The following is a 55,378-nucleotide window of genomic DNA, read 5'->3' on the forward strand; positions in this document are numbered from 1 at the left end:
TGCGGGAGGCGCGCAGGGTGCGGGTAGTGCGCTGGGTCTGGGTGCCACCGGGGCGGGAGGCGCGCAGGGTGCGGGTAGTGCGCTGGGTCTGGGTGCCACCGGGGCGGGAGGCGCGCAGGGTGCGGGTAGTGCGCTGGGTCTGGGTGCTACCGGGGCGGGAGGCGCGCAGGGTGCGGCTGGTGCGCTTCGTCTGGGTGCTCAGGGGGCGAGCGGTGGGCAGGGTGCCGGTCGTGCGCTTGATGCTCCGGGTGCCGGTAGTGCTGGAGGGGCGGCCGGGGCGCCGGGTGTGGAGAACGCTGGGGGTGCGGACGGTGTGGGTGTAGACGGTGGGTCTCGTGCGGGCGGGCAGGGTAGTAGTGGTGCGTTGAGTGTGGGGGATTCGGCGGGGGCTGCTGGTGGGGGTTGGGCTGGGGTTCTCAGAGGCGCGGTTGCGGTTGTTGTTGTGTTGGTTGTGTTTTCTGTTTTGTACTCCGTGGGGAGTGCGATAGGTAGCAAGACCAAGGAGCAGCGGCCGGCGGGGCCGCCTCCTGGGGCGTTGGTTTCGCCTGCGGCCTTGCCGTCGCCTGCGCTGAAGCCGGGCATCGTCAAGCCCAAGCCGGGTGCCTACATCCCGCCGGTGCCCGCTGTCAGTCTGATTGGCGCTACCTATGAGCGCGGCGCCGACGTACAGGAAGTGACCGGGATCGGGCTGCCGTTCGTGTTCGGCTGGCCGCGGCCCCCGAAGACCGCTGCCGTGGGCCTCTCTTCCACCACGGTCTATCGGCGAGTGGTGACGGAGCGGAACAACGGATCGGTGGTTCTCGGCGCGCAGATCGCCCTGCGGCCGTGTGCGACGCTCGCGGCCTGCCTGGCCGAGCGGGCTACCTTCGACCAGGAGTGGACCGCCACCTTCAAGGCGCCGGCACCCGCCACCGCCAAGGACGGTCGCACCTGGCTGACGGTTCAGCAGGGTACGCAGTACAGGCTGAGCATGACTCGTGCGTTCACCGCCGACGGGCAGTCCTGGCTGGTCGGGGTGGTCGTGGCCGCGGTCCGCGGCGAAGAGCTGGCGGCGCAACGCGTCCTCAACGACATCTGGCGTCAGACCCAGTAGCTGCCGAACAGATCTGCCACGGCAGACCAGCTGAAGCCGTAAACCGGCCGCGCGACTCCTCGCGCGGCCGGTCTTTTTGCTGGGAAAGCCCTTGTCGCCCGAATTCTGTGACGGTCCTCACGTCCCAGCGGTTCTCAACACGCGTCCGGGTCGCGTACCGTTAGTACCACTTGCACACTGGTATGCGTCCACTGGACCAACTGGTCTGCGAGGTCACCATACCGCCAGCCAGCTGAATCGAACCGCCGGAGACCCCGGCGGCCGACGTCGTACCCCCTCAGCGTCGAGGGACGGGACCGGCGCCGGGACGATCGCGAGAGGGAATGAGCCGCCGATGACGACAACCGCCAGCCCTGCCCATACCGAGGAAGCGCTCAGCGCCGAGGCCGCCGCCACCACCCCGACGAGCTACGACCTGAGTAACGCCCCGACTGAGCACGCAGGCCTGCTGGCTTGGGTTGCCGAGGTTGCCGAACTCACCCAGCCCGACCGGATCCACTGGGTCGACGGTTCGGACGCGGAGTACAAGACCCTCACCGACGAGCTGATCGCCGGCGGCACGCTGGTCCGGCTCAACGACGAGAAGAAGCCGAACTCGTTCTGGGCCCGCACCGACCCGTCCGACGTGGCGCGGGTCGAGCAGCGCACCTTCATCTGTTCGGTCGACGAGGCCGACGCCGGTCCGACCAACAACTGGATGGACCCGGCCCAGATGAAGGCCCTGATGACCGAGCTGTACCGCGGCTCGATGAAGGGCCGGACCCTGTACGTCGTGCCGTTCTGCATGGGCCCGTTGACCGCCGAGAAGCCGATGTTCGGCGTCGAGATCACCGACTCGGCGTACGTCGTGGCCTCGATGCGGATCATGGCCCGCACGGGTGCCGACGTCCTGGCGAAGATGGGTACCGACGCGAAGTACGTGCCCTGCCTGCACTCGGTCGGCGCGCCGCTCGAGCCGGGGCAGAAGGACGTGCCGTGGCCGTGCAACGACGAGAAGTACATCGTCCAGTTCCCCGAGGAGCGGATGATCTGGTCGTACGGCTCCGGGTACGGCGGCAACTCGCTGCTCGGCAAGAAGTGCTACTCGCTGCGGATCGCGTCGGCGATGGCCCGCGACGAGGGCTGGCTGGCCGAGCACATGCTGATCCTCAAGCTGATCTCGCCGGAGAAGCAGGTCCACTACATCGCGGCCGCGTTCCCGAGCGCCTGCGGCAAGACCAACCTGGCGATGCTCGATCCGACGCTGGAAGGCTGGGAGGTCGAGACGCTCGGCGATGACATCGCCTGGATGCGGTTCGGCGAGGACGGCCGCCTGTACGCCGTGAACCCGGAGTTCGGGCTGTTCGGCGTCGCCCCCGGTACCGGCTGGAAGACCAACCCGAACGCGATGCGCACGATCGAGAAGGGCAACTCGCTGTTCACCAACGTCGCCCTGACCGACGACGGTGACGTCTGGTGGGAGGGCTACTCGCAGACCCCGCCGAACCACCTGACCGACTGGAAGGGCCGCGACTGGACGCCGGAGTCCGGCGAACTCTCGTCCCACCCGAACAGCCGGTTCTGTACGCCGATCAAGCAGTGCCCGATCATCGCCGACGAGTACGAGGACCCCAACGGCGTACCGATCTCGGCGATCATCTTCGGCGGCCGGCGCGCCACCACCGTGCCGCTGGTGACCGAGTCCCGCGACTGGGACCACGGCGTCTTCATGGGCGCGACGCTGTCGTCGGAGACCACCGCCGCGGCGGTCGGCGAGGTCGGCGTCGTACGCCGCGACCCGATGGCGATGCTGCCGTTCCTCGGCTACAACGCCGGTGACTACCTGAACCACTGGCTCACCGTCGGCAAGGACCACGATGCTGCGAAGCTGCCGAAGATCTTCTACGTGAACTGGTTCCGCAAGGATGAGGCCGGCAAGTTCGTCTGGCCGGGCTTCAGCGAGAACGGCCGCGTGCTCAAGTGGGTGATCGAGCGCATCGAGGGTAAGGCGGACGCGGTCGAGACGCCGGTCGGCTACGTCCCGACGACCGACGCCCTCGACGTGACCGGGCTGGACCTCAGCACCGAGGCCCTGCAGGTCGCGCTGAACGTCGACGCCGACGAGTGGAAGGCGGAGCTGCCGCTGATCGAGGAGTGGTTCGCCAAGCTTGGCGACAAGGTCCCGGCCACGCTCAAGCTCGAGCTCGACCAGCTGAAGGCCCGCCTCGGCTGACCTTCCCCGTACTCCGGCTGCTGACCCGGAAGCCAGTCAGTCGGACTGCAAAACGAAGCGCCCCGGCCACAACCGGGGCGCTTCGCTTCGTCCTGCGGCGGGTTGCCGCGTCGGCACCGGCGCGGTCGGCCGACGCAGTACTAAATTGGCGGCATGGAGATTCCGGAGAGTGCGCGCGCAGTACTCGAGTCGGATGCGCTGGCGCATCTGGTCACGATCAATCCGGACGGGAGTCCGCAGGTCTCGATCGTCTGGGTCGGGCTGGACGGCGACGAGCTGGTGATGGGGCACGTGCCGAACCATCGCAAGCTGCACAACATCCGCCGGGACCCCCGCGTCGCGCTGTCGATCGAGACCGACCGGCAGAACGAGATGGGCCTGACGGAGTACCTGGTGATCAAGGGCACGGCGCGGATCACCGAGGGCGGCGCCGTCGAGCTGCTGCGGAAACTGGCGAAGACCTATCAGGGTCCGGACGCGGATTTCCTGCCCGGCGACGACCTGCCCGGCGGTTACATCACGCACATCACCGTCGACAAGATCTCAGGAGTTGGGCCTTGGGCCTAGCCGGTCGACAGGGATCCGGCAGCTGAGTTCGTGTCCGTCGGAGGCGGTGTACTGCACCAGCGCCGTCCAGCCGTCCGCATGATGCTGCCGGCCGATCAGCCACGCTGGTTGCCAGACGTCGTCCACCAGGGCGACGACATGTGCGGGGAGGGCGAGATCGAGAATCGCTCTGAGGTCGTACGCCGACGGCCGGACCGACAAGTCCGTCATCACCACCACATCCTTTCGTGAGGGGCGCGAAACCGCGTCCCGATGCCTCACGAAAACCGGACGGATCCGACAGTACCCATTAGATGCTTGAGGCAAGCGATTTGGGTCGATATTGATGGGATTCCGGTACGCCGGTTCGTAGTACCGGAGATTTGGCGCGGAGCTCTAGGTTGGTGGGATGAAAATCGGAGTGATGCTCCCGGTGGGTGGGAACGACGGTCCGGATGGCGGGAGCCCGGCCTGGACCGACGTACGGGCGATGGCGGTCGCGGCGGAGGAGTCCGGGCTGGACTCGGTGTGGCTCGCGGATCATTTCTTCTATCGCGCGCCGGACGACACGGTTTACGGGATGCATGAGGCTTGGACGCTGCTGAGCGCGGTCGCGGCGAGCACCTCGCGGGTCGAACTGGGCACGATGGTGCTTTGCGCATCGTTCCGCGACCCGGGGCTGACGGCGAAGATGGCGGCGACGCTCGACATGGTTTCCGACGGGCGCCTGATCCTTGGCGTCGGCGCGGGGTGGCACGACCCGGAGTACGAGGCCTTCGGCCTGCCGACCGACCACCGGGTCGGGCGGTTTGAGGAGTGGCTGGAGATCGTGGCTCGCTTGGTGCGCGGCGAGACGGTGTCGTTCGATGGGAAGTACCACCAGGTGAAGGACGCGATCCTCGTGCCGGCTCCCGAGCGGCGGATCCCGCTGCTGGTGGCGGCCTTCGGCCCGCGGATGCTGGATCTGACGGCGAAGTGGGCGGACCAGTGGAACACCGCGTGGTTCGGCTTACCGGACGAGAAGCTGACGGACCGCCTCACCGCCATCCGCACCGCCGCCGGCGGCAACACCCTCGACCTGACGGTAGGCATCACAGTCACCGACCCCACCCAACCCGCGGTCGCAGACCCAGAGTCCCCCACCATCTCCGGCTCGGTAGAAGACCTAGCCCAGGCCTTCAAGTCCTACGAGTCCCTAGGCGTCTCCCACCTGATCGTCGGCACCGAACCAATGACCGTCCGCTCAGTAGAACGCCTGGCCGAAGCCAAACACCTCGCCTACAGCTGACACAAAGAAAGAGCCACCAACGCGGGGCGTTGGTGGCTCTTTTGTTGCGGAGGCGGGGGGATTTGAACCCCCGAGAGGGGATTACCCTCAACCCGCTTAGCAGGCGGGCGCCATCGACCGGACTAGGCGACGCCTCCTCCGTTGCATCCGACTGCGATGCGACGACGGCCAAGACTATCCGGACAACCCGCCCGGCGGCAAAGTGGGGCTGCCGGGCCGCTCGGACAGTCGTCTTGGGGGTGGGTTTCGGGGACCTGTAACCTGGCCAATCGACGGAGTCGTAACGTCACGTCAACCAAGGAGGCCGTGTCGGCGTCTGATTATCGGGGACCCTCCTCTGAAGGTCCCGCACGCCGTCACGTCGTTGATCAGGGAACGGAGCCATGACGCGGAGTACTCGCGCAGCTGGACGCAGGTCCGCGCCTCGCGCCCACCGGTCCCGGCAGCGTGCTCAGCGCGTGTACCGCGCCCGGTCCGTGTCCAAGGCGATCGGCCTGACGCTGCTCAGCGCGCTGATCCCCGGCCTCGGTTTCGTGCTCGGCGGCCGCAAGAAGCTCGGCGCCTTCGTGATCACCCTGTACGTCGGTCTGCTGGTGCTCGCCGCGTTCATCGGCCTCACCCAGCGGGACTCGGTCCTCGCTCTCGCCGTCGACCCGAGCCAGTTGCTGCTGGCCACCGGCGCTGTCCTGCTCGTCGGCTTCCTGTGGATCTGCATCGTCGTCTCGTCGCACAAGCTGATCCGCCCGATCACGCTGACCTCGGTCGGCCGGTTCACCGGCTCGGCGTTCGTCGGGCTGCTCTGCTTCGGCATCGCGGTCCCGACCACGTTCGCCGCGCAGACCGTGATGGCCCAGCGCGACCTGGTCGGTGGCGTCTTCAAGTCCGAGAAGGACTCCAAGAGCGCCACCCGGCCCAATGTCGACAACAAGGACCCGTGGGCGAAGAAGCCCCGGCTTAACCTGCTGCTGCTCGGCGCCGACGACGGTGTCGGCCGTGAGGGCACCCGGACCGACACCGTGATCGTCGCGAGCATCGACACCAAGACCGGTGACACCGCGCTGATCTCGCTCAGCCGCAACTGGATGCGGATGCCGTTCCCCGAGGACTCTCCGCTCCACAAGATCTACCCCGACGGGTACTACGACCCGAACGGCCCGGCCGAGCAGGCGGAGTACTACCTGGACTCGATGTACGAGAACATCCCGAAGCAGCACCCGGGCATCCTCGGCGCCTCCGACAACGAGGGCGCCGATGCGCTCAAGGTGTCGGTGGGTGAGGCGATGGGCCTCGACATCGACTACTACATGCAGGTCAACCTCAAGGGTTTCGAGCAGATCATCGACGCCCTCGGCGGGATCACCGTCAACATCAACTACCGGGTGCCGATCGGTGGCGACTACGGTTCCGGCCCGGGGTCGAACGGGCACAAGAAGCCGTCCGGCTATCTGGAGCCCGGCCCGGACCAGAAGCTGAACGGCCGCGACGCGCTCTGGTTCGCCCGCGGCCGGTACGGCCTGAGCGACCCGTCGCGGCAGGAGCGGCAGCGCTGCACGATCCACGCGCTGGTGAACAGCGCGAATCCGCAGACCTTGGTGACGAAGTACAACCAGATCGCCGCCGCCGGCAAGCAACTGCTGCGCACCGACATCCCGGGCGAGATCCTGAAGGACTTCGTCACGCTGGGGCTCAAGGTGAAGAACGCCAACGTCACCAACGTCGACCTGGACAAGCGCAAGAACTTCCCGACCGGCCAGAACCCGGACTACGAGGCGATGCGGGAGCTGGTCCAGAAGGCGATCCAGCCGAAGACGAAGCCGATCGCGTCGACCCCGTCCAGCAAGCCGTCGACCACCCCGACGAAGAAGCCCACCAAGAAGCCGAGCTCGGCCACCACCAAGCCGCCGGCCGGCGAGCCGCAGAACCTGAACGACGCCTGCGCCTACGACCCGACCCAGACCGGCACCAACTAACCCGTACGCCGGTCCGCGGGTCCGCGGGTGCTCCGGCGCCGGTGATGATCCCGATGGTGGGCGGGCGGAGTACCGGTGAGATCCTGGGGCGATGCGTACGACGTACCGGATGCGGGCTGGGCGGTTTCTCGGGATCCCGGCCGCTGGGTTGATCCTGCTCGGGGTGGCGGCGGTGCTGTGGGGTGTCGGGTTGCCGACCGCCGTGGTCACGGTGTTCGCCGCGTTGGGCGGGCTGGTCGTGCTCGCCGGACTGTGGATCCTGCTTCGGCCGCCGGTACTGCTCAAGCTGGGGTCCGACGACGTTCAGGTGCGCGGGCTGCGGACCCCCTGGACCGACATCACCGAGGTCGGCCGAACCGGTACGACGCAGGGTGAAGCGATCGTGCTGCGGACCAAGCAGGAGGAGCACTCGGTGCTGATCCCGGTGCACTGGCTCGCGCCGGCGAAGGTGGACACGCTCGAGACGGACCTGCGCGAGCGACTCAACGCGGCAAACGGTTACACCATCTGGGACGGCACTGCCGCCGAGCCGGGCGACCCCGCAGAATGAGAGTCGTTCGTTTGAGCTGACAAAGGGAGCCCGCAGACCGTGTTGTCGTTCGAGATGTCCGCCGAGGAACTGCTCACCTACCAGGGGACCAATCCCCGGCCGGCCGATTTCGACCAGTTCTGGGAGAAGTCGCTGGCCGAGCTCGCCGCCACCGAACCGGAGACGGAGTTCGCCGAGGCGACCGACTTCCCGCTCCCGTTCGCGAAGACCGAGCACCTCTACTTCAACGGCACCGGCGGCTACCGCGTGCACGCGAAGGTGATCCGGCCGCACAACGCCGAAGGCCCGGCCGTGCTGATGTTCCACGGGTACGGCGGCGAGCAGCCCAAGTGGGTCGAGCTGCTCCCGTACGCCGCCCGCGGGTTCACTGTGGCCGCTCTGGACGTACGCGAGCAGGTGGCGTTCCGGAGCGAGTCGCAGCAGGCCAACAGCTTCTCGCTGCGCAACCACCTCGTGGAGGGCCTGGACGACGGCCCGGAGGGGCTGCTGTACCGGCACGTCTTCCTGGACACCCGCCGGCTTGCCGACATCATCGGCGCCCTGCCGGAGGTCGACGAAACCAGGATCGGCACCACTGGCTGGAGCCAGGGCGGTGGGCTCAGCCTGGTCTGTGCTGCCCTGACGCCGGGGATCAAGTCCACTGCGAGCGTGTTCCCGTTCCTGATCGACTACCAGCGCGCGTGGCAGCTCAACCTGGAGAAGGGCCCCTACGACGAGATCACCACCTGGTTCAAGAAGCGCGACCCCAGGCACCTGCGCGAGCAGGAGGTGTTCACGACACTCGGCTACATCGACCTGCAGCACCTGGCGCCCAAGGTCCAGTCCGACGTCACGCTCTACATCGGCCTGGAAGACCAGACCTGCCCGCCGTCGACGCAGTATGCCGCCTACAACAAGCTGGCCGGCCCCAAGCAACTCCGCGTCTACCCGGACTTCGGGCACGACGACCTGCCCGGAGCCCTGGACGAGATCTTCCAGTCCTTCAGTACGAACCTGTAGACCCCCTCGGTAGCCCCGCAGTACCCGCCTCCACCTTTTAGGTGAGTACTGCGCGGCCGCCTTGAGGTCAGTTCGCTTCTTTACCGACCCAGTAGTGCCAGGGTGGTGAAGCCACTGGAGACCGGGTCAAACCGTCCGGCCAGGTCGCCGGCAGGTCATGACTCCGAGCCGCGTACAAAATCACCTCCGATGCTGTCCGGTCGCCGCGTACGGCGACTCGTGCGGCCGTCTCGGCCCGCATGTCCGCCAGATAGTGAATGGCGGGCAGGAACTCGGCACTGAGGCGAGGACTCAACCGGCCGACGGGTTCGTCGTCCAGCCTGACCTCCACCACCATCTGGTGCCGCTCCTGGAACCCGTCCTCTTCCTCAACCGCGTGCATCGTCCCGTATGCCCAGCACTCGCCTTCCGGCCGGAAGAACGGCGCCAGAACATCCGGATGGACCTCACCTCCCGGTACGACGATCCCGCTGCCCGGCGGCAGCAGGTGGTAGCTCCCGGGCGGTGGCAGGTTCACCGGGACCAGCATGTGCGGCTGGCCCAGAGCGACGGCGACGCTGGCATGGAACTCGGTGCCGTGATCGCCTCTGCCCTCCCAATCGGCGGGTTCCCATTCACTGACCCACAAGTGACACGGCACCTGCGGTTGCAGGCCCTGTGCCACCAGTTGCGACAACACCGGGTGGTACCGGTGCGCATCGTCCCGCGGCAGGTAGCCGACCACCTTGCCCTGCACCCGAACTGCGATCGAGCGGGGGTCGAAGCGGTTTCGCGGTTCCGGGACAAGATCCGCGGTGGTGTCCAGGTCTGCGCCGCGAGCCGGGATCGGGTCAGGGAACAGACGACGGATCGCCTGCTCGTGCGGAGCCTCCCGCACGACTTCCTGCCCACACCACAACGCGTCGCCCCACAGACTGAACGGAATCGATTCCATCTGTGCCCTCCAGTCCCCGTTGACCGGTTTACTCGGCTCATCCCGTCCAGACCCCTGGCCGTTACACCGAGTGAGCGTATGAGAACTAGACTGCCCACGCCAGACCCTTTTCACTCCTGAAAAAACCACCTGTTGCGCAACGGTGTCCGGCGGTCCGAACTCTGGACGTAGCGTGTCTTGTGCAGCGAGCAATTCGTTGGAGATCGTGCAGATGCACGGGAAGGAACGTCATGCAGGGCAGGCATTCAGTTGTTTCAAACACGGTCGACGTCGGGCAAATCGAGGCTGCCGTCCGGCGCCTCGACGGGGTCGCCGTCCGGACTCCGTTGCAGCGCAACCTGCGACTCTCCGCACGCACCGGTGCCGACGTCTGGCTGAAACGCGAAGACCTGCAGATCGGCCGTTCCTACAAGCTGCGCGGCGCCTACAACCTGATCGCCCAGCTCGACGCCGCTTCCAAGAAGGCCGGCGTGGTCTGTGCGAGCGCGGGCAACCACGGGCAAGGTCTGGCGTACTCGTGCCACACCCTCGACGTGCATGGGCGGGTTTTCGTACCGCGGACCACGCCGCGGCAAAAGCGCGACCGGATCGCGGCTCTGGGCGGTGACCAGGTCGAGGTCATCGTGACCGGCGACACCTATGACGATGCCGCCGCTGCTGCTCTTGCCGAGGCGGAGGCGACCGGCGCGACGCTGGTGCCCGCTTTCGACGATCCGAGAACCGTTGCAGGACAGGGAACGGTCGCTGTCGAGCTCATTGAGCAGCTCGGCCATGCACCCGACGTACTGGTGGTGCCTGTTGGTGGAGGTGGGCTCATCGCCGGGGTGGCGACCTGGTTGGCGCAGCGGCATCCCGAAGTACGGATTGTCGGGGTTGAGCCTGCGGGGGCGGCGAGTATGGCTGCTGCGTTGGCTGCTGGTGAGCCTGTCACGCTGCCGCATCTCGACAGCTTCGTGGACGGCGCCGCCGTACGCCGGGTCGGTGACGTGACGCTCCCGCTTGTATCGGCTGCCGGTGTGGAGTTGATGTCTGTGCCCGAGGGGCTGGTGTGCTCCGAGATGCTCGAGCTCTACCAAACGGACGGGTTGATCGCTGAGCCGGCAGGAGCATTGTCGGCGGCCGCGCTCGGCAACGGGGTGGAGGTCAAGCCGGGACAGACGGTCGTCTGCCTGCTGTCGGGCGGGAACAACGACGTCAGCCGGTACGGCGAGATTTTGGAGCGGTCGCTTGTCCACAAGGGACTCAAGCATTACTTCCTGGTGACCTTCCCGCAGGAGCCGGGTGCGTTGCGGCAGTTTCTTGACGATGTGCTCGGGCCCGACGACGACATCACGCTCTTCGAGTACGTGAAGCGCAACAACCGCGAGACCGGCGTCGCCCTGGTCGGCATCGAAATCGGCCGCCCGACAGACCTCACCGGCCTGTTAGACCGAATGGAAGCAGCCCCCCTCGACATCGAACGCATCAAGCCAGACTCCGCCGAATTCCGCTACCTCATCTGATTTACCAACCTCGTCGGTTGGTGGGGTGGGGTAAGTCGCCCGCGCCGCCTGCCCTTGCCGGGTACTCCTCCGATGAGTCTGGCGCGGGCTCCTGCGTCGCCTGCTTGGTGAAAGCGGCAGGTCGCGGGGTACGCGTGTTGGCATCGGCTTGTGGATGGGTGGTGGTGGGTTCACCCCCGCGCGGCCTGCGCTGGACGCTCCTCCGTCGCGTCCTGCTTCGGCTGCTCCCACCCGCCCGTGCCGCGTACTCCTGCGATGAGTTCGGCGCGCAGGCTCCTTCGTCGCCTGCTTGGTGAAAGCAGGCAGGTCGCGGAGTGTGCGTGTTGGCATCGGCTTGTGGATGGGTGGTGGTTGAGTTCACCCCCGCGCGGCCTGCGCCGGACGCTCCTCCGTCGCGTCCTGCTTCGGCTGCTCCCACCCGCCCGTGCCGCGTACTCCTGCGATGAGTTCGGCGCGCAGGCTCCTTCGTCGCCTGCTTGATGAAAGCGGGCAGGTCGCGGGGTTCGCGTGTTGGCGGTGGCTGCTGGGTGGGCGGGTTGCCCGGTGGGTGAAGCCGGATCACTTGCGGGGCACCCGAGATCGCGGTGGGTGGTGGGTGGCTGGGTTCACCCCGCGCGGCCTCCGCTGGACGCTCCCTTCGTCGCGTCCTGCTCCGGCTGCTCCCACCCGCCCTTGCCGCGTACTCCTGCGATGAGTCCAGCGGGTTGACCTGCCACGCGCTGGGGAAGTTGTATAGACCAGAATCGCAGTATCGGGTCAGTTCGTGGACAGCCCACTGGGCGTGAAGGATGGACGACGTTGCGGAAGATCATCGTTTCGACTCTGGTGACGGCCGATGGTATCGCCGAGGATCCGGGCGGGATGGCCGGTTTCGAGCGCGGTGGTTGGGCGAATCGGTATTTCAACGAAGAGGCCGGAAAGCGATCACTTGAACGCCTGCGGTCTTGTGACTACTTCCTGTGTGGCCGGCGCACCTACGAAATGTTCTCCAAGGCGTGGCCGAACAACGCAGGACCGTACGCCGACCGGCTGAACGCGATTCCGAAACTGGTCGCCTCGACGACCCTGGCCGAGCCGCTCACGTGGAACGCGCGCCTGCTGAAAGGCGACGCGATCGGCGCGCTGAAGAAGATCAAGGAAGAGGACGGCCAGGACATCCTGATGTACGGCAGCGTCACGCTGATGCGCTCGCTGCTGCGCAATTGCTTGGTCGACCAACTGGATCTCATGGTCTGCCCGGTCGTCCTTGGCACCGGACAGCGACTGTTCGGCGAGGGTGGTCCGGTGGTGGAGCTGGAGCTCGCCGGGCAAACCCACCTCGACACCGGCATCGCCATCCTGAGCTACCACCCCCAGCTGCCCGCGACGAGCTGAGCGCCCCTCGGTCCCACCCGGACTGATGCCTCGGATCCCTGCGCCACAAGGGGTCCAAGCATCAGTCGGTTCTGGACACCACATACGCTGGAACGGCGACAACGGCACCGTTCTCCCCCGCCGCGAGCATTCACCAGAGGCTGCGACGGACTACAGGATGCTCGTGAGTTAGAGGACGAGGCGGCGCTGCAGAGGAGGCGACGCAGGGCGGGTTAGAGGAGGCCGCGGCGGGCGGCCCAGACTATGGCTTCTACGGCGGTGCCGAAGCCTAGGCGGTCGCAGGCGGCGCGGGTGCGGCGGCGTACGGTGCGTTCTGAGAGGTCGAGGCGGCGGGCGACTGAGTCCATTGGTAGACCGGTCGCGAGGAGGCGCAGGAGTTGGAGGTCGTCGTGGCTGATCTCGCGGTGCGCTCCCCGGCTGACTCGAGCCAGTGCGTCGCGCGCCCGGACGTCGCGGCCGAGCGTCTCGTGAGCTGACGCCTCGCGGGCTAGCAGCTCGCGGTCGAGCGGGTCGTGGGCGTGGAGGTCGCGCGCCTGTGCTTCCCGAGCGAACGCCTCCCGAGTCAAGGTGTCCTGCGGCTGCGGATCACGCCCCACCTGCTCGCCCGCCTGCAGCTCCCGCGCGCGATCAGCCCGTCTCAACTGCTCACGGGGACGCAGGTCCCGCGGCTCGCGCGCCACCTGCTCGCGCGCATGCAGGTCCCCCGGTTCCTCATCTCGCGCCACGTCGTGTGAGGGGTCGCGTGGAACGGGGCGGAGGTGGGGTTCTCGGGGGTGGGTGCGGTTTTCCGGGGCGAGGGGGTTGTTCTGGAGAATGGTCATCGGATCACCTTGTTCCGAACACCCGGGACTCGGCGGCGTCCCAGTCGGCCGGTTTGCCCTGCGGGTGGTAGTGCCGCAGCTTGTGGGTTGCGCGGACCAGTGCGCGCATAGCGGTCAGGTCGGGGAGTGGTTCGCCGAGCGCTCGCGCCTGGACCAGCACGTTGCCGAGCGCCGAGGCCTCCACGGGCCCGGCGAGGACTGGTAGTTCGCAAGCGTCGGCGGTCAGCTGGCAGAGCAACTCGTTCTGCGAACCGCCGCCGATCACGTGCACGACGTCGATCTCTCGGCCGGCGACGTCCTGCGCCAGCCGCAGCGTCCGGCGGTATGCCAGCGCAAGACTCTCCAGCACGCACCGCGCGACAGCCGCCCGCGATCGCGGAGCATCCTGCCCGGAGCGCGCACAGAACTCCTCGATCCTCCCCGGCATGTCGCCTGGGGCAAGGAAACTGGGGTCGTCGGGATCGACCAGTACTGCGAACGCCGGCGCCGCCGCAGCCTCGCGCAGCAGTTCCGGCAAATCGTCGTCACCCCACACCCGCAGACACTCCTGCAGGATCCACAGCCCCATCACGTTCTTCAGGAACCTGATCCGGCCGTCGACACCGCCTTCGTTGGTGAAGTTCGCTTCTTGTGCCTCGGCCGTGAGCACCGGCTCGTCGAGCTCCAGCCCGACGAGCGACCACGTCCCCGAAGAGATGTAGGCGAACCGCTCGCCCTCCGCGGCCGGTACGGCGACGACCGACGATGCGGTGTCGTGCGATCCGACCGCGATGACCGGGGTCGCCGGATCAAGCCCGGTCTCCTCGGCCACGGCAGGCAGCAAAGTCCCGATCACCTGCCCCGCTTCCCGAATCTCCGGCAACAACCCAGCCGGTACGCCGATCCGCTGGGCGAGGCTCTCGTTCCATCCGCGCGCCCGCACGTCGTACAGCTGGGTGGTGGAGGCGTTCGTTGCTTCGGCGCCCCGTTGACCGGTCAGCCAGTAACCGAGCAGATCCGGGATCATCAGCAACGTCGCGGCCCGGTCGAGACCTTGCTCAGCAGCCAACTGGTAGATCGTGTTGAACGGCAATTGCTGCAACCCAGTCACCGCATACAGCTCGTCCGCGGGGATCTTCGCGAGCACCCGCTCCATCACGCCATTCGTCCGGGCGTCACGGTAGTGCACGGGGTTGCCCAGCAACTTCCCGTCACTGTCGAGCAACCCGTAATCCACAGCCCAGGAGTCGATGCCTACTCCGGCGAGTGGCGGGCCGTCGGAGGTCGCGCGGGCGAGGCGGTCTGCCGCAGCCAGCCCCACGAGGGTTTCGCGGTACAGCGCGAGGATGTCCCAGTGCAGTGTCTCGCCGAGTCGCACTGCACCGTTCCAGAAGCGATGCACCTCGGTGAGGTCCAGCCGCCCGCCACCGGTGCCCGCGTCGACGCGGCCGAGCATGACACGGCCGCTCGATGCTCCTAGGTCCACTGCTGCGAGATTCAGGGCCATATCAGACCTTCACAACGCGGAGGTCGAGGTGGAGCAGGTCAGCTACCGCCTTCAGCTCTTCCACGCGGTGGCCGGTGCCGAGGGCCCAGTGGTGGGCTACGCCGGAGGCTGACCAGGCGTCGGTCCACTCGCCAGGGTCGCAGCCGAAGTCGACGCGGGAGGTGGTGTTGCCGATCTGCAGCAGCGGACCCGGCACGACTTCACCCTCCGAGGCGATCAACCGGAACGAGCCGTCGCGCAACTGCCCGAGCCCCAGTGCGGTGACCGGGCCGTGCTTCACGTCGAACTCGACCGAGACGCCCCAGCCACGCTTGCCGTGGTACACCCCGAGCCCACGGAGCAGCGGCTTCTTCGCGCTGATCGCGAGGTGGGCCGGGCCGTCGTGTCCCATCTCCACCACGTTGTCGTGGAAGTTCAGTGCTTGCAGCTCGGTGAACGAACCACCCGCGCCCAGCTTGTCCATCACCAGCATGGCCAGCGACGTCCGCAGCTCGTACTCCCCGGCTGCCGGCACACCCCTTGCCGTGAGCAACGATGCGCCGAGGATCAACCCGGCGGCGACCCGCTCGTGGGTTTCGCCGTCGAGCCCGCGGTGGTAGTAGGCCAGTGTGTCGAGCTGAAAGTCCTCGACGAGTCGGTCCAGCGCGACTGACACCGTCGCACCCCAGCGGAAGTCGTCCTCCACCACCGACTCGTCCAGGGCGAAGATCTCCCGGGCGACCTTCATGCGGTCGTTCGTCTCGGCCTCGGTGACCTTCTCGACCCGCACTCGCAAGTCGTCGATCTCGAGGATCTCGACGTGGCCGCCGAGTTGCGCGGAGACCAGCGTCGGGTCGGTGATCACGTCCATCATGCCCGGGTAGAGATGCCCGAGCAGACCGTGCCGCCCGTGCCGGAGCGCGGCCCGGACTCCCGCCGCCTTGAGCCACCGCTCGATCCGGGCCCACGCGCGTTCGTCTTCGACGTACCCGGAGACCGAGCGGAAGTCGATGCCGCAGCGTTCGAAGGCGTTCGCCATCTCCGGCAGCGGGCACGCGCCGCAGTACGCGAGCCAGGCGCCGGTGTCGAAGGACGCGTGATCCATCGACTCCGTCGGCTGCAGGTTGAGCAGCAGGACCGGGGCTCCGCTGCGCTGGGCGATCGGGACCAGCATCGACGCGGTCATGTAGGTGGTGAGGAAGCCGACGATCAGATCGCAGTCGGCCAGCCTGAGTTTCTCGGCTGCGGCCGCTCCCTCGGTGGCGTCGGAGATGAAGCCGACGTCGACCACCTCGCAGTCGAGTGCGGAGAACCGCTCGGACACCCGTCGCGCCGATGCCTGCAACTGCGGGAGCAAGTCGGGGAACTGCGGCCAGTACGCGCCGAGCCCACCCGCGACCAGCCCGATCCGAGTCTTCCGTGGCTCGACCCACGGCAGCACGCCATGCCCGTCCACGGAACGACTCGGATCGCTACTCCACATGACAAACTCCTCAGCGCAGGAAGGCGGCGGCGACGCCGGCATCGACGGGTACGTGCAGGCCTGTCGTCAGGGACAGATCCCCAGCAGCGAGAGAGAAGACAGCCGCGGCCACGTGCTCCGGCAGCACCTCGCGCTTGAGCAACGTGCGCTGCGCGTAGAACGCACCTAGCTCCGACTCCGGTACGCCGTATACCGCGGCGCGTTGCGCACCCCAGCCCTTGGCGAAGATCCCGGAACCGCGGACGACCCCGTCGGGGTTCACCCCGTTGACGCGGATGCCGTACTCACCCAACTCGGCCGCGAGCAGCCTGACCTGGTGAGCCTGGTCGGCCTTGGCAGCACCGTACGCGACGTTGTTGGGACCGGCGAAGACCGCGTTCTTGCTGGAGATGTAGACGATGTCCCCACCGATGCCCTGGTCGATCAGCACCTTCGCGGCAGCACGAGAGACCAGGAACGATCCCTTCGCCATCACGTCGTGCTGCAGGTCCCAGTCCTTCTCAGTGGTCTCCAGCAGCGGCTTCGAGATCGACAGGCCGGCGTTGTTGACGATCAGATCCACGCCACCGAACGCGAGCACAGCCTCCCGCATCGCCTGCTCGACGGCCGCGCCGTCCGACACGTCCGCGCCGACGGCCACCGCGCGATCCGCAGTACCGATCTCCTTGGCAACGGCTTCGGCGGCGGCCAGGTCGAGGTCGGCGACGACGACGCAGGCGCCCTCCGCGGCCAGCCGTTGGGCGATCGCCTTGCCGATGCCGGAACCACCACCGGTGACGAAGGCGACCCGGGTGGCGAGCGGCTTCGGCTTGGGCATCCGCTGCAGCTTCGCCTCCTCCAGCGCCCAGTACTCGATCCGGAACTTCTCGCTCTCGTCGATCGGCGCGTACGTCGAGACGGCCTCGGCACCGCGCATCACGTTGATCGCGTTCACGTAGAACTCACCGGCGACGCGAGCCGTCTGCTTGTCCTTGCCGAAGCTGAACATCCCGACGCCGGGCACCAGCACGATCGCCGGATCGGCCCCGCGCATCGGCGGGCTGTCGGGCGTCGCGTGCCGGTCGTAGTACGCCGCATAGTCCTCGCGGTACTGAAGGTGCAGCTCCCTGAGCCGGAGAGTGGCGTCCTCGATCGAAGCCGTCGGGGGCAGGTCGAGGACGAGCGGCCGGACCTTGGTCCGCAGGAAGTGGTCGGGGCACGAGGTGCCCAGAGCGGCCAGCTCGGCGAGCCGCTCGCGAGCGGTGAACTCGAGCACGACCTCCGAGTCGTTGTAGTGCCCCACCTGCGGGTTGTCCGTCGACGCGAGCCCACGGATCACCGGCGCCAACGCCGCGGCCCGCTCCCGCCGCTCCGCCTCGGGCAGCGCTTCGTACCCCGGTACGACGGCGCCGAACGGCTCAGGGCGGCCCTTCTCGGCGAGGAAGCGTTCCGCGGTACGGATGATGTCGAGTGAGTTCGCCTCGCACTCGGCGGACGTGTCGCCCCAGGCGGTGATGCCGTGGCCGCCGAGGATGACGCCGATCGCCTGCGGGTTGTCCTTCTTCACCTGCGCGATGTCCAGCCCAAGCTGGAACCCGGGCCGGCGCCAGGGAACCCAGACGACCCGGTCACCGAAGCATTGCTCGGTCAGCTTCTCGCCGTCGGCCGCGGTGGCCAGCGCGATCCCGGAGTCCGGGTGCAGGTGGTCCACGTGCGAAGCGTCGACGAGACCGTGCATCGCGGTGTCGATGGACGGCGCGGCACCGCCCTTACCGTGCAGGCAGTAGTCGAAGGCCGCGACCATCTCGTCCTCACGGTCCACGCCGGGGTAGACCTCGACCAGCGCGTTCAGCCGATCCTGCCGTAGTACCGCCAGCCCGGCGGCAGTGAGAGTGCCGAGGTCACCGCCGGAACCCTTCACCCACACAAGGTCGACGGGCTGCTGCGTCACCGGATCGGTGGCCGTGCCCTTCGCGGACGTGTTGCCGCCCGCGTAGTTCGTGTTGCGCGGGTCGGCACCCAATCTGTTGCTTCGCGCAACAAGCTCGGCTACAGGCCCCGACCGGGGCGGTGGGGTGGGGGAAGAATCAGAAACGGTCATCATGCTCCCCATCCGGCCTGCTGGCCGTCGGCTCGGTCTTTGCTGATCTGCTCGAAGTAGCCGCTGCGGTGATACGCCGCGATCGGGTCCGGGTCGAGACCCTGGGAGGTCCGAAGGTCGGCGAGCAGCGGGCGGACGTCGGTGTTGAAGGCATCCATCACCGCGGCGTTCGCGGCCAGCACGTCACCGTCCTGCTGGGCCTTGCGCAGCGCGTCACGGTCGACCAGCAGCGCCTTGGCCGTCGCCTCCTGGACGTTCATCACCGAGCGGATGATGGCCGGGATCTTGGCTTCGATGTTGTGGCACTGGTCGAGCATGAAGGCGATGCCACGATCCGGGTCGAGCGCGTCGCCGCGGACGATCTCGTTCATGATCCGGAACAGCTGGAACGGATCCGCGGACCCCACCATCAGGTCGTCGTCGGCGTAGAACCGGCTGTTGAAGTCGAACGCGCCGAGCTTGTTGGCCCGGAGCAGGAACGCCACGATGAACTCGATGTTGGTCCCGGGGGCGTGATGACCGGTGTCGATACACACCGTCGCCTTCGGTCCCAGCTCAAGGCAGTGCGCGTACGACGTACCCCAGTCCGGGACGTCGGTCGCGTAGAAGGCCGGCTCGAACAGCTTGTACTCCAGCAGCATGCGCTGGTCGTCACCAAGCCGGTCGTACACCTCCTTGAGCGCCTCGGCCAGCCGGTCCTGGCGATCCCACAGATCGTCCTGGCCCGGGTAGTTCGTGCCGTCGGAGAACCACAGCTTCAGGTCCCGCGAGCCGGTGGCGTCCATGATGTCGATGCACTCGAGCAGGTGGTCGGTCGCCTTCCGCCGGATCCGCGGGTCCGGGTTGGTGACGCTGCCCAGCTTGTAGTCGTCGTCCTGGAAGACGTTGCTGTTGATCGCCCCGAGCCGGACGCCCTGCTCCTTGGCGTACGCCGCCAGCGCCGCGTAGTCGTCGACCTTGTCCCAGGGGATGTGCAGCGCGACACTCGGCGCGACGCCGGTGTACTTGTGCACGACGGCCGCGTCGGCGATCTTCTCCTCCGGCGACCGCGGTACGCCGGGCTGGCTGAACACCTTGAACCTGGTGCCGGAGTTGCCGAACGCCCACGAGGGCAGTTCGATCTCCTGGCGGCTCAGTGCATCGGTCACGCTGGTCATATCAGTCCTCGGTACTCGGGGTCAGATGAAAGATCTCGGGAAGCAGGACAAATGACTCGTCCGGTGGCCGGCCGTCGATTCCAGTGAAGAATTCCGTCATCTCGGCCTGCCAGCGACTGTTCACCTCGGTCGCCGCCATCGCCTGCTGCGCCGCCTCCAGGTCCTCGGCCTCGACGTACCCGATCAGCAGGCCGTCGTCGCGGAGGAAGAGCGAGTAGTTGTGCCAGCCGGTGTCACGCAGAGCGGCTTGCATCTCCGGCCACACGGTGCGGTGGCGTTCGACGTACTCGTCCAGGCGGTCGGGTTTGACCTGGAGGCAGAAGCAGTAGCGATTCACGGGGTCCCCAGAAGTAAGAAGCTGGATCAGAAGTTGAACTGGTCGATGTTCGCGGCGGTGAACTCCGTCGGGGGGCCGAGCACGATCTCACCGTCCGCGCCGACCGTGTAGTCGCCGAGCTTGCCCGCCTTGAACTTCTCGCCCTCCGCACCGGTGATCTGGCCGGACTTGAGCGCGGCACCGGCGTACGCGGCGAGGTAGCCGATGTCCGCCGGGTTCCAGAGGGCGAACTTCTTCACCGTGCCGTCCTTCACGTACTGGCGCATCTGGTTCGGCAGCCCGAGCCCGGTGATGGCGACCTTGCCCTTGTACGACGAGGCACTCACGTACCGCGAGGCGGCGGCGATGCCGACCGTCGTCGGCGACACGATCACCTTGAGGTTCGGGTAGGACTGCAGCAGGCCCTGCGCCTCGGTGAACGACTTCTGGTCATCATCGTTGCCGTAGGCAATCTTGACGAGCTTGAGCTTGGCGTTCGCCGGCTTGGCCAGCTCGTCCTTCATCACCTTGATCCAGGAGTTCTGGTTGGTCGCGTTCGGCGTCGCGGACAGCACGGCGATCTCACCGGCCCCGCCGGCCAGTTCGCTGGCCATCTTCACCAGGCTCTCGCCGATGCCCTGAGTGGTGGCCTGGTTGATGAACGCGTCCCGGCAGCTCTTCGAGGCGTCGGAGTCGAACGAGACGACCTTGATCCCGGCCTTGCGGGCCTGGTTGAGGGACGGGCAGACCGCGTTCGGGTCGTTGGCCGCGACCACGATCACGTCCTGCTGCTGCTGGATCAGCGTGTTGATGTAGCTGACCTGCGACGATGCACTGGCGTCGTTCGGCCCGACCAGCTTGTACTCACCCTTGAGCTCGCCCACCGCGACCTTGCCGCCGCCCACCTCGACATCGGTGTAGGGGTTGTTCAGCTGCTTGGGCAGGTAGGCGATCTTGAGGCCTTCCTTGAGCGGCGCGTTCGGGTCGGCCGAGGCCGAGCCGGTGCTGCTCGGTGCGGCAGTGGCCTCGCCCGCAGTACTCGACTTGGTCGTGCCACCACCGCAGGCGGTAAGTGCGAGCGAGGCAACGGCCACTGTCGTCAGCGGCACCGCCAGACGGCGTGAGATGCGGAAAGACATGAGCTGTCCCTTCTGGACAAATGGCCTTACACAACAGGGGTGATCCGGTGCCGGCGGCGCTGGACCGAGCCGCGGACGGCATTGGCGAGGTTGGGAGCCAGGACGGAGACGATCAGCAGGACGCCGGTGACGACGTTGAGCGCCTCGTTCGACACGTCGGACAGCCGCAGAGCGTTCTGCAGCGAAGCGAGCAGCACCACACCGGCGATCACACCGGGCAGTGCGCCCTTACCCCCGAAGATGGAGACGCCGCCGAGCAGGACGGCGGCGACCACCGCCAGCTCGAGTCCGGCGCCGTTGTCGGCTCGGGCGCTGGAGTACCGAAGCGTCCAGAGCACTCCGGCCAGCCCCGCCACCAGACCGCTGACGACGTACAGCCAGAACTTGAGGCGGCCCGGGCGGACACCCGCGAACCGGGCTGCCTGCTCACTCGCGCCGACCGCGAAGACGGCCCGGCCGACCGGCGTCGCGTGCAGCACCACACCGAAGACGACGGCGAGCGCGACGATGACCAGCAGCACGTTCGGGATCGCGGTCCCGCCGAGATTGCCGGTCACCCAGTCGGTGTAGAGCGCCGGGAAGTCGGCGACCGCACCGTCCCCGAGTACGACGAACGCCAGGCCGCGGTACAGGGCGAGGGTGCCGATCGTGACCGCGAGCGAGGGCAGGCCGAGAACGGTGACGAAGAACCCGTTGACCGCACCCAGCAAGGCCCCGAGCAGCAGACAGAGCGGGATGATCGTCTCGATGGGCTGGTTCGAGTTCCACAGGGAGCCCATCACCGCGCTGGACAGACCGAGCGTGCTGGCGACCGACAGGTCGATCTCGCCGGTCACGATCACCAGCGTCATCGGCAGGGCGACGAGCGCGATCGGCAGCAGGTCGAGGATCAGGAAGCTGAAGTTCTGCGACGTACCGAAGTTGTTCACGGTCGCGGCCGCGACGATCAGGACGACGACGGTCACGGCGATGATCGCGACGTTCCAGTTGGCGAACCGGGCCGTCAGTCCGGCCGTGCCGGCTCCGGTCGTGGTGTCAGCCGACATGAGCGCGCCCTTCCTGAGAGTGACGCCGTTTCAGAGACGCGGCGACGCGAGCGGCGACCAGCCGGTCGGCGCCGATGGCGAGCAGGATCAGTCCGCCGACGATCGCCTGCTGCCAGAACTGGTTGATCTCCAGCACCGCCAGCGAACTGCTGATCGTGGTCAGCAGCAGCGCGCCGAGCGAGGCACCCCAGACCGAACCACTCCCGCCGAAGACGGCCACGCCGCCGACCACCACTGCGGCGACCACGTTCAGCTCGTACCCCGTGCCCGCTGCCGCGTCGATCGTGCCGAACCGGGCCGCGAACAACACCCCGGCCAGTCCGGCCAGTGCGCCGCTCACGGCGAAGGCGCCGATCGTGCGACGTCCAACCGAGATACCGGCCAGCCGCGCGGCCTGCGGGCTCGAACCCATCGCGTACAGCTCGCGGCCGACGCGGTAGTTCCGTAGTACAAGGCCGGTGATCACCAGGACCAGCACGGCGATCAGGACCAGGTACGGGACGCCGGCGAAGGTCGCGTTGCCGAAGTCGAGGAAGCCCGCGGGCAGTTCGTCGGCGTTGATCTGCTGGCCACCGGCCCAGAAGTAGGTGATGCCGCGGACCACGTACAGGGTGCCGAGAGTGACCACGAGCGCCGGGACGTTGCCGTACCGAACCAGTACTCCGTTCACCGCACCGCACGCTCCCCCGACGGCGGCACCGATCAGAAGAGCCAGCGGCACGGGCAGCCCCGGGTGATCCCGCAACAGCGTGCCGACGGTGAACGCGCTCAAGCCGAGCACGGACCCCACCGAGAGGTCGATGTTGCGGGTGATCACCACCACGGCCTGACCGACCGCCAGAACGGCCAGGATCGCGGTACCGAGCAGAATGTCGCGGACACTCTGGCCGGACAGGAAGCGTGGATTGGAGATCGCGGTGACCGCGACCAGCGCGGCGAGCGCGAGCACGATGCCCAGCTCCCGGGCTCGCAGGACGAGATCGAGCGTGGATCGCCCCGCAACCACTGCGGGCAGCTTGACCGGCGAGTCCGCGCGGGTAGGTGCGGCCGTCATACCGAGGCCTCCTGTCCCATCGCTGCGAACATCACCGACTCCTCGGTGGCCAGCTCGCGATCGAGTTCGGCCACCAGCCGGCCCTCGCGCATCACCAGCACCCGATCGGCCATCCCGAGCACCTCGGGCAGTTCGGACGAGACCATCAGGACGGCGACACCTTCCGCGGCGAGGCTGGACATCAGCCGGTGCACCTCGGCCTTGGTGCCGACGTCGATGCCGCGGGTCGGCTCGTCGACGATGAGGAGCTTCGGTGCCGTCGCCAGCCACTTGGCCAGCACGACCTTCTGCTGGTTGCCGCCCGACAAGGTGCCGACCTCGTCCTGGAGCCGCCCGTACTTCGTCTTCAGGCGTTTGGTCCATTCCTGCGCCGATCGTCGCTCACTGCTGCCGGTCAGGAAGCCGAGCTGGGACAGCGCGCGTGACCGGGGCAGCGTGACGTTGCGCTCGATCGACAGCTCCATCACCAGGCCCTGCTGCCGTCGATCCTCGGGGACCAGCGCGACCCCGGCGGCCATCGCGGCGCGGGGAGAGGCCGGTTTCAGGGTCTTGCCGGCCACCTTGACCGTGCCGGCGTCGCGCGGGTCGACACCGAAGATCGACTGCACCACCTCGGACCGGCCGGAGCCGACCAGCCCGGCCAGGGCGACGATCTCGCCGGCCCGGACCTCGAAGGAGACATCGGTGAAGGCCGGATCGCGGGTCAGCCCGGCCACGCTCAGCACGACGGCACCGGGAGTCACGTCCTGCTTGGGGAACAGCGCGCCCAGCTCACGGCCGACCATCCGGCGCACCATCTCGTCGACGGTCACCTCGCTGATCAGGTCGGTGGACACGTGCCTGCCGTCGCGCATGATCGTCACCCGCTCGCACAACGCGGTGATCTCCTCGAACCGGTGCGAGATGAACACCAGCGCGGCACCGTCGTCGCGCAGGGACCTGGCCACCGCGAACAGCCGCTCGACCTCCACCCCCGTGAGCGCGGCGGTCGGCTCGTCCATCACCACCACCCGGGCGTCCGCGGAGATCGCCTTCGCGATCTCGACCAGCTGCTGGTCGGCGATCGACAACCCGCGCGCCGGACGGCTCGGCTCGATCGAGACCCCGAGCCGGGTGAACAGCTGCTCGGCCTGCCTGATCATCGCCGCGCGGTCGATGGTTTTGAAACGACCCAGTGGCTGCCGGCCCATCGCGATGTTCTCCGCGACGGTCAGATCCGGGAACAGCGTCGGCTCCTGGTAGATGACCGCGATCCCGGCGGCCTTGGCGTCGGCCGGCGTGCTCAGCTCGACCGGCACGCCGTCGAGCTCGAGGGTGCCGGCGTCCGGACGGTGCACTCCCGCCAGCATCTTCACGATGGTGGACTTGCCAGCGCCGTTCTCACCGACCAGCGCGTGCGCCTCCCCGCCGTACAGGTCGAAGGAGACACCCTGGACGGCGGCGACGGCGCCGAACGACTTGGACACCTCGCGCACCCGCAGGACAGGGGCTTCGGTCGGCATGCTCACCTCCGGCGGGTACGGGTGGTCGGTGTCAGTGATTGCTGAAAGGTTTCAAGAAGATTGCACGAAGGTAATCGGGGCCGCTGCGGGCGTCAAGACCTGGTTGCGAAGTCTGTGGAGAACCGCAGGGGAACACTGAGGTTTTCCACAGGAAACCGGGTACGCTTCCTCCGCTATCACGTTTCAACACGGGGAGGCCGCGTGACACCGAGTGGCGCTGCGGACCGCGCCCGCCGTACGCCGGACCCCGCCCGTCCCCCGAAACCCCCGGCCGGCCGAGCGAGCCGGTCGGCGCGGACCGGACGCTCGGCCGACCCCGCGAGCGGGCGGGCCGGAGCAGCCGCCGGTCGTGCGATGGATCCCCAGGATCCGATCGGGGCCAAGGATGCTGCCCGGGCGGCCAAGGAGGTCGCGCGGGGACGAGAACCGGGACGCGCGAAGGATTCGGCGCGAGCGGCCAAGCCCGCAGTGCGGCGGCAGCCGCGCCGGTTGCGGTCGGGCGGTACGGCGCGATCGGCAGCCGGGGTCAAGGATGTCGCGGCGGCAGCCGGTGTCTCTCTCGGCACGGTGTCGAACGTCCTGAACCGGCCGGAGATGGTCAGTCCAACGACACGCGCGAAGGTCGAGGCCGCGATGGCCTCCCTCGGGTTCGTCCGGAACGAGTCCGCGCGTCAACTCCGGGCCGGTTCCAGCCGGATCATTGCCTACCTGATGCTCGACGCGGGCAACCCGTTCTTCACCGACGTCGCCCGCGGCGTCGAGGAGGCCGCGCAGAAGGCGGGCCTGTCGGTCTTCCTCTGCAACAGCAACGAGGACGCGGCGCGCGAGGCAGACTATCTCGATCTGCTCGAGCAGCAACGTGTTCAGGGTGTGCTGATCACGCCGATCAACCCCGACTCGTCCCGCCTCAGCAACCTACCCAACCGCGGTACGCCGGTGGTTGTGGTGGACCGTGCGATCGACGACGGCGAGCACTGCTCGGTGGCCGTCGACGACGTGCTGGGCGGCGAGGTCGCCCTGGCGCACCTGATCGAGCTCGGCCACGAGCGGATCGCCTTCGTCGGCGGACCGAACACGATCGGGCAGGTCACCGACCGGCGCGCGGGTGCCCACGAAGCACTGCGGAAGGCCGGCCTGCCGGCGTCAAACCTGGTCGATGTCCTGACTGGCGCGCTGACCGTTGCCGAAGGTAGGGGCGCTGGGCAACGACTTGCCGGGCTGCCCGCGGACCGGCGCCCGACGGCCGCGTTCTGCGCGAACGATCTGCTGGCCCTGGGCCTGCTTCAGCAATGCGTGAGCCTCGGGCTGCGGGTGCCGGAGGATCTCGCGATCGTCGGCTACGACGACATCGAGTTCGCCGCGGCGGCCGCAGTACCGCTGACGTCGGTTCGCCAGCCACGCCAACTGCTCGGCCGGACGGCGGCGGAGTTGCTGCTCGACGAGTCGTCGAACCCCGATCACGAGCACCAGCGCGTGACTTTCACCCCGGAGCTCATCGTGCGGACCTCGACGCGCGGCAACACGTAGTACCGGCTGGATGTTCGCCTCGGTCCCGAGCCGGTCGTCTGACCGCCGTACCCCTGCGGACGCCGGTAAGCGCGCCCGGCCCGAGGCCGAAGAGCACAAACCTTACCTTGGCGGGGTTGCCTTCCGGCAGGCGGAGTACGGGCTCGGCCTGCATCGCCGGTCCGCTATTTGATACTCGGCGTTTCGAATAGCGACACCGTGTCTTGACCTTGAGCGCACTCCAGCATCGAGGCTGAAGGACATGACTGAACTGAACATCACCCTCGGTGCCATGGAGTACGGCACCCGCATCGACGAGAAGACCTCCTTTGCACTGCTGGACGCGTACGTCGACGCCGGTGGCGTCTGGATCGACACCGCCAACTGCTACGCCTTCTGGCAGCACGAGAGCGGCCACGGCGGCCAGAGCGAGGAACTGCTCGGCCGCTGGTTCGCTGCCCGGCCGGGAGTCCGGGACCGGGTCAAGCTCGCCACCAAGGTCGGCTGCGAGCCCCTGTGGCCGGGAAGCTTCCCGGAGCGCACCGAAGGGCTGACCGCCCAGGCGATCGACTCCGCCCTGGAGACCTCGCTGCGCCGCCTCGGCATCGACCACATCGACCTGTACTTCGCGCACCGCGACGACCTGGAGACACCGCTGGAGGAGACCGTCGGCGCCTTCGGCAAGCACGTCGCGGCCGGCACGGTCGGCAGGATCGGCCTGTCGAACTACGCCCTGTGGCGGGTGGAGCGGATGCGCGGCCTGGCGGAGAAGCAAGGCGTGGAGGCCCCGACGGCCCTGCAACTGCGCTACTCGTACCTGCAGCCGAGGCCGCTCGTCCGCGACAACGCTCACGACCACCGCTTCGGCTGGATCACCGACGAGGTCCTGGACTACGCGGTACGCAACCCGGAGCAGCAACTGTTCGCCTACAGCCCGCTGATGTCCGGCGGCTACGAGCGCGAGGACCGCCCGATCCACGAGGCCTTCGACCACCCCGGCACCACCCGCCGCCTGGAAGCCCTCACCCAGGTCGCCACCGAACTAGGCGTCAGCCGCAACGAAGTAGTCATCGCCTGGCTCACCGGCGGCACCCCCGCCGTCACCCCAATCATCGGCATCAGCACCCCCAACTACCTCACCACCGCCCTAGCCGGCGCCCACCTAACCCTCTCCCCCGACCACAGAACCCTCCTCGACGCCGCCTGGTAGGCAAGGGCGGGACCTCACCGTCTGTTCGGATCACGCTCAGGCCTTCACGTTGTGTGACGGAAGGCGTAGCGTCCCGAACTGACGGGCGAAACATGTGGACCTGGTCCGGGCTCGCAGTAGCCAATGCCTGTGGGGGCAATGACATGGCAGAGGAAAGCTGGCACCAGGCGCGGTTGATCCCGACCTCGGGAATCAACGGAGCGGACGAGCAGGAACGACGGGCGACTTCGGCGCTCTTGGCGGTGATGACGTCGGTCCGCGAGTTCGGCCGGGTCCTGATCCAACCGCTGGGAGCGCCGTCCGGGGCGCTGGAGGCCTTCATCGAGGTCCCATTCCAGTTCGGGGAGCGGAGGCTCTATCCAGACGGCCTGCTGCGGGCCCGGCGAGGTCAGAAGCAATGGACTGCACTGGTCGAGGTGAAGACCGGTGTCAACCAACTGGAGACCGAACAGCTCGAGGCCTATCTGGACATCGCCCACGAGCAGGGGTTCGACGCGGTGATCACGATCTCCAACGAGATCCCGGCGATGGCCGGAATGCACCCGGCCAAGGTGGACAAGCGAAAGGTCAGGCGAGTCGCACTGCACCACTGGTCCTGGTCGATGGTGCTGGCCGAGGCTGTGCTGCAGAAAGAACACCGCGGCGTCGCCGATCCGGACCAGGCCTGGATCCTCGGTGAGCTGATCCGGTACCTCGAACATCCGCGCTCAGGCGCCTTGCAGTTCGAAGACATGAGCAGCTCGTGGGTGACCACCCGGGAGGCGGTTGCGGCCGGAACGCTTCGTCCTGGCGACAAGTGCGCGCCAGAGGTCGCTGCCCGGTTCGACGCGTTGCTTCGCTATGTCAGTCTTCAGCTGGGCCGACGCCTCGGGGACGACGTCACTCCGGCGCTCAGCAGGAAGGAGTTGGCCGAACCGGCGCTGCGCTCTCAGGCACTCGTCCAGTCGATGTGCACGACCGGGACCATGCAGGGCGCGATCAGCATCCCGAATGCCGTGGGTCCGCTGGTGGTGACGGCCGATCTCCGCGCCGGACAGGCAGTCTGCCATGTGGATGTGGCGGCGCCGAAGGACGGCAAGCCGACCACCAGGGTGAACTGGCTGGTGCGTCAGCTCCGTCACGCACCCGAGACGGTCAGGCTGGAAGCCTTCACCCTGCATTCCCGCGGGCCTGGTACGGCGGAGCTGCTGAAGAACGTCCGCGAGCAACCCACAGTGCTGATCGAGGATCCCCGCAAGGAACTCCGATCGTTCCAGGTGGCGCTCACCCTGCCACTCGGCACCAAGCGGGGCCGGGGGCGAGGTGCCTTCATCGACTCGGTCGAGAACGCGATCAACACCTTCTACGGCGAGGTCATGCAGGATCTGCGTGCCTGGACGGCGGCACCTCCGCGGTTGCGAGAGACTCCGGAGCAGCCCGAGGAACGCCCGTCCCTCACCTCGACCGCACTTTCCTCGCAGGACGGTCAGGAGCCAGAGCCAAGCCGCCCGGACGACGCCGAGCACGAACTGACGCCCGCCGCAGCCCCTGCTGAGCCATCTGCCGAGCCGGCCCGAACGGCTGAGCCAGATGAGCTTCAACCGGTCGTCGAGCGGCCCGATCACGAGCCACCTTCGCCGGCTCCCGCAACGGATTCCGGGCAGGGGATGCTTGTGGACCGGGTTTCGTGACACGATTTCGGGGTGGACAGGGATGGGTTTTGGGAGCTTGTCGAGGCGGCTCGGGTTGAGGTGGATGACACGGTGGCGGATCCCGATGGGGTCGCCGACTCGTTGACGAAGGCGTTGGGTGAGCTGACGCTGGAGGAGATCGCCGGCTTCGGCGTGGAGCTGGAGCGGTTGCAGGCGGAGTCGTACCGGTGGGATCTGTGGGGTGCGGCGTACCTGATCAACGGTGGCGCCTCCGACGACGGGTTCGACTACTTCCGCGGCTGGCTGGTCGCGCAGGGGCGGGAGGTCTGGGAGGCCGCACTGGCGGATCCGGACTCGCTGGCCGACGTGGTCGACGAGGATCTCGGCGAGGGCTTCGAGGGCTTCAACGGTGAGGGCATGCTGAGCGTCGCCCTGCACGCCTACCAGTCGGCCGGCGGCTCCGAGACGGACTACTGGGAGGCGGTCGAGGCGGGCGGCGTCGACATCCCGGACGTACCGGTCGGCGAGAACTTCGACTTCGACGACAGCGACGAGCTCGAAACCCGCTACCCCCTCCTGGCAGCCCTGCAGGACTAAGCCGCGCCTAGCCTGGTTCGCCGCTGAGGCGTTCTATGAAGGTGCGGAGGGAGCGGCGCCAACCGGCTGGTTGGGCGGCGTCTTCGTCGGCTACCGCGAGGCTCACCAGGTGCTGGGTCATTTCGAAGCCCGCCACGGCGTCACGCAGAGCAGTGAGAGTTTCCTCCGGTACTGCGTGCCGCCCGTGGTCTGGCTCGTCGTGGTCTTGGCCCACCGGGTGGCTGACCCAGCCGGCGCCGAAACTGTTCGGTACCAGGAGCTCGGGCACGAGCGACTCGTGCGAGAGGGACGCGAGGTCCTTGTTGCCGTTGTCGATGCTGAAGATCGTGGTGCCACGCCGGCGTACGTCGTCGATGCGTTCCAGCAGCGTGTCCGCGGGAGTCTGCTCGGTGACGACGAGCAGCGACTCGCCCCGACCCGCCTCGCGCAGGCGGTCAAGACCGATGGCCAGATGGGGTGGCGCGTCCGGCGGCGGCGCCCATCGGACGAGGGACGGGCGGATGTCCTCGATGCCGGCTCGGTGCAGCTCGTCGTCCAGGTGGGCGGTGAGGTGCCACGGCTCGTCGTCGGCCGGACCGAACAGCATCAGACCGCCCGTACGGGTGGTGAACCTGCGCAGCGAGTGGGCGAACTCGGTCGTACGGCTGCCGAGTTCCGTCCCGGTCAGCATCTCGCGCAGGAGCGACGCCTTGGTGAGATCCACCCTTCAAAACTGACACACCCGCGGCAGCCACGCGACTCGGGGTGAGGAGCCGTCCCAAGCTGTGACCGGATCAGCTCAAGCGGTCCGCTTTGGACTGGAGGTAGTTGCGTTCGGGAATCGACGTCGTCCGGCGAGCGGCCAGCAGGTAACTCGCGCGGGCACCGGCCAGGTCCCCCGACATCTCCAGCAGGTGCGCGCGCACCGCTTCGAGGCGGTGGTGCTCGGTGATCCGGTTGTCCGACTCGAGCGGTTCCAGCATCGCCAGCCCTTCCTTCGGGCCGGTCGCCATCGCCACCGCCACGGCATGGTTCAGCCGGACCATCGGGTTGTCGGAGATCTGCTCGAGCACCTGGTAGAGCGCGACGATCTGCGGCCAGTCGGTGTCCTCGGCCCGCTCCGCGGTCGCGTGCACCGCGGCGATCGCGGCCTGTACCTGATAGGGCCCGAGCTGGGTCCGGGAGAGTGCATCGGAGACGAGCGCCTCACCTTCGAGGATCATCTCCTTGTTCCACTTCGACCGGTCCTGCTCGGCCAGCGGGATCAGGCCGCCGTCCGCATCGGTCCGCGCCGGCCGCCGGGCGTCGGTGAGCAACATCAAGGCCAGCAGGCCGGCGACCTCGCCGTCGTCCGGCAGCAATCTACGGACGCCCCGCACCAGCCTGATCGCCTCGGTGGTCAGCTCCGCGCTGTGCAGCGACGTACCGGACGACGTGGTGTAGCCCTCGTTGAAGATCAGGTACAGAACATGCAGCACGGCACCCATCCGGGCGTCGCGCTCCGCCTCGGGCGGCATCTCGAAGGTGCTGCCCGCCTGCTTGATACTGCGCTTGGCCCGACTGATCCGCTGCGCCATAGTTGCCTCAGGCACCAAAAACGCGGAGGCGATCTGCGCGGTGGTCAGACCGCCGACGGCCCGCAGCGTCAAGGCGATCTGCGAGGCCGCCGACACCGCCGGATGGCAGCACAGGAACAACAGCGTCAACGTGTCGTCGCGGCCACCGGGGTCGTCGATGTCCGGCGCCGAGGCAACGAACTCCTCCGGCGCCGCCAGGTTGGCCGCGTTCTCCTCCCGACGGCGCCGCGCCGACTCGCTGCGCAGCAGGTCGGTCAGCCGCCGTGAGCCGACCCTGATCAGCCAGCCGCGCGGGTTGTCCGGCACACCCTCGGCCGGCCACTGCTGGGCAGCAGCGAGCAAGGCCTCCTGCACGGCCTCCTCGGCCAGGTCGAAGTGCCCGTAGTGCCTGACGAGCGCACTGAGCACCTGCGGGGTCTCTTCCCGCAGCAGGAGCTCGAAGTCGCTCACATCTCCAGCCCGGAGCTGTCCATCACAGGTCGCACCTCCACGGCCAGGTACTTCGCGTCCGGTATCCGGGCGGCGTACTCGATCGCCTCGTCGATGGTGTCGCACTCCACCAGGTAGAAGCCTGCCAGGTGTTCCTTGGCTTCGGCGTACGGGCCGTCGGTGGTGGTCCGGGTGTCGCCGCGGACCAGGACCGTCCGGGAGGTGATCGGGTCGGCCAGGCCGGCGGCACTGACCAGCATGCCCTGCTCGGTGAGCTCTCTGGTCAGCTCCTCGTGCGATCGGGACAGGCCCTCACGCTGCTCGGCCGTCAGACCGGCCCAGCTCTCCGGGTTGCTGTAGATCAGCAGCATGTACTTCACAGGCACCATCCTGACGGTCACGGAGGTCCCGGCGACCCCCTCACACCCGGTACGTCGAAGCAAACCCCACCGATCTCGACTTCCTGCCGAACAGGTCCCGAAAGAAATCTCCACCGCCGGTGCCGAAATGTCGAGCCCTCGCCAGGCGGTACGACGTACCGGGCGGATGACGCCCGGCCCGGGCGTCCGGAGTACTGGAGGCCCCTCGTCATGGAGAACGCTCCCGATCCGAAGCGCTGGTACGCGCTGGCCCTGCTGTGTCTGGCGGGGTTCATGATCATTCTGGATGCGTCCATCGTGCTGGTAGCAGTGCCGTCGATCGAGCGTGAGCTCACCTTCTCCAGCGGTGGGGTGCAGTGGGTGCCAAGTGGTTACGCACTGATGTTCGGCGGACTGCTGCTGCTCGGAGGACGCGTGTCCGACCTGCTGGGCCGGCGGCGCGTACTGATCGCCGGACTGCTCCTGTTCGCCGCCTCGTCGCTTCTGTGCGGCTTCGCCTGGACAGGCGACACTCTGGTGTTCGCACGCGGCCTGCAGGGGATCGCTGCCGCAGTACTGGCTCCTAGTGCGCTGTCGATCGTGATGACCACGTTCCCGGACGGCGCCGAGCGCAACAAGGCACTGGGCGTCTGGGGAGCGACCAGTGGAGTCGGCGGTACTGCGGGATCCCTGATCGGCGGGCCGGTCACCGACGGGCTCGGCTGGCAGTGGATCTTCTTCATCAACGTGCCCGTATGCCTCCTGGTCGTCGCACTGGCTCCGGTACTGCTCAAGGACAGCCGGGGACCCGGCCGACGCGGTTTCGACCTGGCCGGCGCCATCACTGTGACCGCCGCCCTGATCGTTCTCGTGTACGCCGTCATCGAGGCGCCGACGTCATCGGCCGGCCGCACCACCTTGCTGGCACTCGCCTCGGCCGGTCTCTTCGCGCTGTTCGTCCTGGTGGAGAAGCGGTCGTCCGCACCACTCGTACCGCTACACATCTTCCGCTCCCGCGCCGTCGTGGGCGGCAACCTGATCGGGATGACCTGGGGGCTCACGGCCTTCGGACTGACCTTCGTCTACACGCAGTACGCCCAGCACGCTCTGGGTACGTCGGCTGTCCGCTACGGGTTGATGTCCTCGGTGGTCGCGGCCATGGCGGTCGGCGGATCGATCCTGGGCCAGAACATCGTCACCCGCATCGGCCCGCGTCCAGTCGCGGCAGTTGCCCTGGTGCTGGGCGGTATCGGCTGCACGGTGATGAGCCTGCTCACCGTGTCGTCCGGGTACTTCGAGGTGGCGTTCTGGGGCCTGACCATCTTCGGCGCCGCACTCGGCGCGGGGACAGTGGCCGGTTCGATCGCGGCCTTGAGCGAGGTCGCCGAGAAGGACTCCGGTGTCGCCTCCGGCCTGCAGAACGCGTCCTTCCAGATCGGCGGCGCGGTAGGTATCGCGGTCCTGTCGGCGGTCGCCGTCGGCAACACGAGCGGGACGACGCCGGCAGAGCTGGTGTCCGGCTACCGGGTCGCCTTCGCCGCCTGCTGGGCATTCATCGCGCTGGGGCTTGTCGGCACCAGCCTGTTGGTCAGCAAGAAGCGTGCTGCCTCACGCGACGCGGTAGTGGTAGGTGTGTGAGCGGGCGAAGCCCACACTCTCGTAGAGGCGCCGAGCTGGTTCGTTGCCGGCCTCCACCTGGAGGTAGAGCCGCTCGGCGCCCCGGCTGCTTGCCCACTCGGCCCCGGCGTACAGGACGGCAGTAGCGAGGCCCTGCCGGCGGTACTCGGCGCGGGTGGCCATACAGAACAGACCGGCCATTCCCGGGGCACCCACGAACAGTGCCGAACAGGCGATGCGTCCGTCCAGAGTGACACTCACGTACGCCGCCGGCTCGGCCAACTGAGAAAGCACGCTCTCGGCAACAATTGCACTGTCTCCATGATCGTCAAGCTCCACAAACCCTTGCAGCCAAGGGGTTGTCGGCTTGTCACTCACCTCGACGACTACCGCTTGATCGTGCGGAGTCCGGGACAACACCTCTTCCGTACTGGCGGTGAGGACCAACGTCGGGGCAGCGTGCTGATAGCCCTTGGCAGCCAGTTCGGCGTCAAGCTCGGTGTTGAGTTCCGCTGGAGCGATCTGGATGCAGACCGGGAGCTGGTGCTCGGCGAAGAACGCTTCGGCCGTGGCGATCGACTGCCCACCGGACTTCAGCGGCAGTGCGGAGTTCGAGCGGCGACGCCCTACTCCCGGCGTACTGCGTAACAGCCACCCGCCGGACTTCTCGGCATGGGCGGCCGGCCAGGCCTTGGCGGCGTACTCCTCGATCGTCCAGGCATCATCCATCGGCCCAGACTAGCTGGATAAAGATGTCATGGACAACATATTTATTCAAGCGGTGAGCAGCGTGCCGCGCAGTTCGACCCGGTCGCCGACCAAGGCGGACACCCGGCCGGCGATCTCCTGCGCACGCTCGTCGTCGGCGACGTCGACCATGAAGAACCCGGCCAGTTGCTCCTTGGCCTCGCCGAACGGCCCGTCGGTGACGACCTTGACGCCGTCCCGCACCTGGACCACCCGGCCCTCGCCCGGCCCCGACAGACCCTCCGAACTGACCAGCTCACCGGTCCCGGCGAGTTCGCCCTTGAACTTCGTCAACTCGCGAACCACCCCCAGGTCGTCCGCGGAACGGGTGGGGGCGTCGCCGTAGATCAGTACGAGGTACTTCATACCGCCGGATCGTAACCGGCCCAACCGACAGAAAACCCCGCGAGCCGAAGCTCGCGGGGTTGCTTCCGTCCGCCAGATCAGTACCAGTGCTTCCGTCCGCCGACGGCACGACCGGTGGATCCCAACAGGAACAGGACCGCTCCGACCACGAGCAACACGATGCCGATCGTCCACAGGATCGGGATACTCAAAACGAATCCCAGAATCAGCAGGATCAGTCCGAGGACGAGCATGAAGCCTCCTAGTTTCTCGGGCCGCCAGGGCGGTGATTGGCGGCACCTCCATCTGGTGCCCAGCCGTATTCGTCGGTAACCCGTCGGGAGTTCGCAGTACCGCGCAGGCGACCCGGAGTACAGGGCCGGCCACTCGTAGTACCGATCAGCGGCGCACGGCCCTCCGCTGAGCGTGCGTCATGTTCGCAATGCGTTAAAAGTCCGCGCCGGTTGGTGGACTTGCCGGGATGTGTGCTTGACTCCTCCGGTCGATAACGTTTTGATCTCGGCAGATTGGGTGAATCAGTGGCTGAAGGACGGCATAGACAGGCGCGGCACCGTCATCCGCGCCCGAAGGTGATCGGCCCCGGCATCGTGAAGGTTGCGATTCCCGGCGCCGCGGTGGCATTACTTGCCACCGGCTCCGCAGTCGCATTTCCGGACGAGACCCCGAAGCAGGATGTTTCTACCGCCAGCTCGCCCCTGCAGCTGAAGCGTGAGACGCAGACCAGCCGGGACGCCTTTCGTCCCTCGCTCGATCTCGCTCCGACCAAGGCACCGACCCAGGCTCCGAAGCCGAAGGCTCCGCCGGTCGCGAAGCACCTGAAGAAGCAGGCGCCGATCCCGAAGCCCACGTCGGTCAAGACCCGGGCGGCGGAGAGCACGAAGACCGAGCTTCCGCCGAAGATCATCGGCAGCAAATACACCACCACCGATGTGAACCTGTGGAGCGCACCGGTGTCCGGCACCCTGCTGACCGTGCTCGACAAGGGCACCAAGGTCTCGGTCACCGGAGAGGTCAAGGGCGCGTTCGCGGAGGTCGTCCGCGACGGTGTCCGCCGCTGGGTCAAGGCGCAGTACCTGGCGGCGACCAAGCCGGTGGACAAGCCGGTCGAGGACGGCAGCCCGTCGCAGGCAGCCTGCAAGTCCGGCTCGAGCGTGGAGAGCGGCCTCACGGCCGACGCGATCCGGGTGCACCGCGCGGTCTGCAACATGTTCCCCTCGGTCACCTCGTACGGCGGGCTCCGCAGCGGCGACAGCGGCAGCGAGCACTCCACCGGCCGGGCGCTCGACATCATGGTCCGCGGCTCGCTCGGCCAGGAGATCGCCGACTGGCTCCGGGCCAACCGCAAGGCCCTCGGCATCAGCGAACTGATCTGGTCGCAGAAGATCTGGACGGTCCAGCGCAGCAGCGAAGGCTGGCGTTCGATGGAGGACCGCGGCGGCGACACCGCGAACCACTACGACCACGTGCACGTCTCGGTCTACGGCAACTCCGGCACGCTCTGAGATTCACCCAGCGCGAGAGCAACGGCCCGGCCTCGAGGGATGAGGCCGGGCCGTTGTGTTGCCGTCAGGCCGGCGGCAGGTTGTGGTTCAGGTGGAAGAAGTTCTCCGGGTCATAAGCGCGCTTGACCGAGCGCAGCCGGGCGAGGTCCGCTTCGGCATACGCCGAGGTCGCGCGGGCCGGGTCGGCCAGGAAGTTGAGGAAGGTGCGACCGGTGGTGCGCAGTACGGGCGCCAGCTCGGGGACCTCCTGGTCGATGATCAGCGAGTACGTCGCGCCGCGGTGGCCGACCGGGGCGGCGCCGGGACCCGGGTGAGCCATCGCGCCACCCCAGTGACGGATCTCGACGGTCGCGCTCGGCAGCTTGGCCAGCTCGTCGAGCAGGTCGTCCGCGAGGGTGTCGACCAGGTCGAGGTAGCGGGCCGGCGTACCGCCCATCGCGGACTCGCCGAACGGGGTCGTCTTCAGCTCACCGGCCAGCACCGGACCGGCCACCTCGAACAGGGGCCGCAGGAGGTGCTCGGCCAAGTCGGCTTCACCGGCGTACGAGGCCTTGATCGCGAGAGCGCGAGTCGTCGTACCGGGGAGGCGGGTCAGCAGGATCGCGGTGCTCAGCTCGTTGGGGATGGTGGCTGACCAGTCGCGGTAGAACTTGAGCGTCTCGGCCGCGTTGTCGATCCCGAAGTACACGATGCCGGAGTGGACCTGCGGGACGGAGTACAGGCGGAACTCGAGTGAGGTGACGATGCCGAAGTTGCCGCTACCGCCACGGATCGCCCAGAACAGGTCGGGGTGCTCGTCAGCGCTTGCGGTCACTACTCGGCCGTCTGCGGTGACTACCTCCGCACGGATGACGCTGTCGGCGGCGAACCCGTACTTGCGGGCCAGCCAGCCAACACCGCCGCCCAGCGTGTAGCCGGTGACTCCGACGTCCCGGGAGGACCCGGCCAGCGGTGCAAGGCCAAACTGGCCGGCTGCATCGATCACCGCGCCCCAGCGAGTCCCGGGGCCCACCTTGGCGACCTTGCGCTGCGGGTCAACCAGTACTGACGTCATGGCCGAGGTCCTGAGCAGGATGCCGCCATCAGCCGGTACACGCGTGCCATGCCCAGTCGCCTGTACTGCGAGCGGCAACCCGAGCTGCCGGGCAGTGCGGACTGCCGCCTGCACGTCGGACCGGCTGAAGGCCTCCGCAACCACCAGCGGGCGCGAGTCGAACGTCGGCACGATCGACTGCCGCAGTACGTCGTACTGCTCGTCCCCCGGCCGGTGGACCGACCCGTTGAACCCAGCGCCGAGCAGAGCCGCCACCACGTCGCTGCCAGTGGTCTCTGCCGCGAGAATCGCCTGCGTGCTCATCCTGTGACTCCTTCGCCGTATCCGTGTTCTCACCAACACGTCGAAGGAGATAGGCCGCTCTTGACACGTCCCTCAGACTTTTTGAGACTCTTCGCCAGATGACCCACACCCACGCCGTCACCACCCACGGCGAGCTCGTCACCAAGCGGTACGTCTCGTGGGCCCGCGACGAGCACCTGCGAGAGTGGACCGCCCTCCAAGCTCTTGCCCGCCACGCACCAGATCTCGGCCCCGCCCCTGTCTCGCTGGACCCCAGCGGCCCGGTACTGGTGATGTCCCGAGTCGGCGGGCGACCACTGGCCGGTGCACTGACACCTGTCGAGCTGGACGGGCTCGCAACGGCACTAGGCCAGCTCTGGGCGCTCCCGACGGCTGACCTGCAGCCGATCCCGCTCACGGGGCTCCTTCCTCGGGTGCGCGCCGACATCGCGTCGTACTGCGCCGTGGGCGTCATCGGTGCTGCCTACGAGGCGGCTGCAACCTGGCTGAGTGGTCCTGAGGTCGACAGCCTCTTCCTGCCCGGCACCCCGGTCATCGGCCATGGCGACCCCAACCTGTCGAACTACCTCTGGGATGGCTCGCGGGTACGGATCGTCGACTTCGAGGACTCCGGGGTGAGCGACCTGTCCTTCGAGCTGGCGAACCTGGTCGAGCACCTCGCCGGGCGCGAGACCGACTGGTCCGGCTTCGCTGGCCGGTTCCCGGTCGACCAGCGGCGGCTACTCACAGCACGCCGGCTGTGGGCGATGTTCTGGCTGACGCTCCTGCGCCCTGGCGGGCCGGCTGAGCACCGGAACCCACCAGGGAGCGGTGAGCGGCAGGGCGAGCGGGTGCTCGGGTTGCTCAGGCGGGGATAGCGAAGGACTCGAGGCGGGGAAGGTCGGCGAGGATGTTGATCTCGGTGATCTTGCCGTCGTGCAGCGTCACGTCCATGACGCCCATCAGGGTGTCGCCGACGACAGTGACCACGCCGAGGCGGCCGTTGACCAGCGCCGGGCGGCTGTGCGGAGCCAGCTTGGTGAACGTGAGCGCCTGCTCGACCACCGCGAGGGCGCCCCGGACCAGCTTGGAGACGGCGGGACCGCGGCCTTCCGTAGTACCGGCGTCGGCGCGGAGGACGACGTTCGGGTCGAGGAGGGAGAGCAGCGCCTCGAAGTCGCCGCCGCGCGCGGCGGCGAGGAACGCGTCGACGACTTCGCGTTGCCGGCTCACGTCGTTGTCACCGACCGGTGCGCCCTGAACCCGGCGGCGGGCACGGGAGGCGAGCTGCCGCGCGGCGGCCGGAGTCTTGTCGACGACCTCGGCGACCTCGTCGAAGCTGAGCCCGAACATGTCGTGCAGCACGAACGCGAGCCGCTCGGCCGGCGACAGCTTGTCCAGCACGACCATCATCGCCAGCCCGACGGCATCGGCGCGGACCGCCTCGTCCTCCGGGTCGACCGGGCTCAGGATCGGATCGGGCACGTACAGGTCGTCGAGCGGATCCTCCCGCCGCGTCTTGCGGCTGCGCAGCTGGTCGAGGCAGACCCGCGACACCACGGTCGTCAGCCAGCCGGCCAGGTTCTGGATGTCGCTCGCGTCGGACCGGCTGAGCCGCAGCCAGGCCTCCTGGACAGCATCCTCAGCCTCACTGACTGATCCGAGCATCCGGTAGGCCACCGCCCGCAGGTGCGCGCGGTGCTGCTCGAACTGGCCGGCCAGTCGCTCGATTTCGTCCACAGGTCACAATCTCTCGTCGCGGTCCGTCAACCCGTTGACGGTTCGGGCACCCATCATGTGACAACTCGCCGTCAGCCCGCCCATCATTACCGGATGGCAGAGCGTCAGCTGATCTTCGAGGACCACTTCGACGGACCGGCGCTGGACACTGCGGTCTGGCTGCCGAACTACCTGCCCCACTGGAGTTCCCGCGCCGCGACAGCCGCGCAGTACGAGCTCAAGGACTCGTGTCTGCGGTTGTTCGTCCCACCCGAGCAGGGAGTGTGGTGTGAGGACGACCACACGCCGCCGCTGCGCGTCTCGGGGATTCAGTCGGGCAACTTCTCCGGGCCGGTCGGCAGCACGGTCGGGCAGCAGCCGTACCGCGAGGGTGTTGTGGTTCGCGAGGAACAGGAGCCGTTCTGGGGTTGGACGCCTTTCAACGGATCCGTCGAACTGCGCGCCCGCGCCGTCGTCTCGCCCCGCTCGATGGCCGCGCTGTGGATGGTCGGCCTGGAGGACCGCCCCGAGCGCTGCGCCGAAATCTGTGTCACCGAGATGTTCGGCAAGTCCGTCGTTGCCGGCGAATCCGTCGAGGTCGGCATGGGTCTGCACAGCTTCCGCGACCCGTCGGTCCCCGAGGACTTCGAAGCCGTCCGCCTCCCGCTCGACCCTTCGGACTTCCACCTGTACGCCGTCGACTGGACTCCCGACCGCGCGGACTTCTTCGTCGACGGGGAGCTGATTCGCAGCTCCGCCAACCCGCCGGCGTACCCGATGCAGCTGATGGTCGCGGTCTTCGACTTCCCCGACGAAGCGGAGCCGGGAGACGACCTCGTGCCCGAGTTCCAGATCGACTACATCCGCGGGTACTCCTAGGTTATTGTCGTCGCGTGACCACGCGTCTGAGCAGCTGGTGGGCCGTCGACTAGGCGGCCTGCTTGTTCACGCGTAACCAACCGGCCGCCTCGATGAGGCGGCCGTTGTGATGTTCCAGCCTCGTCGGGTCGGCGCTACCCCGAGGACTGTCGATGGCAACGACGTTGCGTACTGCGGACCGCAGCTGGTCCGCGCTCATTTCCGATCTGCTCGTCGGTCGTGAACTGACGCGTGCGGAGCTCTGGTGGGCGATGGATGCCGTGGTGGGTGGCGAGGCCAGCTCGGCGCAGATCTCCGGTCTGCTGATCGCCTTGCGGGCCAAGGGCGAGACGCCGGGCGAGATCGCCGCTCTGGCTGCCGGGCTGCGGCGGCACGCTCTGGCGGTCGACGTTCCGGGGCCGTTCGTCGACATCGTGGGGACGGGTGGTGATGGCACCGGCGCGGTCAACATCTCCACCATGGCGGCGATTGTTGCCGCGTCCACCGGCGTGACTGTGGTCAAGCACGGCGGTCGAGCGGCGTCGTCCCAGACTGGCGGCTCGGCGGATCTGGTTGAGCACCTGGGCATACCGCTCTCCCTGTCACCTGCAGACGTACTGCGGACCGTGGAGACGGCCGGCCTCGCTTACCTGTTCGCGCCGCGCTTCAACCCTGGGCTGCGGCAGGTGGCTGCGGTACGGCGTGAGCTGGGCGTCCCGACCGCGTTCAACGTCCTTGGGCCGCTCATCAGCCCGGCGGATCCGCAGTACCAGCTTGTAGGAGTCGCCGATGCGCGGATGCAGCCGGTCATTGCTCAGGTACTCGCTGACCGTGGCTCCACCGCCTTAGTCGTCCGAGGCGACGACGGCCTCGACAAGCTGACGACTACTGCCGCGTCCTGCGTATGGGTTGTCCGCGACGGCCACGCAGTACCGGAACTACTCGACCCACGCGCGCTAGGCCTACCCCTGTCATCACTAGCCGACCTACGAGGCAGTACTGCGCCCGGGAACGCCGCAGTACTTCGCTCCGTCCTGGCCGGCGACCCCGGCCCCGTGCGGGACGTAGTACTCCTCAATGCGGCGGCTGCTGTCGCAGTGAGCCACCTCGGCCCCGAGCCCCTAGCCCTGCAACTAGCCGCCGCCCTCGACCTCTGCACCAAAGCAATAGACACCGGCCAAACCGCCACAACCCTGGCCCGGTGGGTAGATGCCTATTAGGTGCGGTAGCGCAGGAGGGTGACTCCGGAGTGGAAGGGTTGGGTTTCGGCTAGGTGGAGGGTGGTGGTGGGAGAGCCGTCTGGCCAGAGGCGTGCGCCTTTGCCTACTACGACTGGGTAGACGAACAGGCGGTACTCGTCGACCAGGCCGGCCGCTACCAGTGAGTGGACCAGCTTGATGCTGCCGGTGGTCACGATGTCCTTGCCTGCTTGGGCTTTCAGGGCCTCCACCTCGTCCAGCCCGCGCAGTACGGTGCTGTGCACCCACTGCGGGTCCTGCAGAGTCGTGGACACCACGTACTTCGCCACGGTGTTGAGGTAGTCGGAGATGCCGGTCGGGTCGTCGGTCTGGTGCGGCCAGTAGCCGCGCATCTCCTCGAACGTCTGCCGTCCGACCAGGAAGGCGTCAGCAGCCTCCCGCTGCGCCTCCAACGCCGCCAGTACGTCGGACAGGTCCGTCTCCCCGGCATCACCGGGGTTGAACCACCCTTCGCTCGCGTCGATCACCCCATCGAGCGTGATGTTCTCGGTGACCACCAGATCCCGCATGCTCCGACCTCCGTTCGTGGCTTTAGGAGCTACGTCGGAGGCCGGTACCCATCCTCGACAGGCATTAGCTCTTCGTCGCGCGGAAGACGAGCAGGCGGGCCTCGTCGGTCAGCGGCTCTTGGTGCCAGCCGGCGTACACCTCGATGTTCTCGAAACCGGCTGTCCGCAGGGCGGCGCGGATCTCGTCGGTTGTGCGGAAGTACAGGACGGTGGTGTAGACGGCGTTGGTGCCGTCTACGAAGACGTTGTGGGCGTCGAAGACCACGCGACCGTTGTCCACCTCGGTGACCTCGAGCCACTCGCGCAGGTGCCCGACCGGGGTGTTGCGTTCGTAGTACGACGCCTCCGGGCTCCACTGCTCCCAGGCGCGCGCCGCTGGATTGCGGCTCTCGAAGCTGATGACGCCGCCCGGTCGGAGCGCCGCTGCGAGGTTGTCGAGGACCCACGGGAGGTCGTCGTCGCTGATGTGCATCATCGTGTTCCCGCTGCTCACCACCAGGTCGGCGTCGCCAGTGGCCTCGATCGCACTGGCATCACCGTCCACCCAGGTGACTTCCTCAGCGCCCGGCTGCCGGCGCGCGTAGCCCAGCATCGTCGCGCTCGGATCCACGCCGACCACCACCCGCCCCGGCGCTACGAAGGCTCGGGTCAGCAACCCGGTTCCGCACCCGAAGTCCACCACCTTCCGAGCCCCAGCCGCGAGACTCAGGAAGTACGCGTGGTCGTCCCCCGGCGGGTTGTCGCCGTCGTAGAGCCCCACCAACCGCTCATCGCCGTACGGATCCGCAGTCATCCCCGCACGCTACGGAGCGCCCGCCCTGCAAAGAGTTAAACGAGCGCGGGCTTCCGGGCGATGAGGTAGCCCTGCGAGGTCTTCTCCGTGTCGGCCCGCTCCCGCACCGCCGTCATCCACAGCTCGAAACCTGCCTCCCGCAACAGTTCGGGCGACCTCGTCCGGCTGCTGCCGGTACCAGTCGAGCGCCAGCGCAGTACCGAGGAACTCCGTACGACGCCCTTGGTCGTCGCCCACTTGGAAGACCAGCATCACCACGCCGCCTGGCGCCAGCACCCGGTGGAACTCGGCGAACACCTGCGCCCGCTGCTCCCACGGGATGTGGATGATCGAGTAGTAGGCGAGAAGCCCACCGAGCGAAGCGTCCGGCAGGTCCAGCGCCAGCATCGACCCCTCTTCGAACCGCAACTGCGGATAGGTGCGTCGCGCAACCTCCAGCATCCCCGGCGACAGGTCGATGCCGAAGGCATCCAATCCGAGCTGGGACAGCAAAATCGTCACCCGCCCCGGCCCACAGCCGACATCGGCGACCAAGTCGTTGCCCCCGGCCCGTACCAGCTCCGCGAAGGTGGCGAGCAGCGCGCGATCCAGCGGCCGGTCGTCCAGCCCGGACGACACCACGTCCGCGTGCTCGGCGGCAAGGGCGTCGTACGAATCCCGCGTAGCGGCGACAAAAACCGGATCCACCATGTCCACGGACCCTAAACGACGCCACCCCCAGACCCGGTGCGCCGGTCAGCGGATGATTGACTTTTTGTTGACAACGTAAGTATCAGCGCAAGAGTTGAGGAGATTGCATGAGCAGGCTGGTGCGCAGGCTGATCGGGATTCCCGCGACGGCGGTTCTGATCATGGCCGGTACGACGGCTGTGGCCGCGGCGGCGGAAGGGAAGCCGAGTGGCGCGCCGCCGGAGGGCAGCCTGGGGGTCTGGTGCGTGTCGACGACCGGCGCCAAAGCGTGCTTCGCGGAGTACGGGGACCGGGTCTGGGTGAAGGACACCAAGGCGAACGGGCAGTCCGCAGCCGCCACGATCAAGGACAACGAGTCGTCCACGAACTGGTACCGCGAGTGCTTCAACTACCGCGGCGCGGCCGGCGGCTGGGTGATGTGCGACTTCGACGTACCGGAGAACAACGAGGGCGTCCTGTGGGCCGTCAACAACCCGTTCATCGGCAGCCAGGCCAGCACGAAGATCTACACCACGATCATCTGACCAGACTCCGTCTGCGGACGGCCGGCTAGGTCGGGCGACGGAGGATCGCGTAGCGGCCGACGTCGGTGGCAGCGATGCGGACCGGGTCGAAGCCGGCCGTCTCGGCCTCGCCGACCAGTTGCTCGGCGGTTCGGCCGAAGGGCACGTTCCAGCCGTGGGCGATCAGCCGGCGTACGGCGTACGCGGGCCTGCCGCTCGGGGCGGGCTCGGGTTCGTGCTCCTGCATGAACAGCAGGCCGCCCGGTCTGATCGCCCGGCGGATTACCGCGAGTGTGTCCGCCCGGGTCGGTTCGGGGAAGAACGGTTGAGCCCAGAAGGCGCCGCCGAACTCGTCGACTTCCTTCAAATCGCGGATGTCCATGCACCGGATGTGGACGCGATCGGCCACGCCATGCGCCTCGGCCCGGCGTACCGCCTCGGCGGCGACCTTCGGCACCAGCTCGACCGCCACCGATCTCATCTCAGGAAACAGCGTGGCTAGCGTCAGACTCGAACCGCCGACCCCGCAGCCGACGTCCAGCCACCGCTCGGTACTAACCAACTCGGCCAGCTCGGGCAGCTGCGGAAGGAAGGTCTGCTCGAACAACGCCCGGGTCTGGTCGGTGGCCCGGCCGCCCGATGCTCTCGCGATGACGAGAGCGTCATCCTCGGTCAGCGGCTGTGGGCCGGGATCCTCGACAGCCGACCGGACCAGCTTGGCCATCACCGCGGACCGATCCAGGATGTCGTCCAGCCCGATCCACGCATCATCCGCGGCAAAGGCCTCGTACTGCGGACTCAGGCGAACCCGGTCACCGGAGTACTCGACGATCCCGTGCTCCTCCAGAACGGCCAGTACGTCGCCCAACCGGGCCGGCGTCAGCCCGGAGTACTGGCCGAGCTCGCCAACCTCCCGCGCCTCGCCCAGAAACCGCAGCCACCCAAGGTCCCGGATCGCAGTAAGCAACCCCAACACCTGCGCCCCGGTAGCCCACCCCTCAACCCGCTGCCGCCCTTCCCGCGCAAGCTCGAACCGTTCGCTCATCGCCCCAGAATGCGCGACCGACGGGCCACCTGGACTACTTGGCGTGGACGAGTTGGACCAGGTTGCCGCAGGTGTCGTCCAGGATGGCTGTGGTGACGTTGCCCATCTCCAAGGGTGCTTGGATGAACAGGACCCCGCGCTCGCGAAGCCGGTCGTACTCCGCCGGGACGTCGTCCACCGAGAAGGAGACAGCCGGGATGCCGTCCTTGGCGAGGCCTTCTTTGTAGGCGTTCAGGACGGGGTGGCTGTCAGGCTCCAGCAGCAACTCGGTGCCGTCAGGCTGTTCCGGCGAGACGAGCGTTAGCCAGCGGTTCTCACCCAGTGGTAGGTCGTGCTTCTTCACGAAGCCGAGGACGTCGCTGTAGAAGGTCAAAGCCTTCTCCTGGTCGTCGACGAAGACGCTGGTCACGTGGATCTTCATTGGGGTTCCTCCCGTGCGTCCGGCCGGAGCCATCGCGTGACGATGCGCTCGAGCGGTTCGGTGTTCAGATCGTGGAACTTGTACCGGCCCTGGCGGCGGGTGCTGACCAGCCCGGCGGACTCGAGCACGGCCAGATGCTGACTGATCGCCTGCCGCGACAGCCCGATCCCGTACTTCGTCACCAGCCGGGTGCAGATCTCGAACAACGTCTGGCCGTCCCGCTCCACCAGCTCGTCGAGAATCCGCCGCCGAGTCGAATCAGCCAGCGCCTTGAAAAGATCCTCTCCCACAACCCCCACAATAGGCAAGTGACGACTTGCCTATCAACCCAGTCCCGGTGAGACGGCACTCAGGAGGCTCGGCAGGCCGGCCGGGTGGGCCAACTTCAAGCCTGCGAGCTCACCGGGCCGGAACCAGCGAAGCTCGTCGTGCTCCTCCGGTGCGAGGTTGACAGGTTCCCCGTCCCAGCGCGTGACGAGGAACGCGTGCACGTCGAGGGCCGGATCAGTGATCGTCATCGGGATGGGTACGGGGTCGTAGACCTGCACCCCGATTTCTTCGAGACATTCCCGACCAACCGCTTGGTGAGGCAACTCGCCCGCCTTGACATGCCCACCGACGAGATCCCAGCAGTCGGGATACCACCGACGCGACGGATGGCGATGCACCAGCAGCACCAGACCGTCGCGCAACAGCAAAGCGACTGCGATCGAAACCCGAGCACCCATGGCCGCACCCTAGACGCGACCGCCGACAGCTCAACGTTTCGTCTGGTACCTGGTCATGATCACGCCGCCGGGAAACGTCCGCGTCTCCACCAGGTTCAGGTTCACCCAGCTGTCCAGCGCGGCGAAGAACGGTGTGCCGCCACCCACCAGCACCGGGTGGGTGGCGATCTCGTACTCGTCGATCAGCCCCGCCCGCATAGCCGCTGCAGCGAGCGTGGCGCCACCGACCCTCATCGGCCCGCCGTCGCCGGCCTTGAGCCGGGTGATCTCCGCCACGGCGTCGCCGGTGACGAGGCGGGTGTTCCAGTCAACCTTGTCGATCGTCGAGGAGAACACCAGCTTCGGCGTGTCCCGCCAGTTCCGCGCGAACTCGATCTGCGCCGGGGTGGCGTCGGGCTGCTGGTCGCCCGTCGGCCAATGGGAACTCATCGTCTCCCACAACTTGCGCCCGTACAGGAACAACCCGATCGTCAACTCCTGGTCGAGCCACCACTGAAACAGCTCGTCGCTCGGCACGCCCCAGCCGATGTCGTCGCCGGGCGCGGCGATGTAGCCGTCCAGCGTCAGGTTCATCCCGTAGACCAGTTTCCGCATGGCGCCCTACCTTCCGTGAGTCCGGCGACCTTCCTCCGGCCGCCCGTCACCCGTACTACGAATGCCTCACTCCGGATCCGACAGGTCACGGCGACTTTTTGGGACGACGGGTTCGAAATGACAGTCTGGAAGACAACCGAGCTCGGGCCGTTCACACCACCCGGCCCTGTGTGCTTCACTGTCGCACGATCACGCCTCGACGAGGAGGTTCGACAATGTTGCGCAAGGGCATAGGTCGCGCTGCTGCCATCGCGGCGGCGAGTGTTGTACTCGGGTTCGGGCAGATCGTCGTTCCTGGGGCAACGCATGTTCCCCGTGCTCACGCTGATGCGAGCTACTTCGAAGATTGCCCGTACGACTGGCTTCACTGTGGAACCGGTGAACAGGTCGACCTCACTGCTGACCAAGTTCGCGCACGCACTGACTTTTGTCTGTGGGACAACAACGACGGCAGTCATCCGAACGCTGCAGTGTGCATCAAGCGGGACGGAGACGTCGTCTTCGTGCGGGACACCGACAGCGACGGCAGATCAGCACTCGGGCAGATCGGCTTCACTGCCGCCAACATCTATGTCTGCAGGAACGCGCACGGTTTCGGGACGTGGGCGCGATGTGACTTCCAGTGGCCGGAGAACCCTGCTCGCCTTCGCACGATGGACTGCGATTTCGACAATGCGCCGATCAGGTTCGGGTCGTCCGAATGCACCACGTCGGAGCGCTACATCGATTTCTTGGGGTAACACGGGACCGCCCCCGAGTGCCTCGCGCCCTCGGATCGGAAAACCCCGCAGGCGCGGCCGCCCGAACAGCAACTGCAGAACCTTGATATGCGAGCGCCCTGATCTTCCTGGCATTGAAGGTCTGGGCCGCCTGGTACATGGCATCTGCAAGGCCGGGCATGGCCGGACAAGCTCGCCGGCTACGGCTCGACGGCGTTTGCGCAGGTCAGAAGCTCATCCTGAGTACCGTGTAAGCGGAGGGTGTGGGATTCGAACCCACGATGACGGTCACCCGCCATACCGGTTTTCAAGACCAGCGCACTCGGCCACTATGCGAACCCTCCAGGCGGTCACCCGTGGGTGGTCGCCGAGGGTCGAGGATAGCGCTCCTGGGGGATAGCCGGTGGATCGGGGCACCCGCGTAATGGGGTGGGCGGGGGTGTTTTCGGTCGGTAAGGTCTGCGGGAGTGGGCGGGTGCAGGTGCGCTCGCCTGAACGGAGACGGGAGGTGGGAGCGATGTCCAGGTCGTCGGAGGACATGGCTTGTGCCGTCCGGTCGGCTCGCTGAGCTGCTGCTGACGCGGGGTGACTGACCGGACGATCCGGCGGCGTCGGGTGACGTCGCCAGTCCAGTCTGCCGTCATGCCCTCCGGGAGTTCCGATGCGTGCCCTTCGTACCTTTCTCCTGCCCGCTGAACTGGGCCAGGATTTCCGCAGGATCTGGCCGGCCTCGGCCATCTCCAATCTCGGCGACGGCGCGATGCTTGCCGCCGGCCCACTTTTGGTTGCCTCGATCACCGATGAACCACTTGCCGTCGGCATCGCCGCCTTCGTGCAACAGTTGCCCTGGCTACTCTTTGCCTTGCTCAGTGGAGCACTGGTCGACCGGCTCGACCGCCGACTGGTGGTCGTTGCCGCTGACACCTTCCGAGCGGTTGTGCTGGCCGCGCTCGGCATCGCAGTACTGGTTGGTGTTTCGCCGTTGTGGGCGGTCTATTTGACGCTCTTCCTACTCGGTACTGCGGAAACGCTGGCTGACAGCGCATCTGGTGCACTGCTCGTCAACGCAGTACCGAAAGAGCAACTCAGTAAAGCGAACGCGCGTCTCTATGCCACCGGCACGGCCGCCAACCAACTCGTCGGGCCTCCGATCGGCGCCTTGTTGTTTGCCGTCGGCACCGGTGTCCCGCTGGTCATGGATGCGGTGACATTCGCGGCGGCCGCAGTACTGATGAGCAAAGTCTCCACACGATCACCCACGGCCGATGAATCCACAGCCCGTACTGCGCTCTGGGCCGATGTGCGCGAAGCAGTCCGATGGCTGTGGAACCACGCCGGTGTGCGCACGCTCGCCTGGACGATCCTGGTCATGAACGTCACCTTCATGGCCGGCTTCGCGACCTGGGTGTTGTTCGCCAAGCAGCGACTCGGGTTGAGCGAGACGCAGTTCGGGCTGTTGATCTCCGCCAGCGCGATCGGTGCGATCGCGGGCATGCCCGTCTACCACCTGCTCGAGCCGCGAGTTGGAAGCTTGACGCTGCTTCGTGCGGGACTGTTGGTGGAGACGGCGGTTCACTTGATCCTGGCTGTCACCAGAAGTCCAGTCGTGGTGGTCGTGACGATGACGGTGTTCGGAGTACACGCCGTTGTCTGGGGCATCGTGTCGACCACGGCTCGGCAGCTCGCCACGCCTGACGCGTTGATGGGGCGGGTGAACAACGTCTACGCGTTGGCCTCCATCGGAGGTGCCGCGGTTGGGGCGTTGCTCGGCGGAGCACTGGCGCAACGGTTCGGGCTGACGACGCCGTTCGTCTTCGCGTTCGTCGGTATGGCGATCATGACCGTGGTGGCGTGGCGGCCGGTGCGGTACGTCGTAGTACGAGTGCGAACCGCGCAGGGGTAGGCGTTTAAAAGATTGGAGGGCCTCGGCGGTGGGTTGTTACTGTCACGGTTGACTGTCCAACTGCCGCCGGGGAAACCTCATGCCTTCAGCAACGTCCCTCGGCCTGCCGAACGTGCGTGGGCGGACACCCTTGCTGGCCGCGTTGGCGATCGATTCGTTCGGCGGCGGCTGTGCCGGCCCGCTGGTGTTGCTCTTCTTCGTCCGGGTCGCAGACATCCCCCTCGGTACTGCGGGGCTGATGCTGACCGTCGCGACCATGTTCTCCATCGCGGCACCGGCGGCCGTCGGTCTGGTGATCGACCGGGTCGGCCCGAGGAACCTGGTGATCGGCGCGCAGTTCGCGCAGGGGATCGCCTTCACCGGGTTCTTCTTCGGGCGGTCGCTGTGGCTGCTGTTCCTCTGTGCGCTGGTGTCGACGACTGGGCAGCGGGTGTTCTGGTCGGCGATCTTCAGCCTGCTGTCGGACGTCGCGGATCCGGGCGACCGGGATCGCTGGTTCGGCCTCGGCGGGATGATGCAGGCGGCCGGGTTCGGGCTGGGCGCACTGGCGGCGGGTGTGCTGCTGAGCCTCGGCGGGAACGGGCCGTTCCTGGTCGGCATGGCGGTGAACGCGGTGACGTTCTTCGCTGCCGGCCTGCTGCTGCTCCGGTTGCGGACCAGGCATGAGGCGCAGGCGGCTGCAGCCCAGGACACCGGGCCTGCGCCGCTCCTGCGGAAGGACAAGGCGTTCCTCGTACTGATCGCGGTGAACACCGTCCTGGCGTTGTGCATGATGATGCTGGGGGTGGGGCTGCCGGTCTACGTGACCGAGGCGCTGCCGGAAGCACCGAAGTGGATAGTCGGCGTACTGCTGGCGGCGACCTCAGTGGTGCTTGCGACCGGTCAGACGCTGGTGGTGCGACATACCGAGCAGCGGCGGCGTACACAGGTGCTGGTGCTTGCAGGCGCGCTGTGGGCGGTGTGGGGTGTGCTGATGGCAGGGCTGTTGCACGTACCGGCCGTGCTGGTTGTGCCCGGGTTGGTACTGGCGACTGCGGTGTTCGCTGGGGCCGATTTGCTACATGCCGCTACTGGGAATGCGCTCGCTGCCGCGGTGGCGCCTGACAATGGGCGCGGCAAGTATCTGTCGTACTGGCAGTACTCGTTCACCTTCGCGAGCGTGCTGGTACCGGCCTTCTTCGCGCAGCTCTTCGAGGTGCGGCACGAGCTCCCCTGGGTCGCCTCGTCGGTACTGGCGCTGGTTGCCGCGGCGAGCATCGTCGTGCTCGAGCGAGTGCTTCCCGACGCGGCGACCCGTCGTACCTGAAACTCGTTGAACGGCGGCACAACTGACGGGTCAGGGTTTCTTGCGCTCTTCGAACAGGTGTTCTAATGTCCTTCTCGTAGCTCGCGGAGTTCACTCCCACCCTGAACCTTCGCCTCAGCCGGCTGAACCTCCCACCACCGACGTGGACAGCCGGCCACAGGCGATGGCCGCCCGGGCAGTGAGGGCCCGGGCTGTGGAGTACCCGCCCACTGCCTAGTACAACTGCGAGAGGAACCCGAGGTGATGCCCGCGACGAGAGGATTTGCTGATGCTGCTGGAACACCGTGGCCGGAGACCAGTCGTGCCGGAGTCTGCGTACGTCGCACCATCAGCCGTGCTGTGTGGAGCCGTCGTGCTCGGCGAAGGCAGCCGGGTGCTGCATGGCGCAGTACTGACGGCGGAAGACGGTGAGGTCCACCTCGGAGAGAACAGCGTGGTGATGGAGAACGCCCTGGTCCGCGGCCGGGCGGATCATCCCGCGTTGATCGGCGCTGCGGTCCTGGTCGGTCCGCACGCCCACGTGAACGGCGCCACGGTCGAAGCTGAGGTCTTCATCGCCACGGGCGCCGCGTTGTTCCCGGGTTCGCGCGCCGGCACCGGCGCGGAACTGCGCATCAACAGCGTGCTCCAGGTCAACTCGCGTCTCGAACCAGGCACGGTCCTCCCGATCGGCTGGATCGCGGTCGGCGACCCCGCCCAACTCTTCTCCCCGGACCGCCACGAAGAACTCTGGGAGATCCAGCAAACCCTCGACTTCCCCACCACCGTCTACGGCGTCCCACGCGGCACCCCGATGCGCGACATCATGTCCCGCCAGTCCAAGTACTACGGCGCCCACCAACAAGACACCCAACTCCCCGGCCCGAGCTAACCCAAATCCCCCAGCCCGCGGACGCCACCTCGGCCTGGCAACAGCAAGACCGGGACCATTCGCCATCGCAGCGCTGCCCGCTCCACCCGTCGCCAACGCAGGAATCGACGGCATCCTCCACAACGCGCACACCAGGAACACTTCGAGCCGGCCAGGCGTCGATAGCCCCTGCTCCTGACGGGTGCGGCCGAGATCTTCCGGCTACGGCCATGCCCGGCTTGCGGTTCGCTTCGCCCGGCCGCGGCCTTATCAGCTCGTGGGTCCGGCGGACACGGCAGCCGCGCCGACCCTGGGGTGGGTCGGCGCGGCTGGGTGGGGGTCAGTTCGGGGTGGTCCACTCGACGAACTGGATGATGATGCCGTTGGGGTCGGTGATCTGGAACAGGCGTTCGCCCCAGGGCTCTTCCCGTAGCGGCATGGTGATCGCGACACCTTCGTCGCGCAGGCGCTTCTCCTCGGCGTCGAGCGTGTCGACGGTGAAGGCGAGGATCAGGCCGGCCGCGCGCTGGTCACGCTGCTCGGGCGGCAGTACCTCGATCCCGCGCTGCAGCAAGACGATGTCGACGGCGTCGTCACGGCTGAGTGACGCGAACCCCTCGGCCGCGGCGCGTTCCTGGTAGCCGAGGTGCTCGACGAAGAACGCACGCGACGCCGCGACGTCGTCAATGGTCAGGGAGATGGTGGAGGCGTTGATCTTCACAGGGTTTCCTTCCAAGAGGAACTCGGCGTACGACGGGACTGCGGTCAGCGGACGCCGCGGCGCGGGAGGTCGCGCCGGGTGTTGGTGACCGGGAAACGCACGATGCGGACAGGCGCTGCGGGCCGCTCGTCACGGCGCCTGCGCGGGAACGCACCGGACTGGGAGGTGCCGAGATCTGGGTTTCGCATCCACTACTTCCTTTCGGGCTAACTTTACGACGAGCGTAACTTTAACCCGGGCCCAAGATGCTGTCAACATACTTTTACGACGGGTGTAAGATTTCCTCCATGGACACCACGAACGCCCCGACCGGCCTGCGGGAGCTCAAGAAGCAGGAGACGCGGCAGCTGATCTCCGACCAGGCGACCCGGCTGTTCATCGCCCAAGGCTTCGAACAGACCACCATCGCCGAGATCGCGGCCGCGGCCCGCGTCGCGAAGAAGACCGTCACCAACTACTTCGCCCGGAAAGAGGACCTTGCCCTCGACCACCAGGACGCGTTCGTCGCGTCCCTGGCCGAAGCGGTGGCAACCCGGCGTCCTGGCGATTCCGCTCTCGCCGCGCTACGCCGCGACTTCGAGGCCGCGATCGAGACCCAGAACCCGGTCGCCGGCTTCGCGGGCCAGGAGTTCACCCGGATGATCGCCGACAGCCCCACTCTGACTGTCTGTTTACGAGGCCTCCACGACCGCCGCGAGCAGGCCCTGGCCGCAGTGCTCGCTGAGAGTACTGGCGAGCGCCCCGACCACATCACCGTCAACACGGCCAGCGCCTTGCTCGGGGCGGTTCACCGCACGCTGTTCCACCGGATCCAGCTCCTCACTCTGGCCGGCAGGTCCAACGACGACATCGCGCGAACCATCGCCCCCGAAGCCACCGAGGCCTTCGCCCTGCTCGAACCCGCCCTCGGCGACTACGCCGTCGCCTGAAGCAGGCGTCCGCAGGGCGGTGCTACTCGAGGCTGCTGAGGGTGTAGGTGGTCAGGTGGCCTGGAGGGTGGGCGTTGCAGGTCATGCGGGCGTTGATGGTGGTTGTTGTGGTGGTGAGGCCTACCGCGTAGCTGGTGGCGTCGGCTGTGAGGTGGATCTGCCACGCGGTGGGGGTGGGGCGGCTCAGGTGGGTTGGCCGTAGGGCGTCGACGGCTAGGGAGGCGCCCGCCTCGCGGGCGAAGTGTTGGGCGGCTTGTACTGCGGGCGGGTGGGCGCCCGAGCCGCGCAGGTACTTCGGTACTACGAAGCCTTCGTTGTAGCGAGTTGCCAGGGTGACTGCTTCTGCGGTGGGGACATGGCCGTAGAAGAGGCTGTGCGGAAGGAAGACGAGGTTGGCGGCGAAGCGGTCGCCGCCGATGTGGCTGCATTCCCAGGTCCTGTCGGGGAAGGCGGCGGCAAGGGCGGCTGCAGCTGGGCGGCCTTGGATGGCGCAGCAGGCGTCGTGGCGGCCGTGGGTGCAGACGAGATAGATCGGTTCGGTGCTGAGGGTGCCGGGGTCGGTGCCGTCCAGGACTTTCAAGAGATGGTCGTCGGTGGGGAGGTCGCCCCAGCGGATCGACTCCCGCCCGGGCCGGCTGTCGACCAGAGCCCAGCGCCGACCAGTACTTCGGTCCTGGCGGCCGTGGCGCTTGATGAGCACAGGACGGATGTCCGCCGACGCACACCTCCGAGCAACCTCACCACCCAAACTCAAACCACCACCAGTCTCGGGTGGGGTGGTGAGGGCGGTTAGGGCTTGGCGGGGCCAGGGGGTGGGGGTTTCTATCAGGAGCCAGCGTTGGGCTGGTGGGGCTGTTGCGTATAAGGGATCGGCGCGGCGCTGGGCGGCGGGGGCGCATCGCAGGCCGGGCTCGGACGGGGCGGGCTCGGGCGGGGCGGGTTCGGGCGGGGCGGGTTCGGGCGGGGCGGGTTCGGGCGGGGCGGGTTCGGGTAGGGCGGGTTCCGGCAGGGTGGGGTCGGGTAGGGCGGCTCTCGAGGGGGTAGGTGGGGTCACTGGGGTTCGGTGGTTAGGGCTGCTTCGGTTAGGAGGCGGCGGGTCAGGACCAGTTGGTCGGAGGGGTCCAGGCCGGGGAGGTCGCCTACGCGGGTGGCGGCGCCGGCAGTCAAAACACTGAGGGCCTCATAGGTTGCCTTGGGCAAGGAGATTGTCCGGTCCGGGAGGTGGAGGCGGACTGGGTCGCCGTCGACCAACTGGAAACGCAGGCCCGGGCGGAGACGGACGGTGGTGTCCGCCGAGAGGGATGCGATTGCGGCTGCGTGCGCGAGGGGCGCAAGAGGCGCCGGGCGGTTGCCGGACCAGGTGCGACGGCTGAGGCGTGGGGCCAGGTCGTCCGCAGTCGTCTGCTCGATCTTCTTGATCAGCAGCGAGGTCACCTCGTCCAACACAGTGGAGAGCTGTGAAGGATCGCCCGGGTCGAAGCCGAGCGGAAGGGCCGTACGCAAGGACGGTTCGTCGGCTGCCAGCGCGGCGAGCTCCTGGACGAGGAGATAGCGCGTCATGGTGTGCAGGCCGACGGTCAAGTGAGCACTGACTCCACCGAGCGCTTTCGCCGAGTGCAGGAAGCCACGGGGGACGTAGAGCGCATCGCCAGGGCGTAGTACGTCGTCGATCACCGGGGCGCGGTCGCGGGCTGCTGCCGCGACGGCCTGCGAGTGGTCGGTCCACGGCTGGTTGCGCAGCGGGTCCACATGCACCGGCTCGTGCACGGTCCAGTGCTTCTCGCCCGCCACCTGCAGGACGAACACGTCGTGAACGTCGTAGTGAGCGGAGAACCCCTGCGACTCCGCCGGAGTGATGTAGGCGTTGATCTGCATGGGATGCCCAGCGTCGGACGACAGCTGGGTCGCGAAGTCGACCAGTGCGGGCCAGGTGCGATGAAGAGCCTGCAGTACTACGGTGTGCCCGCTCGCGAAGAGCGCAGCCACCTTGTCATCGCGGACCTGGTCGCCGATTTCCGCGCCGACTCCGGCGGGCCCGGTGAACTGGCTGTCGCCGACAACCGTTCCGTTCTTGGCCAAGCGCAGGAACGGAGTACGGAGGCCTCGGCGGGACAGGAGTTCGTCGGCGGCCTGCAGGCTGAACAGGTCGCCGTAGTCTCCGCCGTGCGACAGCAGTGCGCGAGAACCCCAGTAGCTGCGGCCGAACTCGTCGAGGTCCAGCTCACTACCCACACAGCGCCGGAGAGCAGGGCGCCCGTCCGGCGGCAGCCCGCTCTCCGGCACCGCGGTCACCAACTTCCGGAGTTCCCGCCGGCACCGCCGTCAGCACCGCCGTCGGTCGCGCCCTCTGAGGCGCCGCCGTCCGCTGGGCCTTCGGCGCCACTGTCGGCTCCTCCGTCAGCGCCGCCATCGCTGACACCAGGCGAGGCGCCGCCGTCCGCAGG

The 55,378-nt window shown here is 67.6% G+C and carries 57 protein-coding genes and 2 tRNA genes (1 of these 59 running past the window's edge); 24 read left to right on the forward strand and 35 right to left on the reverse strand.

The features are described 5' to 3' along the window. Positions 1-553: 553 nt before the first annotated feature. From AB0F51_RS08585 to AB0F51_RS08595, 3 genes are all read left to right on the forward strand, one after another. Positions 554-1,093: a hypothetical protein gene (locus AB0F51_RS08585; RefSeq protein ID WP_360276088.1), complete on the forward strand. Its 540-nt coding sequence runs from the start codon at positions 554-556 to the stop codon at positions 1,091-1,093. Positions 1,094-1,427: 334 nt separating this feature from the next. Next, a complete protein-coding gene (locus tag AB0F51_RS08590; RefSeq protein ID WP_360276091.1) occupies positions 1,428-3,305 on the forward strand; it encodes a phosphoenolpyruvate carboxykinase (GTP) in 1,878 nt (625 codons plus the stop codon). Between the two features lie 153 nt (positions 3,306-3,458). Next, the gene (locus AB0F51_RS08595) at positions 3,459-3,872 is read left to right on the forward strand and encodes a PPOX class F420-dependent oxidoreductase (RefSeq protein WP_360276093.1); all 414 of its coding nucleotides are present in this window, start codon (positions 3,459-3,461) and stop codon (positions 3,870-3,872) included. Here the strand turns inward: AB0F51_RS08595 and AB0F51_RS08600 are convergent. Continuing rightward, positions 3,849-4,082, reverse strand: a complete 234-nt coding sequence (locus AB0F51_RS08600; RefSeq protein ID WP_360276096.1) for a hypothetical protein — start codon at positions 4,080-4,082, stop codon at positions 3,849-3,851. The genes AB0F51_RS08595 and AB0F51_RS08600 overlap by 24 nt on opposite strands. A 178-nt stretch (positions 4,083-4,260) precedes the next feature. Between AB0F51_RS08600 and AB0F51_RS08605 the strand changes: the two genes are divergently transcribed. Beyond that, positions 4,261-5,139 carry an LLM class flavin-dependent oxidoreductase gene (locus AB0F51_RS08605; protein ID WP_360276099.1) on the forward strand — a complete coding sequence of 293 codons (879 nt, stop codon included), beginning with the start codon at positions 4,261-4,263 and terminating at the stop codon, positions 5,137-5,139. Between the two features lie 47 nt (positions 5,140-5,186). On the opposite strand, the gene AB0F51_RS08610 is transcribed toward AB0F51_RS08605, so the two are convergent. Beyond that, positions 5,187-5,276, reverse strand: a tRNA-Ser gene (locus tag AB0F51_RS08610). A gap of 339 nt (positions 5,277-5,615) precedes the next feature. On the opposite strand from AB0F51_RS08610, the gene AB0F51_RS08615 reads away from it, so the two are divergent. The 3 genes from AB0F51_RS08615 (at position 5,616) to AB0F51_RS08625 (ending at position 8,658) form a co-directional block, all read left to right on the forward strand. Beyond that, positions 5,616-7,109: an LCP family protein gene (locus AB0F51_RS08615; RefSeq protein ID WP_360276102.1), complete on the forward strand. Its 1,494-nt coding sequence runs from the start codon at positions 5,616-5,618 to the stop codon at positions 7,107-7,109. A 91-nt stretch (positions 7,110-7,200) separates the two neighbouring features. Then, a complete protein-coding gene (locus tag AB0F51_RS08620) occupies positions 7,201-7,659 on the forward strand; it encodes a hypothetical protein (protein ID WP_360276105.1) in 459 nt (152 codons plus the stop codon). 39 nt (positions 7,660-7,698) lie between these two features. Continuing rightward, a complete protein-coding gene (locus AB0F51_RS08625) occupies positions 7,699-8,658 on the forward strand; it encodes an acetylxylan esterase (RefSeq protein ID WP_360276108.1) in 960 nt (319 codons plus the stop codon). Between the two features lie 67 nt (positions 8,659-8,725). On the opposite strand, the gene AB0F51_RS08630 is transcribed toward AB0F51_RS08625, so the two are convergent. Beyond that, positions 8,726-9,592 (reverse strand): hypothetical protein, encoded by an 867-nt coding sequence (locus AB0F51_RS08630; RefSeq protein ID WP_360276111.1) that lies wholly within the window; start codon positions 9,590-9,592, stop codon positions 8,726-8,728. Positions 9,593-9,822: 230 nt separating this feature from the next. Here AB0F51_RS08630 and ilvA point away from each other — a divergent pair, with 230 nt between their 5' ends. Both ilvA and AB0F51_RS08640 read left to right on the forward strand, forming a co-directional pair. Then, positions 9,823-11,094: a threonine ammonia-lyase IlvA gene (ilvA, locus tag AB0F51_RS08635; protein ID WP_360276113.1), complete on the forward strand. Its 1,272-nt coding sequence runs from the start codon at positions 9,823-9,825 to the stop codon at positions 11,092-11,094. 798 nt (positions 11,095-11,892) lie between these two features. Continuing rightward, positions 11,893-12,468 carry a dihydrofolate reductase family protein gene (locus AB0F51_RS08640; RefSeq protein WP_360276116.1) on the forward strand — a complete coding sequence of 192 codons (576 nt, stop codon included), beginning with the start codon at positions 11,893-11,895 and terminating at the stop codon, positions 12,466-12,468. A gap of 212 nt (positions 12,469-12,680) precedes the next feature. Here AB0F51_RS08640 and AB0F51_RS08645 read toward each other — a convergent pair whose 3' ends face one another. The 10 genes from AB0F51_RS08645 to AB0F51_RS08690 are packed head-to-tail and all read right to left on the reverse strand — an operon-like array spanning position 12,681 to position 24,531. Then, a complete protein-coding gene (locus AB0F51_RS08645) occupies positions 12,681-13,289 on the reverse strand; it encodes a LuxR C-terminal-related transcriptional regulator (protein ID WP_360276118.1) in 609 nt (202 codons plus the stop codon). A 4-nt stretch (positions 13,290-13,293) separates the two neighbouring features. Then, entirely contained in the window at positions 13,294-14,775 is a 1,482-nt protein-coding gene (locus AB0F51_RS08650; protein WP_360276121.1) for a rhamnulokinase family protein, read from the reverse strand. A gap of 1 nt (position 14,776) precedes the next feature. Continuing rightward, positions 14,777-16,237 carry an L-fucose/L-arabinose isomerase family protein gene (locus AB0F51_RS08655; protein WP_360276124.1) on the reverse strand — a complete coding sequence of 487 codons (1,461 nt, stop codon included), beginning with the start codon at positions 16,235-16,237 and terminating at the stop codon, positions 14,777-14,779. A gap of 10 nt (positions 16,238-16,247) precedes the next feature. Further along, a complete protein-coding gene (locus tag AB0F51_RS08660) occupies positions 16,248-18,329 on the reverse strand; it encodes a bifunctional aldolase/short-chain dehydrogenase (RefSeq protein ID WP_360276127.1) in 2,082 nt (693 codons plus the stop codon). After that, a complete protein-coding gene (gene rhaI, locus AB0F51_RS08665) occupies positions 18,317-19,474 on the reverse strand; it encodes an L-rhamnose isomerase (protein ID WP_360276130.1) in 1,158 nt (385 codons plus the stop codon). The genes AB0F51_RS08660 and rhaI overlap by 13 nt, the downstream gene beginning before the upstream one ends. A gap of 1 nt (position 19,475) precedes the next feature. Continuing rightward, positions 19,476-19,811, reverse strand: a complete 336-nt coding sequence (locus tag AB0F51_RS08670; protein WP_360276133.1) for an L-rhamnose mutarotase — start codon at positions 19,809-19,811, stop codon at positions 19,476-19,478. Positions 19,812-19,837: 26 nt separating this feature from the next. Continuing rightward, positions 19,838-20,929: a rhamnose ABC transporter substrate-binding protein gene (rhaS, locus tag AB0F51_RS08675; RefSeq protein WP_360276135.1), complete on the reverse strand. Its 1,092-nt coding sequence runs from the start codon at positions 20,927-20,929 to the stop codon at positions 19,838-19,840. Positions 20,930-20,955: 26 nt separating this feature from the next. Continuing rightward, complete coding sequence (locus AB0F51_RS08680) at positions 20,956-21,975, reverse strand: ABC transporter permease (protein WP_360276138.1); 1,020 nt, start codon at positions 21,973-21,975, stop codon at positions 20,956-20,958. Continuing rightward, a complete protein-coding gene (locus tag AB0F51_RS08685; RefSeq protein WP_360276141.1) occupies positions 21,965-23,029 on the reverse strand; it encodes an ABC transporter permease in 1,065 nt (354 codons plus the stop codon). Before AB0F51_RS08685 ends, AB0F51_RS08680 begins: the two co-directional genes overlap by 11 nt. Next, a complete protein-coding gene (locus AB0F51_RS08690; RefSeq protein ID WP_360276144.1) occupies positions 23,026-24,531 on the reverse strand; it encodes a sugar ABC transporter ATP-binding protein in 1,506 nt (501 codons plus the stop codon). Before AB0F51_RS08690 ends, AB0F51_RS08685 begins: the two co-directional genes overlap by 4 nt. A gap of 201 nt (positions 24,532-24,732) precedes the next feature. On the opposite strand from AB0F51_RS08690, the gene AB0F51_RS08695 reads away from it, so the two are divergent. From AB0F51_RS08695 to AB0F51_RS08710, 4 genes are all read left to right on the forward strand, one after another. Further along, a complete protein-coding gene (locus tag AB0F51_RS08695) occupies positions 24,733-26,058 on the forward strand; it encodes a LacI family DNA-binding transcriptional regulator (protein WP_360276146.1) in 1,326 nt (441 codons plus the stop codon). A gap of 241 nt (positions 26,059-26,299) precedes the next feature. Then, entirely contained in the window at positions 26,300-27,247 is a 948-nt protein-coding gene (locus AB0F51_RS08700; RefSeq protein ID WP_360276149.1) for an aldo/keto reductase, read from the forward strand. A 143-nt stretch (positions 27,248-27,390) separates the two neighbouring features. Beyond that, positions 27,391-28,917, forward strand: a complete 1,527-nt coding sequence (locus AB0F51_RS08705) for a hypothetical protein (RefSeq protein ID WP_360276152.1) — start codon at positions 27,391-27,393, stop codon at positions 28,915-28,917. A gap of 12 nt (positions 28,918-28,929) precedes the next feature. After that, the gene (locus tag AB0F51_RS08710) at positions 28,930-29,475 is read left to right on the forward strand and encodes a DUF4240 domain-containing protein (protein ID WP_360276155.1); all 546 of its coding nucleotides are present in this window, start codon (positions 28,930-28,932) and stop codon (positions 29,473-29,475) included. A 7-nt stretch (positions 29,476-29,482) separates the two neighbouring features. Here the strand turns inward: AB0F51_RS08710 and AB0F51_RS08715 are convergent, their stop codons facing one another. From AB0F51_RS08715 to AB0F51_RS08725, 3 genes are all read right to left on the reverse strand, one after another. Beyond that, positions 29,483-30,178: a hypothetical protein gene (locus AB0F51_RS08715; RefSeq protein ID WP_360276158.1), complete on the reverse strand. Its 696-nt coding sequence runs from the start codon at positions 30,176-30,178 to the stop codon at positions 29,483-29,485. A 70-nt stretch (positions 30,179-30,248) separates the two neighbouring features. Further along, on the reverse strand, positions 30,249-31,481 hold the full coding sequence (locus AB0F51_RS08720) for a DUF6596 domain-containing protein (RefSeq protein WP_360276161.1): 1,233 nt from the start codon (positions 31,479-31,481) through the stop codon (positions 30,249-30,251). Further along, complete coding sequence (locus AB0F51_RS08725; RefSeq protein ID WP_360277256.1) at positions 31,478-31,831, reverse strand: YciI family protein; 354 nt, start codon at positions 31,829-31,831, stop codon at positions 31,478-31,480. Before AB0F51_RS08725 ends, AB0F51_RS08720 begins: the two co-directional genes overlap by 4 nt. 219 nt (positions 31,832-32,050) lie before the next feature. Between AB0F51_RS08725 and AB0F51_RS08730 the strand changes: the two genes are divergently transcribed. Further along, on the forward strand, positions 32,051-33,457 hold the full coding sequence (locus tag AB0F51_RS08730) for an MFS transporter (protein WP_360276163.1): 1,407 nt from the start codon (positions 32,051-32,053) through the stop codon (positions 33,455-33,457). On the opposite strand, the gene AB0F51_RS08735 is transcribed toward AB0F51_RS08730, so the two are convergent. From AB0F51_RS08735 to AB0F51_RS08745, 3 genes are all read right to left on the reverse strand, one after another. Then, on the reverse strand, positions 33,428-34,165 hold the full coding sequence (locus tag AB0F51_RS08735) for a GNAT family N-acetyltransferase (protein ID WP_360276166.1): 738 nt from the start codon (positions 34,163-34,165) through the stop codon (positions 33,428-33,430). The genes AB0F51_RS08730 and AB0F51_RS08735 overlap by 30 nt on opposite strands. Before the next feature lie 45 nt (positions 34,166-34,210). Beyond that, positions 34,211-34,549 carry a YciI family protein gene (locus AB0F51_RS08740; RefSeq protein WP_360276168.1) on the reverse strand — a complete coding sequence of 113 codons (339 nt, stop codon included), beginning with the start codon at positions 34,547-34,549 and terminating at the stop codon, positions 34,211-34,213. A 77-nt stretch (positions 34,550-34,626) separates the two neighbouring features. Next, a complete protein-coding gene (locus AB0F51_RS08745; RefSeq protein ID WP_360276171.1) occupies positions 34,627-34,782 on the reverse strand; it encodes a DUF6131 family protein in 156 nt (51 codons plus the stop codon). 285 nt (positions 34,783-35,067) lie between these two features. Between AB0F51_RS08745 and AB0F51_RS08750 the strand changes: the two genes are divergently transcribed. Then, entirely contained in the window at positions 35,068-36,051 is a 984-nt protein-coding gene (locus tag AB0F51_RS08750; protein WP_360276174.1) for an SH3 domain-containing protein, read from the forward strand. A gap of 64 nt (positions 36,052-36,115) precedes the next feature. Here the strand turns inward: AB0F51_RS08750 and AB0F51_RS08755 are convergent, their stop codons facing one another. Next, positions 36,116-37,408, reverse strand: coding sequence for an FAD-binding oxidoreductase (locus AB0F51_RS08755; protein WP_360276177.1), 1,293 nt, complete (start codon positions 37,406-37,408; stop codon positions 36,116-36,118). Positions 37,409-37,506: 98 nt separating this feature from the next. On the opposite strand from AB0F51_RS08755, the gene AB0F51_RS08760 reads away from it, so the two are divergent. Next, positions 37,507-38,265, forward strand: a complete 759-nt coding sequence (locus AB0F51_RS08760) for an aminoglycoside phosphotransferase family protein (protein ID WP_360276180.1) — start codon at positions 37,507-37,509, stop codon at positions 38,263-38,265. Here the strand turns inward: AB0F51_RS08760 and sigJ are convergent. Then, positions 38,252-39,127, reverse strand: a complete 876-nt coding sequence (gene sigJ / locus AB0F51_RS08765; RefSeq protein WP_360276183.1) for an RNA polymerase sigma factor SigJ — start codon at positions 39,125-39,127, stop codon at positions 38,252-38,254. The two genes, AB0F51_RS08760 and sigJ, sit on opposite strands and share 14 nt — an antisense overlap. A 93-nt stretch (positions 39,128-39,220) precedes the next feature. Between sigJ and AB0F51_RS08770 the strand changes: the two genes are divergently transcribed. Beyond that, a complete protein-coding gene (locus AB0F51_RS08770) occupies positions 39,221-39,985 on the forward strand; it encodes a glycoside hydrolase family 16 protein (RefSeq protein WP_360276186.1) in 765 nt (254 codons plus the stop codon). Positions 39,986-40,137: 152 nt separating this feature from the next. After that, positions 40,138-41,184 (forward strand): anthranilate phosphoribosyltransferase, encoded by a 1,047-nt coding sequence (trpD, locus tag AB0F51_RS08775; RefSeq protein ID WP_360276189.1) that lies wholly within the window; start codon positions 40,138-40,140, stop codon positions 41,182-41,184. On the opposite strand, the gene AB0F51_RS08780 is transcribed toward trpD, so the two are convergent. From AB0F51_RS08780 to AB0F51_RS08790, 3 genes are all read right to left on the reverse strand, one after another. Continuing rightward, the gene (locus AB0F51_RS08780) at positions 41,181-41,732 is read right to left on the reverse strand and encodes a dihydrofolate reductase family protein (protein ID WP_360276191.1); all 552 of its coding nucleotides are present in this window, start codon (positions 41,730-41,732) and stop codon (positions 41,181-41,183) included. The genes trpD and AB0F51_RS08780 overlap by 4 nt on opposite strands. A gap of 64 nt (positions 41,733-41,796) precedes the next feature. Beyond that, positions 41,797-42,525 carry a methyltransferase domain-containing protein gene (locus AB0F51_RS08785; protein ID WP_360276194.1) on the reverse strand — a complete coding sequence of 243 codons (729 nt, stop codon included), beginning with the start codon at positions 42,523-42,525 and terminating at the stop codon, positions 41,797-41,799. A 9-nt stretch (positions 42,526-42,534) separates the two neighbouring features. Then, the gene (locus AB0F51_RS08790) at positions 42,535-43,215 is read right to left on the reverse strand and encodes a class I SAM-dependent methyltransferase (protein ID WP_360276197.1); all 681 of its coding nucleotides are present in this window, start codon (positions 43,213-43,215) and stop codon (positions 42,535-42,537) included. A 107-nt stretch (positions 43,216-43,322) separates the two neighbouring features. On the opposite strand from AB0F51_RS08790, the gene AB0F51_RS08795 reads away from it, so the two are divergent. Then, the gene (locus AB0F51_RS08795) at positions 43,323-43,739 is read left to right on the forward strand and encodes a hypothetical protein (RefSeq protein ID WP_360276200.1); all 417 of its coding nucleotides are present in this window, start codon (positions 43,323-43,325) and stop codon (positions 43,737-43,739) included. Positions 43,740-43,764: 25 nt separating this feature from the next. On the opposite strand, the gene AB0F51_RS08800 is transcribed toward AB0F51_RS08795, so the two are convergent. From AB0F51_RS08800 to AB0F51_RS08820, 5 genes are read right to left on the reverse strand one after another with little or no spacing between them, the layout of a single operon-like run. Next, a complete protein-coding gene (locus AB0F51_RS08800; RefSeq protein WP_360276203.1) occupies positions 43,765-44,763 on the reverse strand; it encodes a class I SAM-dependent methyltransferase in 999 nt (332 codons plus the stop codon). A gap of 34 nt (positions 44,764-44,797) precedes the next feature. After that, complete coding sequence (locus AB0F51_RS08805; RefSeq protein WP_360276206.1) at positions 44,798-45,184, reverse strand: VOC family protein; 387 nt, start codon at positions 45,182-45,184, stop codon at positions 44,798-44,800. After that, positions 45,181-45,474 carry a metalloregulator ArsR/SmtB family transcription factor gene (locus tag AB0F51_RS08810; RefSeq protein WP_360276209.1) on the reverse strand — a complete coding sequence of 98 codons (294 nt, stop codon included), beginning with the start codon at positions 45,472-45,474 and terminating at the stop codon, positions 45,181-45,183. Before AB0F51_RS08810 ends, AB0F51_RS08805 begins: the two co-directional genes overlap by 4 nt. Before the next feature lie 33 nt (positions 45,475-45,507). After that, positions 45,508-45,912 (reverse strand): NUDIX domain-containing protein, encoded by a 405-nt coding sequence (locus tag AB0F51_RS08815; protein WP_360276212.1) that lies wholly within the window; start codon positions 45,910-45,912, stop codon positions 45,508-45,510. 30 nt (positions 45,913-45,942) lie between these two features. Next, positions 45,943-46,506, reverse strand: coding sequence for a dihydrofolate reductase family protein (locus AB0F51_RS08820; protein ID WP_360276215.1), 564 nt, complete (start codon positions 46,504-46,506; stop codon positions 45,943-45,945). Between the two features lie 215 nt (positions 46,507-46,721). Here AB0F51_RS08820 and AB0F51_RS08825 point away from each other — a divergent pair, with 215 nt between their 5' ends. Continuing rightward, positions 46,722-47,246, forward strand: a complete 525-nt coding sequence (locus AB0F51_RS08825) for a hypothetical protein (protein ID WP_360276217.1) — start codon at positions 46,722-46,724, stop codon at positions 47,244-47,246. Positions 47,247-47,480: 234 nt separating this feature from the next. On the opposite strand, the gene AB0F51_RS08830 is transcribed toward AB0F51_RS08825, so the two are convergent. Beyond that, positions 47,481-47,569: transfer RNA gene (locus tag AB0F51_RS08830), tRNA-Ser, on the reverse strand. A gap of 317 nt (positions 47,570-47,886) precedes the next feature. Here AB0F51_RS08830 and AB0F51_RS08835 point away from each other — a divergent pair. From AB0F51_RS08835 to AB0F51_RS08845, 3 genes are all read left to right on the forward strand, one after another. Further along, complete coding sequence (locus AB0F51_RS08835) at positions 47,887-49,128, forward strand: MFS transporter (RefSeq protein WP_360276220.1); 1,242 nt, start codon at positions 47,887-47,889, stop codon at positions 49,126-49,128. A 79-nt stretch (positions 49,129-49,207) separates the two neighbouring features. Then, positions 49,208-50,434 carry an MFS transporter gene (locus AB0F51_RS08840; RefSeq protein WP_360276223.1) on the forward strand — a complete coding sequence of 409 codons (1,227 nt, stop codon included), beginning with the start codon at positions 49,208-49,210 and terminating at the stop codon, positions 50,432-50,434. Positions 50,435-50,702: 268 nt separating this feature from the next. After that, entirely contained in the window at positions 50,703-51,305 is a 603-nt protein-coding gene (locus tag AB0F51_RS08845; RefSeq protein WP_360276225.1) for a gamma carbonic anhydrase family protein, read from the forward strand. Between the two features lie 319 nt (positions 51,306-51,624). Here the strand turns inward: AB0F51_RS08845 and AB0F51_RS08850 are convergent, their stop codons facing one another. Continuing rightward, on the reverse strand, positions 51,625-52,005 hold the full coding sequence (locus tag AB0F51_RS08850) for a VOC family protein (protein ID WP_360276228.1): 381 nt from the start codon (positions 52,003-52,005) through the stop codon (positions 51,625-51,627). A gap of 44 nt (positions 52,006-52,049) precedes the next feature. After that, a complete protein-coding gene (locus AB0F51_RS08855) occupies positions 52,050-52,193 on the reverse strand; it encodes a hypothetical protein (RefSeq protein WP_360276231.1) in 144 nt (47 codons plus the stop codon). A 99-nt stretch (positions 52,194-52,292) separates the two neighbouring features. Between AB0F51_RS08855 and AB0F51_RS08860 the strand changes: the two genes are divergently transcribed. Then, entirely contained in the window at positions 52,293-52,934 is a 642-nt protein-coding gene (locus AB0F51_RS08860; protein WP_360276233.1) for a TetR family transcriptional regulator, read from the forward strand. Between the two features lie 22 nt (positions 52,935-52,956). Here AB0F51_RS08860 and AB0F51_RS08865 read toward each other — a convergent pair whose 3' ends face one another. The 3 genes in view from AB0F51_RS08865 to AB0F51_RS08875 are tightly spaced (at most 5 nt apart) and all read right to left on the reverse strand, a layout consistent with a single transcriptional unit that may run on beyond the window. After that, positions 52,957-53,988: a sucrase ferredoxin gene (locus AB0F51_RS08865; protein WP_360276236.1), complete on the reverse strand. Its 1,032-nt coding sequence runs from the start codon at positions 53,986-53,988 to the stop codon at positions 52,957-52,959. Beyond that, the gene (locus AB0F51_RS08870) at positions 53,985-55,217 is read right to left on the reverse strand and encodes a cupin domain-containing protein (RefSeq protein WP_360276239.1); all 1,233 of its coding nucleotides are present in this window, start codon (positions 55,215-55,217) and stop codon (positions 53,985-53,987) included. Before AB0F51_RS08870 ends, AB0F51_RS08865 begins: the two co-directional genes overlap by 4 nt. A gap of 5 nt (positions 55,218-55,222) precedes the next feature. Beyond that, on the reverse strand, positions 55,223-55,378 hold the 3' end of the coding sequence (locus tag AB0F51_RS08875) for a BatC protein (RefSeq protein WP_360276242.1). It continues 495 nt past the right edge of the window; only the last 156 of its 651 coding nucleotides appear in the window; its start codon lies beyond the right edge, outside the window; its stop codon occupies positions 55,223-55,225.

Source organism: Kribbella sp. NPDC023855, assembly GCF_040639475.1.
Classification (GTDB): domain Bacteria; phylum Actinomycetota; class Actinomycetes; order Propionibacteriales; family Kribbellaceae; genus Kribbella.

Excerpts from the sequence above, each read along its gene's own strand:
- AB0F51_RS08590 (WP_360276091.1), top strand. The coding sequence starts at position 1,428 with ATGACGACAACCGCCAGCCCTGCCCATACCGAGGAAGCGCTCAGCGCC.
- AB0F51_RS08595 (WP_360276093.1), top strand. The coding sequence starts at position 3,459 with ATGGAGATTCCGGAGAGTGCGCGCGCAGTACTCGAGTCGGATGCGCTG.
- AB0F51_RS08600 (WP_360276096.1), bottom strand. The coding sequence starts at position 4,082 with ATGACGGACTTGTCGGTCCGGCCGTCGGCGTACGACCTCAGAGCGATT.
- AB0F51_RS08605 (WP_360276099.1), top strand. The coding sequence starts at position 4,261 with ATGAAAATCGGAGTGATGCTCCCGGTGGGTGGGAACGACGGTCCGGAT.
- AB0F51_RS08620 (WP_360276105.1), top strand. The coding sequence starts at position 7,201 with ATGCGTACGACGTACCGGATGCGGGCTGGGCGGTTTCTCGGGATCCCG.
- AB0F51_RS08630 (WP_360276111.1), bottom strand. The coding sequence starts at position 9,592 with ATGGAATCGATTCCGTTCAGTCTGTGGGGCGACGCGTTGTGGTGTGGG.
- ilvA (WP_360276113.1), top strand. The coding sequence starts at position 9,823 with ATGCAGGGCAGGCATTCAGTTGTTTCAAACACGGTCGACGTCGGGCAA.
- AB0F51_RS08645 (WP_360276118.1), bottom strand. The coding sequence starts at position 13,289 with ATGACCATTCTCCAGAACAACCCCCTCGCCCCGGAAAACCGCACCCAC.
- AB0F51_RS08650 (WP_360276121.1), bottom strand. The coding sequence starts at position 14,775 with ATGGCCCTGAATCTCGCAGCAGTGGACCTAGGAGCATCGAGCGGCCGT.
- AB0F51_RS08655 (WP_360276124.1), bottom strand. The coding sequence starts at position 16,237 with ATGTGGAGTAGCGATCCGAGTCGTTCCGTGGACGGGCATGGCGTGCTG.
- AB0F51_RS08660 (WP_360276127.1), bottom strand. The coding sequence starts at position 18,329 with ATGGGGAGCATGATGACCGTTTCTGATTCTTCCCCCACCCCACCGCCC.
- rhaI (WP_360276130.1), bottom strand. The coding sequence starts at position 19,474 with ATGACCAGCGTGACCGATGCACTGAGCCGCCAGGAGATCGAACTGCCC.
- rhaS (WP_360276135.1), bottom strand. The coding sequence starts at position 20,929 with ATGTCTTTCCGCATCTCACGCCGTCTGGCGGTGCCGCTGACGACAGTG.
- AB0F51_RS08680 (WP_360276138.1), bottom strand. The coding sequence starts at position 21,975 with ATGTCGGCTGACACCACGACCGGAGCCGGCACGGCCGGACTGACGGCC.
- AB0F51_RS08685 (WP_360276141.1), bottom strand. The coding sequence starts at position 23,029 with ATGACGGCCGCACCTACCCGCGCGGACTCGCCGGTCAAGCTGCCCGCA.
- AB0F51_RS08690 (WP_360276144.1), bottom strand. The coding sequence starts at position 24,531 with ATGCCGACCGAAGCCCCTGTCCTGCGGGTGCGCGAGGTGTCCAAGTCG.
- AB0F51_RS08700 (WP_360276149.1), top strand. The coding sequence starts at position 26,300 with ATGACTGAACTGAACATCACCCTCGGTGCCATGGAGTACGGCACCCGC.
- AB0F51_RS08705 (WP_360276152.1), top strand. The coding sequence starts at position 27,391 with ATGGCAGAGGAAAGCTGGCACCAGGCGCGGTTGATCCCGACCTCGGGA.
- AB0F51_RS08725 (WP_360277256.1), bottom strand. The coding sequence starts at position 31,831 with ATGCTGCTGATCTACAGCAACCCGGAGAGCTGGGCCGGTCTGACGGCC.
- AB0F51_RS08730 (WP_360276163.1), top strand. The coding sequence starts at position 32,051 with ATGGAGAACGCTCCCGATCCGAAGCGCTGGTACGCGCTGGCCCTGCTG.
- AB0F51_RS08735 (WP_360276166.1), bottom strand. The coding sequence starts at position 34,165 with ATGGATGATGCCTGGACGATCGAGGAGTACGCCGCCAAGGCCTGGCCG.
- AB0F51_RS08740 (WP_360276168.1), bottom strand. The coding sequence starts at position 34,549 with ATGAAGTACCTCGTACTGATCTACGGCGACGCCCCCACCCGTTCCGCG.
- AB0F51_RS08745 (WP_360276171.1), bottom strand. The coding sequence starts at position 34,782 with ATGCTCGTCCTCGGACTGATCCTGCTGATTCTGGGATTCGTTTTGAGT.
- AB0F51_RS08755 (WP_360276177.1), bottom strand. The coding sequence starts at position 37,408 with ATGAGCACGCAGGCGATTCTCGCGGCAGAGACCACTGGCAGCGACGTG.
- AB0F51_RS08760 (WP_360276180.1), top strand. The coding sequence starts at position 37,507 with ATGACCCACACCCACGCCGTCACCACCCACGGCGAGCTCGTCACCAAG.
- AB0F51_RS08770 (WP_360276186.1), top strand. The coding sequence starts at position 39,221 with ATGGCAGAGCGTCAGCTGATCTTCGAGGACCACTTCGACGGACCGGCG.
- trpD (WP_360276189.1), top strand. The coding sequence starts at position 40,138 with ATGGCAACGACGTTGCGTACTGCGGACCGCAGCTGGTCCGCGCTCATT.
- AB0F51_RS08780 (WP_360276191.1), bottom strand. The coding sequence starts at position 41,732 with ATGCGGGATCTGGTGGTCACCGAGAACATCACGCTCGATGGGGTGATC.
- AB0F51_RS08785 (WP_360276194.1), bottom strand. The coding sequence starts at position 42,525 with ATGACTGCGGATCCGTACGGCGATGAGCGGTTGGTGGGGCTCTACGAC.
- AB0F51_RS08790 (WP_360276197.1), bottom strand. The coding sequence starts at position 43,215 with ATGGTGGATCCGGTTTTTGTCGCCGCTACGCGGGATTCGTACGACGCC.
- AB0F51_RS08795 (WP_360276200.1), top strand. The coding sequence starts at position 43,323 with ATGAGCAGGCTGGTGCGCAGGCTGATCGGGATTCCCGCGACGGCGGTT.
- AB0F51_RS08800 (WP_360276203.1), bottom strand. The coding sequence starts at position 44,763 with ATGAGCGAACGGTTCGAGCTTGCGCGGGAAGGGCGGCAGCGGGTTGAG.
- AB0F51_RS08805 (WP_360276206.1), bottom strand. The coding sequence starts at position 45,184 with ATGAAGATCCACGTGACCAGCGTCTTCGTCGACGACCAGGAGAAGGCT.
- AB0F51_RS08815 (WP_360276212.1), bottom strand. The coding sequence starts at position 45,912 with ATGGGTGCTCGGGTTTCGATCGCAGTCGCTTTGCTGTTGCGCGACGGT.
- AB0F51_RS08820 (WP_360276215.1), bottom strand. The coding sequence starts at position 46,506 with ATGCGGAAACTGGTCTACGGGATGAACCTGACGCTGGACGGCTACATC.
- AB0F51_RS08825 (WP_360276217.1), top strand. The coding sequence starts at position 46,722 with ATGTTGCGCAAGGGCATAGGTCGCGCTGCTGCCATCGCGGCGGCGAGT.
- AB0F51_RS08835 (WP_360276220.1), top strand. The coding sequence starts at position 47,887 with ATGCGTGCCCTTCGTACCTTTCTCCTGCCCGCTGAACTGGGCCAGGAT.
- AB0F51_RS08840 (WP_360276223.1), top strand. The coding sequence starts at position 49,208 with ATGCCTTCAGCAACGTCCCTCGGCCTGCCGAACGTGCGTGGGCGGACA.
- AB0F51_RS08845 (WP_360276225.1), top strand. The coding sequence starts at position 50,703 with ATGCTGCTGGAACACCGTGGCCGGAGACCAGTCGTGCCGGAGTCTGCG.
- AB0F51_RS08855 (WP_360276231.1), bottom strand. The coding sequence starts at position 52,193 with ATGCGAAACCCAGATCTCGGCACCTCCCAGTCCGGTGCGTTCCCGCGC.
- AB0F51_RS08860 (WP_360276233.1), top strand. The coding sequence starts at position 52,293 with ATGGACACCACGAACGCCCCGACCGGCCTGCGGGAGCTCAAGAAGCAG.